Annotated in this window: 52 protein-coding genes (2 of these 52 cut by a window edge); 24 read left to right on the forward strand and 28 right to left on the reverse strand. The window is 69.0% G+C overall.

The features are described from left to right. Positions 1-1363 carry the 5' portion of an ATP-binding protein gene (locus E0H45_RS18780; protein ID WP_131338962.1) on the reverse strand. It extends 1376 nt beyond the left edge of the window, so the window shows 1363 of its 2739 coding nt (coding positions 1-1363); it begins with the start codon at positions 1361-1363; its stop codon lies beyond the left edge, outside the window. A 76-nt stretch (positions 1364-1439) separates the two neighbouring features. Beyond that, positions 1440-1946, reverse strand: a complete 507-nt coding sequence (locus E0H45_RS18785; protein WP_238155088.1) for a sigma-70 family RNA polymerase sigma factor — start codon at positions 1944-1946, stop codon at positions 1440-1442. Between the two features lie 205 nt (positions 1947-2151). Between E0H45_RS18785 and E0H45_RS18790 the strand changes: the two genes are divergently transcribed. The 9 genes from E0H45_RS18790 (at position 2152) to E0H45_RS18830 (ending at position 14134) form a co-directional block, all read left to right on the forward strand. Further along, complete coding sequence (locus E0H45_RS18790; RefSeq protein ID WP_131338964.1) at positions 2152-3882, forward strand: L-aspartate oxidase; 1731 nt, start codon at positions 2152-2154, stop codon at positions 3880-3882. A gap of 153 nt (positions 3883-4035) precedes the next feature. Further along, positions 4036-5325, forward strand: a complete 1290-nt coding sequence (locus E0H45_RS18795) for a hypothetical protein (RefSeq protein ID WP_131338966.1) — start codon at positions 4036-4038, stop codon at positions 5323-5325. Positions 5326-5363: 38 nt separating this feature from the next. Next, a complete protein-coding gene (locus E0H45_RS42505) occupies positions 5364-6170 on the forward strand; it encodes a hypothetical protein (protein ID WP_165546511.1) in 807 nt (268 codons plus the stop codon). A gap of 28 nt (positions 6171-6198) precedes the next feature. After that, positions 6199-8145 (forward strand): N-acetylmuramoyl-L-alanine amidase, encoded by a 1947-nt coding sequence (locus tag E0H45_RS18805; protein WP_131338970.1) that lies wholly within the window; start codon positions 6199-6201, stop codon positions 8143-8145. Between the two features lie 5 nt (positions 8146-8150). Next, positions 8151-8630, forward strand: coding sequence for a hypothetical protein (locus tag E0H45_RS18810; RefSeq protein ID WP_131338972.1), 480 nt, complete (start codon positions 8151-8153; stop codon positions 8628-8630). Further along, positions 8627-11026, forward strand: a complete 2400-nt coding sequence (locus E0H45_RS18815) for a hypothetical protein (RefSeq protein ID WP_131338974.1) — start codon at positions 8627-8629, stop codon at positions 11024-11026. Before E0H45_RS18810 ends, E0H45_RS18815 begins: the two co-directional genes overlap by 4 nt. Before the next feature lie 18 nt (positions 11027-11044). After that, positions 11045-12277, forward strand: coding sequence for a hypothetical protein (locus tag E0H45_RS18820; protein WP_131338976.1), 1233 nt, complete (start codon positions 11045-11047; stop codon positions 12275-12277). Between the two features lie 7 nt (positions 12278-12284). Then, positions 12285-13697, forward strand: coding sequence for a M20/M25/M40 family metallo-hydrolase (locus E0H45_RS18825; protein WP_131338977.1), 1413 nt, complete (start codon positions 12285-12287; stop codon positions 13695-13697). Continuing rightward, positions 13694-14134, forward strand: a complete 441-nt coding sequence (locus E0H45_RS18830; protein ID WP_202872389.1) for a response regulator transcription factor — start codon at positions 13694-13696, stop codon at positions 14132-14134. Before E0H45_RS18825 ends, E0H45_RS18830 begins: the two co-directional genes overlap by 4 nt. A gap of 138 nt (positions 14135-14272) precedes the next feature. Here E0H45_RS18830 and E0H45_RS18835 read toward each other — a convergent pair whose 3' ends face one another. From E0H45_RS18835 to E0H45_RS18855, 5 genes are read right to left on the reverse strand one after another with little or no spacing between them, the layout of a single operon-like run. Continuing rightward, positions 14273-14740, reverse strand: a complete 468-nt coding sequence (locus E0H45_RS18835; RefSeq protein WP_202872390.1) for a hypothetical protein — start codon at positions 14738-14740, stop codon at positions 14273-14275. A 40-nt stretch (positions 14741-14780) separates the two neighbouring features. Beyond that, the gene (locus E0H45_RS18840; protein ID WP_131338979.1) at positions 14781-16856 is read right to left on the reverse strand and encodes an alpha-galactosidase; all 2076 of its coding nucleotides are present in this window, start codon (positions 16854-16856) and stop codon (positions 14781-14783) included. Then, entirely contained in the window at positions 16853-17665 is an 813-nt protein-coding gene (locus E0H45_RS18845) for a carbohydrate ABC transporter permease (RefSeq protein WP_202872391.1), read from the reverse strand. The genes E0H45_RS18840 and E0H45_RS18845 overlap by 4 nt, the downstream gene beginning before the upstream one ends. After that, positions 17662-18528 carry a carbohydrate ABC transporter permease gene (locus E0H45_RS18850; protein WP_131338981.1) on the reverse strand — a complete coding sequence of 289 codons (867 nt, stop codon included), beginning with the start codon at positions 18526-18528 and terminating at the stop codon, positions 17662-17664. The genes E0H45_RS18845 and E0H45_RS18850 overlap by 4 nt, the downstream gene beginning before the upstream one ends. After that, a complete protein-coding gene (locus tag E0H45_RS18855; protein ID WP_165546512.1) occupies positions 18512-19810 on the reverse strand; it encodes an extracellular solute-binding protein in 1299 nt (432 codons plus the stop codon). The genes E0H45_RS18850 and E0H45_RS18855 overlap by 17 nt, the downstream gene beginning before the upstream one ends. A gap of 86 nt (positions 19811-19896) precedes the next feature. On the opposite strand from E0H45_RS18855, the gene E0H45_RS18860 reads away from it, so the two are divergent. Both E0H45_RS18860 and E0H45_RS18865 read left to right on the forward strand, forming a co-directional pair. Continuing rightward, a complete protein-coding gene (locus E0H45_RS18860; protein WP_131338985.1) occupies positions 19897-21105 on the forward strand; it encodes an ROK family protein in 1209 nt (402 codons plus the stop codon). 89 nt (positions 21106-21194) lie between these two features. Further along, positions 21195-24020: a discoidin domain-containing protein gene (locus E0H45_RS18865; protein WP_131338987.1), complete on the forward strand. Its 2826-nt coding sequence runs from the start codon at positions 21195-21197 to the stop codon at positions 24018-24020. Positions 24021-24089: 69 nt separating this feature from the next. On the opposite strand, the gene E0H45_RS18870 is transcribed toward E0H45_RS18865, so the two are convergent. The 6 genes from E0H45_RS18870 to E0H45_RS18895 are packed head-to-tail and all read right to left on the reverse strand — an operon-like array spanning position 24090 to position 28083. Next, positions 24090-24761 (reverse strand): NADPH-dependent F420 reductase, encoded by a 672-nt coding sequence (locus E0H45_RS18870; protein WP_131338989.1) that lies wholly within the window; start codon positions 24759-24761, stop codon positions 24090-24092. Beyond that, positions 24758-25819 (reverse strand): LLM class flavin-dependent oxidoreductase, encoded by a 1062-nt coding sequence (locus E0H45_RS18875; protein ID WP_238155089.1) that lies wholly within the window; start codon positions 25817-25819, stop codon positions 24758-24760. The genes E0H45_RS18870 and E0H45_RS18875 overlap by 4 nt, the downstream gene beginning before the upstream one ends. 45 nt (positions 25820-25864) lie before the next feature. Next, positions 25865-26284: a sigma-70 family RNA polymerase sigma factor family protein gene (locus tag E0H45_RS18880; protein ID WP_202872392.1), complete on the reverse strand. Its 420-nt coding sequence runs from the start codon at positions 26282-26284 to the stop codon at positions 25865-25867. Then, on the reverse strand, positions 26245-27114 hold the full coding sequence (locus E0H45_RS18885; RefSeq protein ID WP_131338991.1) for an RNA polymerase sigma-70 factor: 870 nt from the start codon (positions 27112-27114) through the stop codon (positions 26245-26247). Before E0H45_RS18885 ends, E0H45_RS18880 begins: the two co-directional genes overlap by 40 nt. Continuing rightward, entirely contained in the window at positions 27107-27331 is a 225-nt protein-coding gene (locus E0H45_RS18890; RefSeq protein WP_131338993.1) for a hypothetical protein, read from the reverse strand. The genes E0H45_RS18885 and E0H45_RS18890 overlap by 8 nt, the downstream gene beginning before the upstream one ends. Then, the gene (locus E0H45_RS18895) at positions 27328-28083 is read right to left on the reverse strand and encodes an SDR family oxidoreductase (RefSeq protein WP_131338995.1); all 756 of its coding nucleotides are present in this window, start codon (positions 28081-28083) and stop codon (positions 27328-27330) included. Before E0H45_RS18895 ends, E0H45_RS18890 begins: the two co-directional genes overlap by 4 nt. A 125-nt stretch (positions 28084-28208) precedes the next feature. On the opposite strand from E0H45_RS18895, the gene E0H45_RS18900 reads away from it, so the two are divergent. Next, entirely contained in the window at positions 28209-29396 is a 1188-nt protein-coding gene (locus E0H45_RS18900) for a low temperature requirement protein A (protein ID WP_202872393.1), read from the forward strand. Here the strand turns inward: E0H45_RS18900 and E0H45_RS18905 are convergent. Then, positions 29386-29949, reverse strand: coding sequence for a TetR/AcrR family transcriptional regulator (locus E0H45_RS18905; protein WP_131338997.1), 564 nt, complete (start codon positions 29947-29949; stop codon positions 29386-29388). The genes E0H45_RS18900 and E0H45_RS18905 overlap by 11 nt on opposite strands. An 85-nt stretch (positions 29950-30034) precedes the next feature. Between E0H45_RS18905 and E0H45_RS18910 the strand changes: the two genes are divergently transcribed. Beyond that, positions 30035-30937: an SDR family oxidoreductase gene (locus E0H45_RS18910; protein ID WP_131338998.1), complete on the forward strand. Its 903-nt coding sequence runs from the start codon at positions 30035-30037 to the stop codon at positions 30935-30937. Here the strand turns inward: E0H45_RS18910 and E0H45_RS18915 are convergent. Together E0H45_RS18915 and E0H45_RS18920 are read right to left on the reverse strand one after the other, a co-directional pair. After that, positions 30934-31926 (reverse strand): Gfo/Idh/MocA family protein, encoded by a 993-nt coding sequence (locus E0H45_RS18915; protein WP_131339000.1) that lies wholly within the window; start codon positions 31924-31926, stop codon positions 30934-30936. The two genes, E0H45_RS18910 and E0H45_RS18915, sit on opposite strands and share 4 nt — an antisense overlap. A 12-nt stretch (positions 31927-31938) precedes the next feature. Next, positions 31939-32919 (reverse strand): Gfo/Idh/MocA family protein, encoded by a 981-nt coding sequence (locus E0H45_RS18920; RefSeq protein WP_131339002.1) that lies wholly within the window; start codon positions 32917-32919, stop codon positions 31939-31941. 180 nt (positions 32920-33099) lie between these two features. Here E0H45_RS18920 and E0H45_RS18925 point away from each other — a divergent pair, with 180 nt between their 5' ends. From E0H45_RS18925 to E0H45_RS18945, 5 genes are all read left to right on the forward strand, one after another. Further along, positions 33100-34245 carry an ROK family transcriptional regulator gene (locus tag E0H45_RS18925; protein WP_131339004.1) on the forward strand — a complete coding sequence of 382 codons (1146 nt, stop codon included), beginning with the start codon at positions 33100-33102 and terminating at the stop codon, positions 34243-34245. Positions 34246-34307: 62 nt separating this feature from the next. Beyond that, entirely contained in the window at positions 34308-36044 is a 1737-nt protein-coding gene (locus tag E0H45_RS18930; protein ID WP_131340594.1) for a DUF4832 domain-containing protein, read from the forward strand. A 9-nt stretch (positions 36045-36053) separates the two neighbouring features. Continuing rightward, complete coding sequence (locus E0H45_RS18935; protein WP_131339006.1) at positions 36054-37463, forward strand: DUF4832 domain-containing protein; 1410 nt, start codon at positions 36054-36056, stop codon at positions 37461-37463. An 88-nt stretch (positions 37464-37551) separates the two neighbouring features. Continuing rightward, positions 37552-38487: a nucleoside hydrolase gene (locus tag E0H45_RS18940; RefSeq protein WP_131339008.1), complete on the forward strand. Its 936-nt coding sequence runs from the start codon at positions 37552-37554 to the stop codon at positions 38485-38487. A 65-nt stretch (positions 38488-38552) separates the two neighbouring features. Continuing rightward, positions 38553-39230 (forward strand): ClpP family protease, encoded by a 678-nt coding sequence (locus E0H45_RS18945; RefSeq protein WP_131339010.1) that lies wholly within the window; start codon positions 38553-38555, stop codon positions 39228-39230. Between the two features lie 69 nt (positions 39231-39299). Here the strand turns inward: E0H45_RS18945 and E0H45_RS18950 are convergent, their stop codons facing one another. From E0H45_RS18950 to E0H45_RS18970, 5 genes are read right to left on the reverse strand one after another with little or no spacing between them, the layout of a single operon-like run. After that, on the reverse strand, positions 39300-40265 hold the full coding sequence (locus tag E0H45_RS18950; RefSeq protein WP_131339012.1) for a quinone oxidoreductase family protein: 966 nt from the start codon (positions 40263-40265) through the stop codon (positions 39300-39302). A 9-nt stretch (positions 40266-40274) separates the two neighbouring features. Next, positions 40275-40634 carry a hypothetical protein gene (locus tag E0H45_RS18955; RefSeq protein WP_131339014.1) on the reverse strand — a complete coding sequence of 120 codons (360 nt, stop codon included), beginning with the start codon at positions 40632-40634 and terminating at the stop codon, positions 40275-40277. Further along, on the reverse strand, positions 40631-41494 hold the full coding sequence (locus tag E0H45_RS18960; protein ID WP_131339016.1) for a DODA-type extradiol aromatic ring-opening family dioxygenase: 864 nt from the start codon (positions 41492-41494) through the stop codon (positions 40631-40633). The genes E0H45_RS18955 and E0H45_RS18960 overlap by 4 nt, the downstream gene beginning before the upstream one ends. 11 nt (positions 41495-41505) lie before the next feature. Beyond that, a complete protein-coding gene (locus E0H45_RS18965) occupies positions 41506-42297 on the reverse strand; it encodes a citryl-CoA lyase (RefSeq protein WP_131339018.1) in 792 nt (263 codons plus the stop codon). Then, the gene (locus tag E0H45_RS18970) at positions 42294-43421 is read right to left on the reverse strand and encodes a CaiB/BaiF CoA transferase family protein (RefSeq protein WP_238155090.1); all 1128 of its coding nucleotides are present in this window, start codon (positions 43419-43421) and stop codon (positions 42294-42296) included. Before E0H45_RS18970 ends, E0H45_RS18965 begins: the two co-directional genes overlap by 4 nt. Before the next feature lie 191 nt (positions 43422-43612). Here E0H45_RS18970 and E0H45_RS18975 point away from each other — a divergent pair, with 191 nt between their 5' ends. The 3 genes from E0H45_RS18975 to E0H45_RS18985 are packed head-to-tail and all read left to right on the forward strand — an operon-like array spanning position 43613 to position 46385. After that, positions 43613-45061, forward strand: coding sequence for an amidohydrolase family protein (locus E0H45_RS18975; protein WP_131339022.1), 1449 nt, complete (start codon positions 43613-43615; stop codon positions 45059-45061). 22 nt (positions 45062-45083) lie between these two features. Continuing rightward, complete coding sequence (locus E0H45_RS18980) at positions 45084-45905, forward strand: IclR family transcriptional regulator domain-containing protein (RefSeq protein WP_131339024.1); 822 nt, start codon at positions 45084-45086, stop codon at positions 45903-45905. 48 nt (positions 45906-45953) lie between these two features. After that, complete coding sequence (locus E0H45_RS18985) at positions 45954-46385, forward strand: VOC family protein (RefSeq protein WP_131339026.1); 432 nt, start codon at positions 45954-45956, stop codon at positions 46383-46385. A 23-nt stretch (positions 46386-46408) separates the two neighbouring features. On the opposite strand, the gene E0H45_RS18990 is transcribed toward E0H45_RS18985, so the two are convergent. The 3 genes from E0H45_RS18990 to E0H45_RS19000 form a co-directional block, all read right to left on the reverse strand. Further along, on the reverse strand, positions 46409-46870 hold the full coding sequence (locus tag E0H45_RS18990; RefSeq protein WP_131339028.1) for a hypothetical protein: 462 nt from the start codon (positions 46868-46870) through the stop codon (positions 46409-46411). Positions 46871-46877: 7 nt separating this feature from the next. Then, positions 46878-47462 (reverse strand): RNA polymerase sigma factor, encoded by a 585-nt coding sequence (locus tag E0H45_RS18995; protein WP_131339030.1) that lies wholly within the window; start codon positions 47460-47462, stop codon positions 46878-46880. Between the two features lie 77 nt (positions 47463-47539). Further along, a complete protein-coding gene (locus E0H45_RS19000; protein WP_202872394.1) occupies positions 47540-50107 on the reverse strand; it encodes a CHAT domain-containing protein in 2568 nt (855 codons plus the stop codon). A gap of 102 nt (positions 50108-50209) precedes the next feature. Here E0H45_RS19000 and E0H45_RS19005 point away from each other — a divergent pair, with 102 nt between their 5' ends. Then, positions 50210-51484, forward strand: coding sequence for a S8 family peptidase (locus E0H45_RS19005; protein WP_165546513.1), 1275 nt, complete (start codon positions 50210-50212; stop codon positions 51482-51484). A 179-nt stretch (positions 51485-51663) separates the two neighbouring features. On the opposite strand, the gene E0H45_RS19010 is transcribed toward E0H45_RS19005, so the two are convergent. Continuing rightward, positions 51664-52068, reverse strand: coding sequence for a hypothetical protein (locus E0H45_RS19010; protein ID WP_131339033.1), 405 nt, complete (start codon positions 52066-52068; stop codon positions 51664-51666). Between the two features lie 126 nt (positions 52069-52194). Here E0H45_RS19010 and E0H45_RS19015 point away from each other — a divergent pair, with 126 nt between their 5' ends. Further along, positions 52195-53634 carry an alkaline phosphatase PhoX gene (locus E0H45_RS19015; RefSeq protein WP_131339035.1) on the forward strand — a complete coding sequence of 480 codons (1440 nt, stop codon included), beginning with the start codon at positions 52195-52197 and terminating at the stop codon, positions 53632-53634. Here E0H45_RS19015 and E0H45_RS19020 read toward each other — a convergent pair. After that, a complete protein-coding gene (locus E0H45_RS19020) occupies positions 53603-54709 on the reverse strand; it encodes a serine hydrolase domain-containing protein (protein ID WP_131339037.1) in 1107 nt (368 codons plus the stop codon). The genes E0H45_RS19015 and E0H45_RS19020 overlap by 32 nt on opposite strands. A gap of 71 nt (positions 54710-54780) precedes the next feature. On the opposite strand from E0H45_RS19020, the gene E0H45_RS19025 reads away from it, so the two are divergent. After that, positions 54781-55368 (forward strand): TetR/AcrR family transcriptional regulator, encoded by a 588-nt coding sequence (locus E0H45_RS19025; RefSeq protein WP_165546514.1) that lies wholly within the window; start codon positions 54781-54783, stop codon positions 55366-55368. Here E0H45_RS19025 and E0H45_RS19030 read toward each other — a convergent pair. Together E0H45_RS19030 and E0H45_RS19035 are read right to left on the reverse strand one after the other, a co-directional pair. After that, positions 55334-56449, reverse strand: a complete 1116-nt coding sequence (locus tag E0H45_RS19030; RefSeq protein ID WP_238155175.1) for an MFS transporter — start codon at positions 56447-56449, stop codon at positions 55334-55336. The two genes, E0H45_RS19025 and E0H45_RS19030, sit on opposite strands and share 35 nt — an antisense overlap. 183 nt (positions 56450-56632) lie before the next feature. Beyond that, a protein-coding gene (locus E0H45_RS19035; RefSeq protein WP_131339042.1) for a BNR-4 repeat-containing protein crosses the window boundary here: on the reverse strand, positions 56633-57502 show its 3' portion. It continues 426 nt past the right edge of the window; only the last 870 of its 1296 coding nucleotides appear in the window; the start codon falls outside the window, past its right edge; its stop codon occupies positions 56633-56635.

The raw sequence follows: 57502 nt of genomic DNA on the forward strand, positions 1-57502 counted from the left end.
ACGTCAGTTGGGCGCGCATCAGGTTCACCCGGGCCTGGTGCAGGCCGTTGACCGGTCCGTGCTCGGCGGTGTTCAGGAGACGCAACGCGGTCTCGAACGCGCCTGCTGCCAGGCTCGCCTGGGCTGCGGAGAGAGCGCGGATCGCGCGCGTTGCCGGGTCCGGCGTCAGCTCGGTCGCGCGCTGGAGGAACGCCGACGACGCCGCCATGCCGCCACGACGTTGGGCCCGGTCGGCCGAGCTCACCAGTTCGGCGGCGACGGCCTCGTCCGGACCGTCGGCAGCCTGGGCCCGATGCCAGGCGCGGCGATCGGGATCGTGCTCCGGGTCGATCGCCTCGGCGAGGGCCCGGTGGACCGCGCGCCGATCGACCGGATCCGCGGCCCGGTACGTCGCCGACCGGACCAGCGGATGCCGGAACCGGACGCGAGCTGCGATATCGATCAACCCGGCCTTTTCGGCGGGCGCCGCCGTACTCATCGGCACGTCGAGAAGCATCAGGGCGCGAACCAGCAGCGGTACGTCACCGACGGGCTCCGCGGCCGCGGTCAGCAGCAGACGCTGGGTGTCCGGCGGCAGCGCTTGAACGCGGCGCGCGAAGTTCTGCTCGATCTGACTCGCCAACGGCCGGGCGTCCGGCCGCTCGAACCCGCCGGCCAGCTGCGCCGCGGTCAGTCCCCGCGGCAGCTCCATCAACGCGAGCGGGTTGCCCCGCGTCTCGGCCACGATCCGGTCGCGGACATGACCGTCGAGCCGTCCCGGTACGACGGAGTCCAGCAGCGAGCCCGCGTACTCGTCGGCGAGACCGCCGATCGGCAACTCCGGGAACCCGCGCCACTCCGGCCCGGTCACCGGCTCGCGCAGCGAGAACACCACGCCGATGCGGTCGGCGAACAGCCGGCGCCCGACGAAGGTCAGCGTCTGGACCGACGCCTGGTCCAGCCACTGCGCGTCGTCGACGACACACAGCAGCGGCTCCCGATCGGAAGCCGCCGACAGCAGACTCAACGTCGCCGCACCGATCAGGAACCGGTCCGGCGGTCCCCCGCCGCTCAACCCGAAGGCGACCTCGAGCGCCGCGCGCTGCGGACCCGGAAGCCGGTCGCTGAGATCGAGCAACGGAAGGCACAACTGGTGCAGGCCGGCGAACGGCAGCTCCATCTCCGACTCGACCCCGGACGCGCGCGCGACCCGGCAGCCCTCGGCCCGGCCGACCAGGTACTCGAGCAGCGCCGACTTCCCGATCCCGGCCTCGCCACGGACGATCAGCACCTGCCCCGTACCGGAGCGCACACCGGCCACGACGTGGTCCAGTCGTGCGGATTCCGCCCGTCGCCCACGCAGCTCCGGCGCTGTGCTGGTCATCGCTCCCACCCCATCGTCAGAGGCTACGTGGGAACGGCGATACGGGTACAGAACCCTCGAGTACCGGAACTCCGGATCAGACCGCTTCGGGCGCCAGAACTTCTTGGGCCAGCCGATCCCGCGCACGCTTGACGAGTTGGCGCGCGTTCGGCGCCCCGATCCGGAGCGTCTCCGCGATCTCGCGGTACGGGTAGTCGAAGCCCTCCCGCAGTACGTACGTCGCCCGTTCCGCCGGCGAGAGCCGATCCTTCAACAGCTGTACGGCGACCGCGAACGCCTCCCGGTTCTCGGCGTACACCTGCGGATCAGGACCCGAGGCCACCCGCTCGTCCGGAAGCCACGGCCCGACCGCCGTCTCGTGCCGGCGCCGTGCCGACTGGACGAGGTTGATCGCGAGCCGCGACGCCACCGTCGCGAGGAAGGCCTGCGGATCCGCGACCGTGGACCGGTCCGTCCGTTGCCAGCGCACCCAGACATCCTGAACCAGCTCCTCGGCCTCGTGCGGATTACCGGTGATCCGGCACGCGATCCGGTACAACCGCGGCCGCGCCTGCAGGAACTCGTCCAATCCCGCCGTACTCACGATCCGGCCTCCTGACGCTGGGCAACACCTCCAGCGTCGGCCGTCGACCACGGGGTCCGCGCCCTGGAAACCCCATGGTCGAACCCGTGGTTCCGCGGGATGAGACCGGACAGACAGTCAGGTTGTGACCGAGGAGACAGTCACAGAACGCCACGCTGCGGTGTCCTGGTCAGTGAGTTCACCCAACACTCGCGAAGGAGAACAGATGAGCATCGCGGAGCAGCAGATCGCCACTTCGGTCCTGGTGATCGGGACCGGTGGTGCCGGACTGCGGGCGGCGATCGAGCTGGCCGAACAGGGGGTCGAAGTCCTTGCCCTCGGCAAGCGCCCGCGCTCCGACGCGCACACCTCGCTGGCCGCCGGCGGTATCAACGCGGCGCTCGCCACCATGGACGCCCAGGACACGTGGCAGCAGCACGCGGCCGACACGCTCCAGGAGAGCTACCTGCTCGCGAACCCGGTCACCGTGCAGATCGTCGCCCAGGGCGCCGCGCGCGGGATCGAGGACCTCGAACGCTGGGGTATGCCGTTCGCGCGCGAGGCCGACGGCCGCATCTCGCAGCGGTTCTTCGGCGCGCACACCTACCGCCGGACCGCGTTCGCCGGCGACTACACCGGGCTGGAGATCCAGCGCACGCTGATCAACCGCGCGGTCCAGCTCGGCGTACCGATCCTCGACACGGTCTACGTGACCCGGATCCTGGTGAAGGACAACGCGGTCTTCGGCGCCTACGGCTTCGACCTGACGACCGGCCGGCGGTACGTGATCCATGCCGACGCGGTGATCCTGGCCGCGGGCGGTCACACCCGGATCTGGCGCCGTACGTCGTCCCGCCGCGACGAGAACACCGGTGACGCGTTCCGGCTCGCGGTCCTCGCGGGCGGGAAGCTGCGCGACCCCGAGCTCGTCCAGTTCCACCCGTCCGGCTTGATCGAGCCCGAGAACGCGGCGGGCACGCTCGTGTCCGAGGCTGCCCGCGGCGAGGGCGGCCAGCTGCGCAACGCACTCGGCGAGCGGTTCATGGCCCGGTACGACGCCGAGCGGATGGAGCTGTCCACGCGGGACCGGGTCGCGCTCGCGGAGTACACGGAGATCAAGGAAGGCCGCGGGACCCAGAACGGCGGCGTCTGGCTGGACGTGTCGCATCTGCCTCGCGAGACGATCATGCGGCGGCTGCCGCGGGTGTACCAGACGCTGCTCGAACTGCAGATGCTCGACATCACCAAGCAGCCGATCGAGATCGCGCCGACCGCGCACTACTCGATGGGCGGCGTGTGGGTCCGTCCCGAGGACCACAGCACCGGCGTCGACGGGCTGTGGGCGATCGGCGAGGCCGCGAGCGGACTGCACGGCGCGAACCGGCTCGGCGGCAACTCGCTGATCGAGCTGCTGGTCTTCGGCCGGATCGTCGCCGAGGAAGCCGCGAAGTACTCGATCGGCCGGCAGGCCCAGCAGCGTTCGGCCGACGCCGTCGGCGAGGCGCGCGCGGAGATCGACCACCTGCTGACGAACGACGGGCCGGAGAACGTCCGCGCCCTGCAGCGCGCGCTGCGCGACACGATGACGGCGCGGGCCGGCGTCGTCCGCGACGAGGACGGTCTGCGGGCCGGGATCGCAGAGCTGGTGGAGGTCGAGGAGCGGATCACGCAGGTCGGCGTACATCCGGACATCGCCGGCTTCCAGGACCTGGCACACGCGTTCGACCTGAAGGCGTCGGCGCTCGCCGCGCGGGCGACACTCGATGCCGCCCTGGAACGGCGGGAGACGCGTGGCTGCCACAACCGCTCGGACTACCCGGAGCTCGACGAATCGTTGCAGGTCAACCTCGTCTGGTCGGGTCCGGACGCGATCGAGAAGGAGCAGATCCCGGCGATCCCGGGCGAGCTGCGGCAGCTGATGCGGCACGTCGCGACCGACGGCAAATTGGTCGAGTGAAAGACACCCCGTCACGCGGATGAGGTACTTCGGTTCGGGTCGCACGGGTGGTGGAACACCGTTGTGCGTCACCCCGAGAGGTGACTGACCCGCCGGCTCGATCCGGGCTGCCATGGAACAGCAAGCTGTCCCGGCCGAGCGAGGAGGGCCACCATGGCGCGTCGGGCCACGGATTTCGAGGACGAGGTCGAGTACGAGTCCGAGTGGGAGTCGGAGTACGAGACCGAGGACGAAGCCGAGTGGGAAGACGAGATCGAGGGCGAGTCCGAGCTCGAGGAGGAGTACGAGGACGAGGACTTCTTCCCCGGTCTCGGCGGAGTGGTCAACGCGATCGGCGGACTGCTCGGCGAGGAGGAGTGGGAGGACGAGGGCGAAGACGAGTACGAGTACGAGGACGAGGCGTTCCTCGGTCTGCTCGGCCCGATCGCCAAGATCGCCGGCGGACTGCTCGGCGGCGGTGGCGGGGGTGACGGAGAATACGAGGACGAGGACGAAGGTGAGGAGGAGCTCGAGGGCGAGGAAGAGGCCGAGGAGTTCTTCAAGCGGCTGAAGGGCGTCTTCAAGAAGGCCGCGCCGTTCCTCCGGACCCTCGCGAAGACCGCCGGCCCGTTGGTCGCGACCGCCATCGGCGGCCCGGCCGCCGGGGCCGTCGCCCGGGCCGTCACCTCGCAGCTCGAAGGTGAGTACGAGGAGGAGTTCGAGGCCGAGTTCGAGGAGATGGCCTCGGCGCCGCTCGCGCCCTCGCAGGCATTCGGCGAGTACCTCGCGGCGCAGGCCGCGGCCACCGAGTCCGAAGCAGAGGCGGAGGCCCTCGGCGGCGCGGCGGCGTACGCCGGCATCAACGCGCAGGACCGTCGTGAGCTGGAGCGGCTGCTGCCGTATCTGCTGCGCGGCGCGTCCACGATCACCCGGATGCTGCACGGCAACCGGAGCACGCGGCCCGCGGTGCGGCTCGTGCCAGGGATCGCCGACGGCGCGGCCCGAACCATCGCCCGGCGGATCGCCGCCGGTGAGCCGGTCGGTCCGGTCGAGCTCGGCCAGGTGATGGGCGCCGCGACCACCCGGGCGCTGACGCCCGGTCGAGTGCGGCAGGCAGTACTGCGGAGGCACGCCCGCGGACTCAGCCGTAGCCGTCGGCGCTACCGCGGCCGTAGTGGCTCGATGCGTCGTGCCGGCGCCGGTCGTGGACGGCCAGGTCGCCGCTCCGGCAGCGGACGGGCGCTGACCGTCCGCCGCCAGCCGCTCCGCAGCCGGACCGTCAGCACCGGACGGGTGCCGCGGCCGCGTCCGGGACTCGTGCGGATCACCACACCGGTCCGGATCCCGCCGAAGGGCGGACGCCCCGCGCGGGTCGTCCGGGTCGTCAGCGACGTACGGGTGCCGCGCGGCGCCGTACCCGCCGGACGGCCGACCAGCGCCGGCAGCCGCCGCCCGCGCCGTTGACGTGCACCAACAGGAACCGAGTGGGAGGGACATCGACCATGGCATCCGCGCTGAACCGCAGCTACCCCGACATCCAGGGCGAGTTCGAGATGGAGGACGAGTTCGAGGACGAGGCCGAGCTCGAGACCGAGTCGGAGGACGAGCTCGAATTCGAGGCCGAAGACGAGGACGAGGACTTCCTCGGCGCGATCGGCGGCATCGGCAAGGCCCTGGGCGGGCTGCTCGGCGGCGACGGTGAGTACGAAGCCGAGTTCGAGTTCGAGGCCGAGGCGGAAACCGAGGACGAGGCCGAGGAGGAGTACGAGGACGAGGCGTTCGTCAACCCGGTCCGGCGCCTCTACCCGGACGCCGAGCTGATGGCGCACCTGTCCGCGAAGGCGGCGCAGACGTCCAGCGAGGCTGAGGCCGAGGCGTTCCTCGGCGCGCTCGTCCCGCTCGCGTCCAAGCTGATCCCGCGCGCTGCAGGTGTCCTGGCCCGCAACGCGCCGGCGCTGATCCGCGGTACGTCGGCACTCGGCCGGCGACTGCGGCGGAACCCGGCGACCCGCAAGTACCTGACAGCGATGCCGGTGATCCTGCAGCGCACCGCGCAGAGTCTCGCGGACCAGGCCTCGTCCGGTCGCCCGGTGTCTCCGGAGACGGCGATGTCGACGATGACCCGGATCGCGGGCCGGATGTTCCGCCGGGCTCCTGAACGTAACCGCGCGATGCGTGCGGTGAACACGTTCGACCGCCGGTACCGCCGTCGCGGCCGGACACCCGCCGGATCGCCCGCCGGCGCCCGCCGGGTCCGCCGGGCAGGCGGAGCAACGCAGCCTTCGCGGCGGCGCCGGTCCCGGCGCTGACCATCCGCGGCCTAGGTGGGGAGGGACGATGCCGTACCTGACGGACCTCGCGGGCGTCGCCCGCAAGACCAGCCTCGAGGTCATCGAGGTACCTGGCTGGCAGACGCGCGGGCGGGGCGAGATGAGCGACGTCCGCGCGGTGGTCTGCCATCACACGGCGACGCTGAACCGGACCGCCGACATGCCGTCGCTGGACACCTTGATCAACGGGCGGCCGGATCTGAGCGGGCCGTTGTCGCACTTCGGCCTGTCGAGGTCCGGCAAGGTGTACGTGATCGCGGCCGGTCGCTGCAACCACGCCGGGACGGTCCGGGACCCGTCGTGGGGCAACAGCCACTCGATCGGGATCGAGGCCGAGGCAACCGGTACCGACGCGACCTGGCCCGAGGTGCAGGTGGAGGCGTTCGCCCAGCTGTGCCGCGCCTTGGTCGACCACTTCGGACTGAGTACGAACGTCGTACTCGGCCACAAGGAAGTCGCGGATCCGCCGGGCCGCAAGATCGACCCGAACTTCGACATGGCCGCGTTCCGCAGCCGGATCGCGGCGCTGGGCGGCACCACTCCCCCGCCGCCCGCGCCGACCACGCCACCGCCCGCCCCAGCGGCACCATCTACGCCGCCGCCGACGTCCTCCTGGCTTTCGTGGCTGCCGTCGCTGCCCTGGTTCGAAGGTGAGTCGGCCGCGACACCCATCGCCCGGCCGGCTGCGGCGCGCGGTCGACGCGACGTGCTTCCGGCGTACCTGTCGGGCCAGGCGCTGAACGTACGGCGGCACGTGACGGCGCTCCGCGACTTCCGGCGCGACGAGTTCGGTGGGCAACCCGCGCGACCGAGCGAGGGACACGTTCAGGCCGTGAACGCCTTGCTGGCCACGCTTCGCGGCCCGCTCACCACCATCGTCGAGCGGCTCGACCGCGCGGCCGACGCCGCCCAGGCCCAGCCGTCTCCACATCGGGTCGGACTCGCGCTCGACCTGAAGACGCAGGCGCACGACCTGGTCCGTGCGACGGAACGGGTGTGGGACTTCTACTTCGAGCTGTTCGGACAACGGCAGAGCGCGTTCGGCGAGTGGCTGGACGCCTGCGACCGGATCACGCTCGACTGCTACCAGCACGTGTTCATGCACCTCGGCAACGAGCGCTCCATTCCCGCGCCGCCGCCCTTCTGCTACATGCGTACAGGCTTCTCGCCGGCGACGTTCCGGCGGGGCATCCCGCTGCGCCGGCTCGGGCGGCAGCTGAACCCGTTCCCCCTGGTGCAATTGCCTTATCACCGGCTCGTGAACCCGTGGACCATCGGCGCGATCCTGCACGAGGTGTCGCACAACCTGCAGAACGAGTTGCAGCTCGAGCAGGCCGTGCCCGCGTCGATCGAGCGCCGTCTGCGCGCGGCCGGCGTACCCGCGCCGATCGTCGCGATCTGGGTGCGGTGGAACCGGGAGATCTTCGGCGACATGGTGGGCTGCCTGCTGGGTGGCGAGGCGTTCGTGTCGTCGTTGATGGACGTGATCGGGCGGGCGCCGGCGCAGAGCTTCGGGTACACGCCACGGTCGGTGCACCCGACGCCGTACCTGCGGACCTTCCTGTCCAGCGAGCTGTTGCGCCGGATGGGGTTCCCGGAGCGGGCCGCGGAGTTCAGTCGCGCCTGGTCACAGCTCTACCCGGCACCGCGCGAGTCGACGATGCCGCCCAAGCTGCTCGCCACCGCCAAGACCGCGATCCCCGCGGTCGTCGACGCCGTCTGCGAAACCCGGTTCAAGGGCCTCGGCAACAAGTCGCTGCGCGAGGTGATCTTCTTCGAGCCGCGGCACCAGGCGATGATCGACGAAGCCGGCGCCCGGCTGGCCAAGGGCGTCGACCCCGGTGTCGTCCCGGAACGCTTCCTGATCGGCGCCGTCCGCTCCGCGCTCGATCAGCACCGCGCAGCGCCGGACCTGTTGATGCGCAACTTCTACATCCAGCTGGCCAGGCGGTGACGGACGTGACCATCGCAGACCGCCGTACGGCGATGCACGAGGCGCTCCACGCACTGTGGCTCGCGGTCGCCGAACTCGTGCTGACCGCGAACGACGACCAGCCGGTCGAGAGCGACCTCGCCGCCGCGGAACACATCGCGCAACTCACCGTCGAGATCCAAGGCCGGCTGGCCGAGGCCATCGCCGCCGCGGACGACCCGTCCGCGACGCGCGAGGCCTGTACGGTCGACCGGCTGCTGCGAGAAGCAAGCCTGATCTACTGGCGCGACCTGCGCGCCCATGAGGCGGTCTGGCGACTGCGCGGCTCCACAAGGCGGCGGGGTGGTTCCTGGCCGTCGTGGTGGTCGGGTGTCGAACAGAGCCTCGAACGCTGTGAAGAACCGCTCGTCGCGGCCGGTGTGGCCGTCGGCGACGCGTGGCATGAGCTCGTCACCGAACCGTCCGTCGCGACGGCCCGGGCGAATACCTCCAGGAGGTCGTCGTGACCAAAGACAAATCGCAGCCAGGACTCCCGGTCGTCGAGGTCGACCAGGCCTTCCCGCTGATGACGGCGGACTCGGTCGCCCGTCCGGCGAGCGCCTCCGGCTCCGGCGACCAGGGTCCGGCGGTGAGCGCCGCCATCCGCGACGTGCTCGGCTGGCGGCCACGCGTCCAGGACCCGCAGGCGTTCACCGCGGCGTTGTCGGCGTCCTTCGAGCTCTCGACGTTCGAGGACCACGTGATCGCGAAGTACGTCCCGCGCGGCGTGGCCGTCCAGGCCGACCTCGGCGGCGTCACCGGCGGCCAGGCGTCCTTGTACCTGCGGGCCAAGGCCGCCCACGAACAAATCACCCGAATGCTCGACAGCCTCCAACCCCTCCGCACCGACGCCGACCCCCAGGACTGCGAGGCCTACCGAACCCTCGTCCGAGACTCAGTCCGACGAATAGTCACCGAATTCGGTCGCGAAGGCGGCCCCCGAGTACCCCTCGTCGACTCAGCCTTCGGCGTACTAACAGGCTTCAACCCGGCCGCGCCGGCCTCCGCAGGCGGTGAGCAGGGCACGGACGTGGGGCTCCTCAAGACCTACCGTCCGCAGTTCTCGGTCAACGCTGCGAACCGCGAACGAACCACGGTCCCGGCCGCGAAAGCCGAGGTCAACCCAGATACCATCCCCGGCCAGCTCGGTGCCTTGCGAGACCGGTTCGGCCTGGACGACGACCACGTCAACACCGTCGACGAGGAAAAGCAGCGGACCAGTTTCTGGACTCTTGTCGAGCTGGTCACCGACCTCCAGAACTCCTGGTCGAATCGCCGGATCGGCTTCACGTTGGGTGCCGGCAGCGGGTTCTTGGGCACCGACCTCATACAGATCAGCCGTCTGCTCGCCGCAACGTCCGAGCAGGTTGACGAATTCGAAGCTGTCCTCGACTCGGTTCTGGTGTCGGGTGCAGAGCGCCAGACCGTCGTGCTCGACCGAAGCAGCGGCCTGACCCTCGACGACGTGGTGCAGTGGCTCCGAGTCTTCGTCACCCAGGACGGGCCCAACATCATCCGCGACACCGGTCGCGACGGCCTGGTCTCGACCTTCACGCCGACAGCCATCGACCTGCTGCACACACTGCGCGACAAGCTGGTACTTCGTCTGGTCCCTTGCGGCAGTCCGTCCTGCGCAAACGGCTGCCACTGCGGCTCCCGCCGCAAGGTCACTTGCATCCCACTCGGCTGCTGTACGCCGTTGCCGCCTGGCATGTACTCCGGACGCGTCAAGATCGCGGTCTCCACACTGTGCGGTCTGATGCAGGGCCTGACCGCCAAGGCGATCCGCATCGGCCGGTACGCCGGCGCAGTACTGCTCGACCTCGCCCTGATCCCGTTCGACAGCAACACGAACTTCATCCGCGTCGAGGTACGGGGTCTCCATCTCCGTCCGACGTACATCCCGGCGTTCGTCGTCGAGAACGGCAGCTCGGCGAACTTCGCCGACCTCGTCCTCCCGCTCCAGGACAGCGCCAGCGCCGATGACGACCACCTGTCCGGGATCTTCCAAAGGGATGCCCTTCCAGCACGCCTCACGGGACTGTTGCCGCAGGCCGGTAGCGGCGGCGTCCTGATTGCCGCAAGCGAGGTCCCCCTGGCTGTCCTCGACGGGGAGCTCGGCCGCGTGGTCAGCGGGCCGGCCGTGACAACCTGGCCAAGGCTCCGGCCCGCGGACGACCAGGACCTCGATACCGAAGACGACCTCCCCACCGCCTGGACCGATATCGACCCCAACCAACGCTTCGTCCCGCAGTCCGCCCCCGACCCGATCGATCCCATAGTCACCGACGACGAGTGCCTCGACGGTTGTTCCGACGACTGCAAGGACTGCGACTGCGGCTGCCATGACGACCAGTTCGGCGGTTCCCGGCAGACAGCCGGCGGCACCATCGCGCAGTCGGCCGGCTCGACAGCGGCCGACCCGGGCATCCCGAGGTGGCAGGCGATGGCTGAGAACAAGAACGTACGTCGACGCGCGGCCGCCGTACTGCCCGAGTTCGCACCCAACAAGCGGACCCGCAAGCGGATGAAGTCCGCCCTCAAAGGCAAGAAGGTGCAGAAGCTGATGAACTCGCTCGCCAAGGTCGAAACGGAGCGGGTCGAGAACGCGCTGATCGACGAGCAGTTGATGCTCGAAGCGGATGTGCTGGAGCAGAGCGTCGATGCGGCGAAGAGCGACAAGCAGGCCGCCAACGACCAGCTCAAGCACGCCAAGCGGAGCCGGAGCAAGGCGACGAAGAGGGTCGACAAGGCGAAGAAGGCCAAGAAGAAGGCCCTGCGGAAGGTCGTCCGCGCACAGCGGGCCGCAGCGAAGGCCCAACGCAGGGCGCAAGCCGACGCCGAACGCATCCGCAAGCAGTGACGCGGAGGAGGAGCTGACATGCTTTCCGAGCGGGATTATCAGGACTTGCTGGATCGGATGCAGGCGCTGCGGACTCAGGTGGCTGAGCGGTTGTCGGGGAGTCTGGTTTCCAATCCGGCGTTGGCCGAGGAGATCAACCGGCAGCTCGAAGATCTGGTGACGGCGGCGCGGGAGGCGGATGCGGCCGGGCCGCAGCCGCCGGACGGCGGGCTGGCCCAGCTGGTCGGCGTCGGGCCGGACGCGGCGCAGAAGTTCGGCGACGTCAAGGTTTCGCAGGGTGTCGCGGAGTACGACGAGAACGTCAACTCCGAGCGGGTCGTCGCGGTCGGCGATCTCTACTACATCTACCAGCACGAGCGGATCGGCGTCTTCAAGGTCGTGCAGCGGTTGAAGCAGCTGTTCGAGGGTGGCGCGATCCGGTTGTCCGGTGGCGAGGGCGCCTACCGGCTCTACCAGTTCGACCGTCGCGACGTCCTGCGTTACACGGCCAAGGACCGGACGGCGGCGTACCGCCGGGTGCTCGGCTACGGACGTGGTCTCGGCGCCGGGCAGAGCCGGCCGAACACCGACTTCCACATGCTGTTCTCGCACTTCGTCAACCAGGTCACGTTGTTCTGGCGGGACAAGCGGATCAGCGACGTGATCAGGGAACGCGCCCTGGACCCGAGCTTCGGCTCGATCGCCGTCGTCCGGCGGGCCGGCCTCGACCTGCGGAACAACCTGAAGTTCACCTCGTACGGTCACCTGAACGTGCTCCGGGTCGAGGTCATGAACCTGCTCGAGGAGTGCTTCGCGATCCTCGGCTCCGCCGACGTCAAGGATCTGTTCGGTGCCGCGAACGCGTGGGACGTCGTCGACGAGGTCCTGATCAGGTACTTCGACGTACGCCTGCAGAGCAGTCCGCGGCAGCGGATGGCCGTGAACGGCCGGGAGGTACTGCGCTGGCTGTCCGGGAACCATGTGATGGAGACCGGGCGCGGTCAGTTCGAGACGCTGCTGATGGAGATCGCCGAACCTTCCGAAGAGTGGCTGACGTCCGCGCAGGCGATGAGTCTCGCCCGGCGTACCGGCACCGACCGGGTCATGCCGTGGGAGCAGATGGGACAAGCCGGCGTCGCCGCGCGGTACAGCGAACGCTCGCCGTCCCAGATGCCGGCCGCTCGGGCCGGTGGGCCCATCTACCCGCAACGCGGCGGACTCGGTACCTATCGCGGTGGTCAGGGCGGCGTTCCGGCCCGGACGCGACCGTGAATGAACGATGATCCTGCCGGAGGTGCTTGCCGCTGCCGAGCAGCGGCAAGCACGACGCCTGACCGAGCTGCTGGACTGGCTCGCCATCCCCTCGGTCAGCGCGGATCCACGCCGTACCGCCGACGTCGGCCGGGCCGCCCGGTGGCTCGCGTCCTGGCAACGAGCCCGCGGCGCGATGGTGGACCTGCGGCCCACGCGCCACGGACGAGATGTCGTCGTCGCGCGCTGGCCCGCACGGCCAGGTGCCCGGCAGGTGGTGATCTACGGGCACTACGACGTACAGCCGGCCGGTGCCGGATGGTCGTCGCACCCGTTCCGTCCGGTGATTCGTGACGGGGTCATCCACGCGCGCGGCGCCAACGACGACAAGGGTCAACTGTTCGCGCACCTGTGTGCGTTGGACGCCTGGCCGGGCCTGCTGCCGGCCGAGGTCGTCGTGATCGCCGAGGGTGCCGAGGAGGTCGGCAGCACGGGGTTCGCCGAGGTCGTCCACGAGGTCGCGCGGCAGCTCCGGCCGGTGGCGGTGATCGTCTCCGACACCGAGCGGTACGACGACGGCACGCCGACCGTGACAATCAGCCAGCGCGGCCGGCTCGCGGCCACGCTCACGGTCGATACCGGCGGTACGGCGGTACACGCCGGCCGGCTCGGTGGCGCCGTGGTCGACCCGAGCCTCGTGCTCGCCGATGCGTTGCGGATTCTGCACAAGGAGCTCTTCACCACGTCCGTGCCGACTCCACCCTCGGCTGTCGCGCGTACCGACGCCGCCGTCAGACAAGCCGCCCGCGGCCGCGCGACCGTCGGCGCGGGCTTGGACGAACGGGTGACCCTGCACGGATCGATCGGTGTCACTCGGCTCGTCGCCGGTACCGGCGGTGCTGCCTTGCCGTCGCGAGCGTCCGCCGTACTCGATCTGCGGTTGCCACCACGCTCCGATCCGGCCGACGTCGTACGTCGTGCGCGCCGCCTGCTCATGCGGTGTGCTCCGCGAGGTGCGCGCGTACAACTGCACTTCACTCGTGGAACACCGGCACTCGACCTCACACCGGATCGCCTGGTGCGACAAGCGGTTGATCAAGCGTGTGTCGCAGTCCACGGCCGGCCACCGGTCTACGTCCGGTCCGGCGGCACCATCCCGGCGGTCGGCGTACTGTCCCACGCGTTGCGGATTCGCCCACTCCTGCTGGGATTCGGGCCTCCGGGAGGGAACGCGCACGGCCCCGACGAGTCGCTGGACATCGCCGGATGGGCGGCCGCGGTACGGATGTCGGCGACCTTGCTGTGGACATTGACCCGGACATTGACCCGGCCGATTCGGGGCGACCCGGTACCGGGATCGCTGCGAAGGGATCACCATGGAGAGATCCGGCAGCTTCCTTGCGGCGAACGGCCGGTGCAGCTCGAGGGGGAGGAACGATGACCGCTACCGTCACACCTGCGTCGATCCGGGAGTCCGGTACTTTCGCGCATTCGCCGCCACCACGCGACGCCGGTCCGGGGGACACGACCGACGACGTAGCTCTGCGGGAGTGCATCGTGGCCGCGTTGCGGGCGATGCTCGACCACGTCGAGCTGTACGCCGTGGAGACGACGACCAGCGACAGCGGTGTGTCGGTGATGCTCGAACACGACAACGTCCGGTGCGTCCTCGTCGTCTCGGCGCAGGTCCCGCGGCACACGCTCAGCCCGCGGGAACTGCAGGTCGCCCGCCTGGTCGCGGACGGCGCCACCAACCGCGCGATCGCAAGCTCCCTGGACATCAGCCCGTGGACCGTGTCGACCCACATGCGCCGCATCTTCGCCAAACTCGACGTCACCAGCCGCGCCGAGATGGTCGCCCAGTTCTTCGGCGCCTGACACCGCTTCCAGGGAGGGGTCGAGGGCCGCGGGTGCGAGGTTGTAGTCGTAGGTCAGCGCGAGGTCGACCTGGTCGGCACCCTCATGCGCCTCGAGCCTGCCCTGGCTCTCCTGATCGGCCGGCTACTCCTCAGCCAGTCACCGGGCCTCCTCCAGGTCTTCGGCATCGCCTGTGTCGTCACCGCCGGCATCGGCGCCGAAGTAGCCGCGAGCCATCGCAACCAGGAGGACGAAGGTGATCAGCCCGACGACACCGTGGTACCACTGCCAGCCGATGCCCAACCCGACGAAGCCGTCCAGGACCATCACCACCGACCCCGCACCCACCCCGACGACGAGCACAGCCAACGCCACCAGCATCAGCCGCCGCGGCACCCGCCGCCCGAACGCGCCGATCGTGGCCAATGCCAGCATCGCACCGACAATCCCGGACACGGCAGCAAACGACTGAGCCAGCGAGGGGTTGAGAAAGTACCTCTCCTGCTCAGCCGCGGACACCACCGGGCCCGTCGGAAAGCCCAGTCGTCCCTGCACCGCGAATGCGGCCTTTCCGACGGCGTATCCAAGCATCAGTACTGCGACTCCGTACGCCGGCCACTTCCTCATGTCTCGACGGTAGAAGCTGGTGCTACCGGTGGGCTCCCTCCTACGGGTGATCCACTTCCCTCAGTCGGATGAGCTTGCTCGCGTAGTCGCCGGTGAGATCGAGGAAGATGCCGTGGGACATGAGCGCGGCGCCAGTGAGGTTCTCGTAGGAGTACGTGGCCTCGGGCTTCAGGCCGCGAAGCCGGAGCGGTCGCGGTGCACTGTCGTACTGCTGCGCCTCCTGGTAGACGAGTACGACGGACTCACGAGGACCGACGTACTGAACCGCTGACATCCCGCGCCCGGGATCGCCCAGCCGGTACTGCGCTCCGAACTGCACGACCTCCCGAATCTCCTTGTACTCGGCAATCAGATCTCTTGCCATCGCGAGATCTCCGGCCGACCACGACGTCAGATCCCCACCGATCCCGAGCACACCCGCCATCGCCACATGGAAGCGATAGCTCAACGGCACGTTCCGCTTGTTGATGAACGTCGGTACGTCGGTCACCCAGCACGACATCGTCCGCGCCGGGTACACCTGGCTGAACCCGTGCTGGATGTACCTGCGATCCAGTGCGTCGGTGTTGTCCGACGTCCAGAACTGATCGGTGCGCGCCATCATGCCCAGATCGACCCGTCCGCCCCCACCCGAGCACGCCTCGATCGCGACGCCGGGATGCTTGTCCCGCAAGGCGTCGATGATCCCGTACACCGCAGTCACGTGGTCGAACCAGATCCGTCCCTGCCGTTCCGGCGCCGCCGGCCAGCCGGTGTCCGCGAACGGCCGGTTCATGTCCCATTTCACGAACCGCAGGTCGTTGGACGACAGCAGCGCGTCCAACGTCTCCAGGACCCAGCGCGCCACGTCCGGCCGGGCCAGGTTCAGCACCAGCTGATTCCGCCGCAGCGCCGGCGGCCGGCCCTCGAAGTGGTAGACCCAGTCCGGATGCGTCCGGTAGAGGTCCGAGTCGGGATTCACCATCTCCGGCTCGACCCACAGGCCGAACTCCATGCCGAGCGCCTGCACCTGTGCGATCAACGGCCCCAGCCCGTTCGGGAACCGCTCCCGGTTCACCCACCAGTCGCCCAACCCGGTCCGGTCGTCGATGCGGCCACCGAACCACCCGTCGTCGAGCACGAACAACTCACACCCGAGGCCGGCCGCCCGCGTCGCCAACTCGACCTGCCCGGCCTCGTCCACGTCGAAGCCGGTCGCCTCCCACGAGTTGAACACCACCGGCCGTACGTCGCCGGACCGCGGCAGCACGTGCTTCAACGCGTACGAGTGCCACGCGCGACTCGTCGTACCGAAGCCGCCCGTGCTGAACAGCCCGGAGGACACCGGCGTCGTCAGCTCCTCCCCCGGCTCCATCAGCCGCGGTCCGAAATCCTCATGCCCCCAACCGAACAAGGCCTGGACCGGCTCGTCGATCTCGTACTGCGCGAGCATCCGCCACGACCCGCTCCAGTGCAGGGCCGCACTGAAGACGTCGCCGTACTCCTCCGTCGCGGTCCCGTCGTCGATCGCGAACCACGGATTCACATGGTGACTCGTGATCCCCCGTCGGCTCTCGAGCACGAACCGCCCTTCGCCGAGCGCGTGCCGGCTCAGCCGCGTCTCCGCCGCCCACCGCCCGGTCAACGTCGACATCCGGTACGACGCCTGCTCCGGCAGGACCCACGCCGCCGAGTCCAATCGATGGATCTCGACCGTCTCACTCGAGTCGTTCCGCACCCTGACCCACCGGTCGATCACGTCGCTGTCGTCGTTCGCCCGGTAGTGCAGGCTGACTCGCACCGCTCCGACGGCGAACAGCAACTCCAGCTCGCGCCCTTCGCGGATCACGTGCCCGACGAAGGACCACTCACCGCCCCCGAGCGACAAGGCCGCCCGTCCGAACTGCAGACCCCCGTCGATCGGATACTCCTCATGCCCGTTGGCCGCGGACCGGAAGCTCGTCCACTCCCCCGCCAACCGGGCAGCCGTCGACCGCGCGAGGTGCTCCGCATCGGACACCGTGATCCGCGCGCCCCAGTGGGTGTGGATCGGGATGTCGTCGTCACCGAGGTACGCCGAGTACGACGTACCCGGCGTGCTGATCAGCAGGACCCGATCGGCGAAGTGGATGTTCACTTGACAGCCCCCGCGGTCAGGCCGGCGACGAACTGCTTCTGCAGCGCGACGAAGAACAACAGGACCGGCAGCGATGCGAGGAACGAGAACGCGTACAGCGTGCCGAAGTCGGTCGAGTACTCCCCCACCGAGCGGTAGACGCCAACCGTCACGGTCGTCCCGGACTCGGGTCCGAGGACAATCAGCGGGGTGAGGAAGTCGTTCCACACCCAGACCCCGAGGAAGATCATCACGCTCGCCGCGGCCGGGCGGAGCGTCGGGAACACCACCTGCCAGAACAGCCGGAACCGGCTCGCCCCGTCGATACTCGCAGCCTCCTCCATCTCCACCGGTACGCCGCCGATGAACCCGGCGAACACGAAGACGCCGAACGGCAGGTAGTACGCGACGTTAGCGCACACCACACCGATCACCGAGTTCATCAGCCCGGCCGCACCGAGGACCTGTGTGATCGGCTGCAGGATCACCGCGGGCGGGATCATCAGACCCGCCAGCAGCATCAGAAGAGCCGGCCGGGTCCAGCGAGCCGTCGAGCGAACCAGGTAGTGCGCCAGCATCGCCGAGAGCAACGTCAGCGCGACCACCGAGAGCACGGTGATCTGCACGCTGTTGAGCAACGCCGACCAGTACAACCCGTCCTCCCGGCCCAGGACCGCGTCGAGGTTCGCGGTGGTCGGCGGCGTAGGCAGTCCGAGTGGCGACGACTGGATGTCCTTGACCGGTTTCAGCATGCCCGTCACGACGACGTACACCGGGAAGAAGAACAGGGCGGCCAAGGCGACGGCGCCGATCGGTCGCAGTGTCCTCACAGGTGCACCTCCCGGCGCCGGAGCACCTGCAGTACGACGCCACTCAACGCGACGATGATCGCGAGCATCACGGTCGCCTCCGCCGCGGCGAACCCGATCCGGTCGCCACGCACCCCCTTCTCGATGACGTCGAACGCGATCGACGCGGTGGTGTTGCGGCCCGGACCGCCGTTGGTCAGCACGAGGATGTGCTCGTACACCTTGAAACCGCTGATCAGCAGCATCACCGTGTTGATCGTCACCGCGGACGCGATCATCGGCCAGGTCACCGATCCGAACCGTCGCCACCAGCCGGCGCCGTCGACGATCGCCGCCTCGTACAGCTCCCGCGGTACGCCGTTCAGCCCCGCGAGATAGACCACGACGCAGAAGCCGAGCATCTGCCAGCAGAGGATCCCGGAAATCGAGTAGAGCGCGATCCCGGGATCCGACAGCCAGCCCACCGCACCGAAGAACCGGTTCAGGACACCGCCTGGCCGCAGCATGCTCTGCCAGATGACGCTGACCACGATCCCGCTGAGAATCACCGGCGTGAAGAACAGCGACCGCAGCAGCCGGTACAGCAGCGTGTTGCGGTCCAGCAGCAACGCGATCGCGAGCCCGAGGACATTCGGTACGACGACCACGATCGCCGTCACCACGAACGTGTTCTTCAGTACCAGCCAGAACTGGTCGTCGCCGAACAACCGCTGGAACTGCTCGAGCCCGACCCAGTGCGTGGCAGCGGCGAAGCGGTTCCGATCGGTGAACCCCAGCACCACGGTCCAGCCGATCGGGACCAGCACCAGCAATCCGTAGAGGAACAATCCGGGCAGGGCGAAGCCGGCGAACTCCCGCGCCGACTGACTATTTGAGCGACGCATATTCCTTGTTCAGTTTCGTCACCGCGGCCTTGGCGTCGGACTTCCCGTTCAGCAGTTCGACCGCGATCTGCTGCACCGGCACCGTCATGTCCGCGGGCAGTCCGTTGTCGCCCTGCTCGATCGACAGCGCCGGCGTCACCGTCGCGTCCTTCACGGCCTGGTTGTAGATCGCCAGCGTCTCCTTGAACAGCGGCCCCATGTCGGCCGGCGGCTGGTAGCCCTTGATCGTGTTGAACGTCCCGTCGGCCTTGGTGAACGCGTCGGACGTCTCCTTGTCCCTCGTCCACTCCAGCGCGAACTTCTTCGCCAGGTCGACGTTCTCGGCCTTGGCACTGACGCTCAGCCCACCACCGGTGAGATTCGGTACGACGGCCTTGCCGTCGTCGGACGGCCACGCGAACACGCCGACCCCGAACTTCGGCTTGTCGTTGTCCGCGGACGTCGCGAACCACGACCCCATCGGGTACATCGCCGCCGACCCGGCGCGGAACGCCTTCTCGTGGTCGGCGTACGACCGGCTGGTGCCCTGCTTGTCGAGGTACCCGAGCTTCGCCAGCTGCGCGACCTTGTCGGTTGCCTTGACGAACGACGGATCGTCGAACGTCTTCGAGCCGCTCGTGATCTCCTTCGAGAAGTCCGGATCGGTCAGGTAGACGTCGGTGCCGACCGTGCCGACCCAGGTGTACATACTGGCGAAGGTGTCCTGGCCGCCACCGCCGACCGCGATCGGCGTGATACCGACCGCCTTCAGCTTGGCGCAGTCGGCGAGGAACTCGGTCCAGGTCTTCGGCGGCGCGGCGATCTTCGCCTTCGCGAAGTCGTCCTTGTTGTAGTACAGCAGCGACTGCGGCTGCGCGTTCGTCGGCAGCTGGTAGATCTTGCCCTTGATCGCGCCGGACGCCGGGTCCGCGAAGTCCTTGAGGTCGTCCTGGCTGAACTCGGCCAGCTGACCGCCTTCGGCGAAGCCCTGCGGGTTCACCGCGATCATGATGTCCGGCAGCTGTCCCGAACTGGCCAGCTGCTTGGCGTACGTCGTCCGGTCGACGTTCGGCGTGACCAGCTTCTTGATCTTCACGCCCGGCACCTTCTGCTCCACCCGAGCGATCGCCGAGTCCCACAGCGCGGCCGGCAGGTTCGGGGTCTCGAAGGTCAGCATCGTCAGCTCGACAGTGCCGCCGGCGCTGCCGCTCGGCCCGCCGCTCGCCGACTTGCCTCCCTGGGTACAGCCGGCGAGCGCTACCGTCAGAAGGGCCGCCAGGGTGACCGTCAACCGTGATCTCATCAAGGTTCCTCTCGACGGCAGTACCATCGGATCAAATATGCAGGCTAGTTAGCAATATCGGCGCGAGCATAAGGACGATTCATCGGATGAGTCAAGATCGAGCGACCGGCGGCCGGATGGGCGACTCGTCGCTGCTGCGCCGGCTGAACCTGGCCGCGGCCCGCGGCGCCTTCCTCGCCGCGGAGTCACTGACGCTGCGCGAACTCCGCGCCGTCGTCGGCGTCTCCCGGCCGACCGCCGAGGACCTGCTCGCCGAACTGCTCGCCGAGGGCCGCGTCGAGGAAACCTCCGCGCCGCGCACCCCCTCGTCGACCCGCGGCGCCGGGCGGCCGGCCCGGCACTTCCGGTTCCGCGCCGAGTCCGGGTACGTCGCCGGCCTGGACATTGGCGCACACAAGGCACTGGCGGTGGTGACCGACCTGCGCGGCACCACGCTCGCCACCCATCGCGTCGAACTCGACCCGGCGCTCGAAGCCCCCGGCCGCGTCCGCGCCGCGATCGACGCCGCGCGCGCGAGCTGGGCACAGGCGCGCATCGACCCGGCGGACATCACCGGCGTCGCCGTCGGGGTGACCGGTGCGCTCCGGGCCGCCGAGGGGGTGCACGACGTCCGCGACGGACCCGTCGGCTCGGGACTGGCGCCGTACTCGCTGCCCGGGTTCACCGAGATCGATGTGGCGGGTGAACTGTCCGCAGGGCTGGGCAAACCGGTCGCGATCGCGAACGACGTGAAACTGGCCGCGCTGGCCGAGCACTGGAAGGGCGCGGCGCGCGACCACCGCGACATCGTCTACATGTTCGCCGGTCATCGTGCGGGCGCCGGCGTGCTGATCGACGGGCAGGTGCACCAGGGGCGGCACGGGGCGGCGGGCGAGATCGGGGTGTTCCCGGCGCTCGGATGGGCGCCGGCGATGGAGCGGCTGCATGCCCGTGGTGCGGCGCTCGCCGCCGCGGACGGTGTCGCGCCGGGGCGGGAGGGCGAACTGGTGATCGCGTCGGCGGCCCGGCAGGATCCGGAGAGTCTCGAGGTGCTGATCGAGTTCGCCGAGGTGCTGGCCCGCGGCGCGGCGGTGCTCGCGCTGGCCGTGGACCCCGAGCTGATCGTGCTCGGCGGCGGCATGTCGCGCGGCGGAGCGATCATCGCCGAGCCGTTCCGGCGGGAGCTGGCCAAACTCAGCCTGGTCCCGATCGACGTGGTCAGCTCGACGATGGGCGCCGACTCGGTCGCCCTCGGCGCGGCCCGGATGGCGCTGGACGCCGTCCTCGCGGAGCTCTTGGCGGTCCCGGGGTCTTGACCGGGGCGGCCCGGCGATGAAAGATCGGATCTCTGAATAGGCAATCTGGTTGCCGTAATTCCCGCCCAGCTGGAAGTGAGAGATCACCGATGGCCCTCCGGTCCCGTGCTGCCCTCCTGGTACTCGCCCTGTTCACGACCCTCCTCTCAGTGATCCCCGCCAAGGCCGAGGTGGAGAATCCGCGACAGCAGTGGCTGCGCGACTCCACCGCCGGCCTGTTCCTGCACTGGGGCATGTTCACCGCACCCCGCCACACCGACTGCGCCGCCTGGGAGCGGGACGTGACCGCCGGCGGGTGGAGTGCGGACTACTGGGTCGACGAGGCGCTCAAGCTGCACGCGTCGTACATCGTGCTCGCGACGTTCCACAGCCGGCTCGGGTACGCCCGGCCGTGGCCGTCCAAGATTCCCGGTAGTTGCGCCACGCAGCGAGACTTCCTCGGCGAACTGGTTGCCGCGGGCAAGGCCAAGGGCGTGCACGTGCTGCTCTACATGACCGACGACCCGCAGTGGCACAACGAGGTACCTGGCGTCGAGACCCTCGACTCGGCGGCGTACTCGGCGTACAAGGGTCAGCAGGTCGACCTGACCACGCGGCAAGGGTTCGGGATGTACAGCTACGACCTGTTCCACGAGGTGATGGACAACTACCCCGACCTGTCCGGGTTCTGGATCGACAACGACAACGAATACTGGGAGCAGCACGGACTGTACGAACAGATCCGGCAGCAACGGCCGTCGTGGTTGCTCAGCAACAACAACGAGGACACGCCGATCATGGACACGGTCAGCAACGAGCAGAAGACTGGCATCACCCCGGCGTACGACTACCCGCAGGCGACGTTCACGCCGATGCCGCGGCTGACCGAGGCCGACTACAAACTGCCGACGACCGGCCAGTGGTGGTACGACGGCAGCGACAGCAAGGTCGACTACGGACTGAGCGTCGGCCGGTACGTCGCGAACGCCGGATCGTCGATCAAGTCGTTGATGGCGGAGACCGCGATGGTGAACGGGAAGTTCCCGGCGCAGCAGGTCGCCTTCAACAACTTCATGGCCGAGTGGCTGCCGCCGATCTGGTCGTCGCTGGCCAGGACGAACGGCGGCGGGTACATGTACGGCGGGATGCAGCCCGGATTCTGGAACGACGGCGCGCACGGTGTGATCACGCTCGCCGGAGGCACGCAGTACGTCCATGTGCTGACGAAGCCGGTGTCGCAGGACCTGGTGAGATTGCGGGACAACGGATATCGCGTCACCGGTGTCACGGACGTGCGGACCGGGAAGTCCTTCCGATTCAATCAGTCGGGCGGGTATCTGAGCATTCTCGGCGTCACGGCGTGGGACACCTACGACACCGTGTTCAAGGTGACGACCGACGGGCAACTCGGGCTGTACCCGCAATCGATGCTCAAGGCAACGGCGTCCTCGGCTGCCGCGGACCATCCGGCGGCCGGCCTGGTCGACGGTGTGTACCCGAGCTACTGGGATGCCGACGGGAAGTTCCCGGCGACGGTGACGCTGGATCTGGGTCGGCCGCAGCCGGCGACGTACCTGGCGGTGAATCAGACCGAGTGGTCCCCGACGCATGCGCGCGAGTCCTTCGGCCGGCCCGAGGACTCCGCGCGGATCAAGGACTACACGGTGTCGGTCAGCGTCGACGGGCGGCACTGGAAGCAGGTCCGCGCCGACGCGATGCCGAGCCGGCGCGGGGTCCAGTTCATCGACATCGGCCATCAGCTCGCGCGGTACGTGAAGCTGGACGTGCTGAACACCTGGGCCGGCGCGCAGTCTCCCACCTACTTCGGGAAGCTGAAGATCGACGAGATCCGCGTCGGGTATGCCTACCCGCAGGCGCTGCACAATCCACTGCCGCTGGAAGCCGAGTCGGTGCGCGGGACACACGTGCGGCCGTGCTCGGCGTGCTCGGGATCCGCTGCGGTGGTCGGCGGGGTGACCTACCAGAACGTCCAGGCGCCGACCGCCGGGACCTACGAACTGGAGCTGTACGGAACGCCGTCCCGGGACCGCACCTTCCGGGTCCGGGTCAACGGCGCCGCGCCGGTGCAGGCATCCCTCGACCCGGGCAACCCGGAGGTGCCCACGAGCATCGCAGTTCCGGTGCAACTCCAGGCCGGTGCCAACGTCGTACAGATCACGGGTGAGCCGGCCCTCGACCGCATCACAGTCGGCCCGCTGCCGGCTGCGTCGTACGTCCCGAAGACCACGATGACAGTCCAACCAGCCGGCATCGTCTGGGTCGGTCCAGGTCAGCAGTCCGTCAGCGTCACCGCGAACCTCCGCCTGGACGAGGACGCGATCGACAACGTGAAGCTGACCCCCACCGTCCCGGCCGGCTGGACCGTCACCGGCGATCCCGTCACGGCTTCCCGCCTCCGCCTGGGCCAGACGATCTCCGGCACCTGGACCCTCACCGGCTCCACCGCCGCACAGGTCCCGATCGACGTCACCTTCGACACCGTTGGTCTCCCCCACAAGATCTCGAAGACCGTCCCGATCCAGATCCGCCCGGCGGACCGCGTCTTCATGCGCGAGGCCGAGAGCTCCCTGAACCAGATCGGCTCGGCCGGCGTGACCAGCTGCTCCGGCTGCTCAGGCGGCCAGAAGGTCCGCAACCTGGGCGGCTCCGACGACGCCCACGTCGTGTTCCCCGACGTCACCGTCCCCACAGCCGGCGACTACACCCTCTACCTCGACTTCACCGTCAACGGGACCAAGTCCTACTTCGTCTCCACCAACGACGGCGCACCGGTCGAAGTCTCGGTCACCGGCATCGGCAACACCACCGTCCAAACCGCGCAGCTCCCCATCCACCTCACAGCAGGCTCCAACACCATCCGCATCTACAACACCCAGAACGCCGCCCCCGACCTCGACCGCATCTCCATCGGCTGAACACCCTCTTTGAGCACCCACCAACCGTTTCCGTCGCGGATTTCTGGTTGGCGGGTGCTCAAAGTGGCTTCAGGCGGCGCGGGCTTCGGTGATGAGTCGGCCGCGGGGGGTTTGCGGGAAGCGGGCCAGGAGGGCGCGGACCTCGGCGGCGGTGACGTTGGCGCCGAACATCTCGGTGTGCGGTTCCAGGCGTACGCCGTCGGACAGCGGGCCGGCGACGACCGGGTCGAAGCCGAGCGCGTCGACGATCCGGGCCACCTGCTCCGCGTCGGTCTCGTCGCCGGCGATCGCGATCGCCTTGCGTCCGGGGGCACCGGCGGGACGCGCACCCTCGTCGAGGTCGTGATAGCCCATGTGGTTGAACGCCTTGACGACGCGGGACTCCGGGAGGAACTCCTGGACGATCTCCGAGGACGACGTACGCGGATCGGTGAGGTCGTCGCGGATGCCGTCGACCTCCCACCAGTAGTTCATCGCGTCGATGACCAGCTTGCCGCGAAGTGCCTCGACCGGGACGGTGCGGTACTTGCCCAGCGGGAGCGCGAGGATCACCACATCGGCCTCGGCAACGGCTTCGGCGGCGGTCGTGGCCACCGCGCCGGGCGTGACGACCTCGACGATCAGCGCGATCTTCGAGACGTCACCAGAACCCGCGATCAGCACGCGGTACCCGGCCGCGACCGCCAGCCGCGCCAGCACCGTCCCGACCTTCCCGGCGCCCAGGATCGCGATCGTCGTCACTTGGATTCCGCCAGGATCTCGCGGACCAGCGGAATCACCTTGGTCCCGTACAGCTCGACCGCCTTCAGCCGCGCGCTGGTCGGCAGTGGACCACCCGAGTAGATCAGGTCGAACCGCTCCACCCCGAGCGCCTGCACCGCGCCCGCGATCCGGCGGGCGACCGTCTCCGGCGACCCGACGTACATGGACCCGTTCAGCACCTCGGACTCGAACTCCTCGCGCTTCAGCGGCGGCCAGCCGCGCAACGCCCCGATCCGGTCCCGCATCACCTTGTACGGCGCGAAGTAGATCTCCTTCGCCTGCTCGTCGGTCTCCGCGACGAACCCCGGCGAATGCATCCCGACCGGATGCGCGACGGTCCCGAACTGCTGCGCCGCCCGCTTGTACAGATCGATGTACGACGCGAACCGCTCGGGCGACCCACCGATGATGGCGAGCATCAGCGGCAACCCGTAGTACGCCGTGCGCACCACGGACTGCGGCGATCCGCCGACCCCGACCCACGTCTGCAGCCGGCCGGACTCGGTCTTCGGGTAGACCTCGATGTTGTCCAGCGCCGCCCGCACGGTGCCTTCCCAGGTCACCGGCTTCTCGTCGAGCAACTGCACGAACAGCTGCAGCTTCTCCTCGAACAGTACGTCGTAGTCGGCCAGGTCGTACCCGAACAGCGGGAAGGACTCGGTGAACGATCCGCGCCCGAGGATCACCTCGGCGCGCCCGTTCGACAGCGCGTCCACGGTCGAGAACCGCTGGAACACCCGCACCGGGTCGTCCGAGCTCAGCACCGTCACGCCCGACCCGAGCTTGATGTTCGAGGTCTGGGTCGCGATACCGGCCAGCACCGTCTCCGGGGACGAGATCGAGAACTCCGGACGGTGGTGCTCGCCGAGCGCGATCGCGTCCACGCCGATCTGGTCGGCCAGGACGGCCTCGTCCACCACCTGCCGGATCGCCGCCGCAGCCGTCACCGGCGCGCCGCTGTCGTCCACCGGGATGTCCCCGAACGTGTCCAGCCCGAAGGCCACCTCGGCCATCTCAGCACTCTCCTGTCCGCTCACTACTACAAGTCTAGGTTGACACGTCAACACCAGACCGGCCGGGGTTCATTCCCGGGAGCGCCAGTGTCGGAGCTTGTCCGGGTTCAGGACGATCCACACCGCGGCCACCTTGGCACTGGTCACCCGCAGGCTGACTACCGCGACAACGCGCCCGGTGTCACGCAGTACGACGCCCGGCTGACCGTTCACCGCCTCGACCGTCAACGCCAGCTCCGGGCGCAGCAGGTCGGTCAGGCACCGCGCGACCTGCGCGGGCCCGTGGACTGGCTCGAGCTCCGCCGCCACCTGGCCGCCGCCGTCGCTGACGGCGACCACCTCCGCCGCGAGCAGGCTCCGGATCCCGCCCGTGCTGCCGGCCCGGCACGCCGTCGCGAACCGGTGGACGACGGCATGATCGCCCCGCTCGAACACCTCGACCTCCCGCTTCAGGCGATCGCGGTGAGCTTGGCCGGGTTCATCTGCCACAGCACCTCGTCGATCCCGTCGCTCGACGCGGTCACGGTGCAGACCGCGAACACGTCGCCGCCGTCGCGCCGCAGCATCGCGACCGCGCGGCCGTTCGCCGTACCGAACTCGACCTCGACACCGATCCAGAAGTGCTGGTGGAACGCCCGGTAGTACTTCGCCACCCGCTCCTGCCCGACCACCGGGAACTTCGACACCTGCCGCGCACCGTTGCCGTCGGAGTAGCTGATCGCGTCCTTCGCCAGCAACTGCTCCAACGCACCGAGGTCGCCCGACCGGGCCGCCGCGACGAAGGCCGTGAGCAACGTCTTCTGCTGGCTCCCGCTGACCTCGGTACGGCGGTCCGCCCGGATCCGCTTGCGCGCACGACTGACGAGCTGACGCACCGCCGGCTCGGTCGACTGCAGCATCGCGGCCAACTCGTCGTACGGGTAGTCGAACGCCTCCCGCAGGATGTACGCCGCCCGCTCGGTGGGCGACAACCGTTCGAGCACGAGGAGGACCGCGAAGCTCAGCGCCTCCCCGCGCTCGGCGCCGAGGTACGGGTCGGCGCTGGTGTCGACCGGCTCGGGCAGCCACGGCCCGATGTAGGTCTCCCGGCGGGCACGCGCGGACTGGCTCGCGTTGATCGCGAGCCTGGTTACCGCCGTCGACAGGTACGCGACCGGGCTCTGGACCGCGCTGCGGTCCGCGGCCTGCCAGCGCAGCCACACCTCCTGGACGAGATCCTCGGCCTCGGTGTGGCTGCCCAGCATCCGGTACGCGATCCCCATCAGCCGCGGCCGCACCTCGTCGAAGACCGCGACCGCCTCATCGAGCTGATCAGTCATCAACTGGAGGATACGACCCCGAATCCGTCTCCAGTGCCTCGATCGCGCTGTGCAAGCTGTTCAGGTCGGCCGCCTCCGCCTGAACCTCGTACGGATCGAGCAGCCACTCGCTGGACGGCTCGTCCGCCGGCGGCGTACCGGCCGCGTTCAGCTCGATGTCCGCCTCGACCTCGGCGTCGAGTTCGCGCAGGAACGGGTCCTCCTTGCCCATGGTCATCGACCCGCCTGCGCGGCGTACCACTCGTCGTAGTGCAGCTCACCCAGGGTGGCTTCGCCGATCGGGACCAGGCTGCGCTCGGTCAGCTCGGAGCCGAAGTACCGTGCGTGCTCGTCGGCGACCACCTCACGAGTGTCACCGCGCTCGGCCAGGGCCGTGCGGAAGAACTCGTCCATCCGGAACTCGTCCGGCCCGGCGATGTCGATCCGCGCGTTCAGTGGCGCACCGACCGCGACCCGGCCGAGGTTCTTCGCAACGTCCTCGGCGGCGATCGGCGCCCACGCCACCGGCGCGATGTGCACCTTGCCGTCGTCCCAGGTGCCCTCGTCGGCGATCGAGGCGACGAACTCCATGAACTGGGTCGCGTGCACCAGCGAGTACGGGAGTCCGGACGTCTTGATCAGCTCCTCCTGCGCGATCTTCGCCGCGAAGTACGCGTTGTCCGGCAGCCGCTCGGTGCCGACGATCGAGATGCCGACGTGGTGCCGGACACCGGCCTCGTCCTCGGCCTGCAGCAGGTTCCCGGTCGAGGTCTTGAAGAACTCCATCACCGGTCCGGGCTCGAACGACGGCGAGTTGGCCACGTCGACGACGACGTCGGCACCCTTCAGCACGTCCGCCAGGCCCTCGCCGGTGATCGTGTTGACGCCGGTGCTCGGCGCGGCCGGCACCACCTCGTGCCCGTGCGCGGCGAGCAACGGCGCCAGCTTCGTGCCGATCAGACCAGTGCCGCCGATCACGACGATCTTCATCGCAGAACCCCTTCGGTTGTTTGAGCTGTCACCAGGTAAGACAGGGCACCCACCGGTCCTGTGACAGTCACATCCACGGCACTTGCCCGGTCTCTATCTGTGACCCCGATCGAGAGGAACCGCCCGTGCCCGAAACGACGGTCCGCATCCGCGTGCGGATGACGGCGCGCCCGATCGACGAGCCGCACCGGGCCTCCAGCAACTTGGAGCTGCTGTTCGACCTGACGTTCGTGGTCGCGGTCGCCGCCGTCACCGAGCAGTTCGCGCACATGATCGCCGACGGCCACGCCGGTGCGGGTGTACTGCCGTTCCTGCAGGTGTTCTTCGCGATCTGGTGGGCGTGGATGAACTTCACCTGGTTCGCGTCGTCGTACGACACCGACGACGTCACGTACCGGATCCTGACCATGGTGCAGATGGCCGGTGTGCTGCTGCTCGCTGCGGGCGTCCCGGCCGCGGCGGATCACGGCGACTACCTGCTGATCACGTCGGGTTATCTCGTCATGCGCCTCGGCCTGATCTCGCTCTGGCTGCGCGCGGGCATCGAGGACCCGGCATCCCGGCGTACGGCGTTCCGCTACGCGATCGGGATCGGGGCGTTGCAGCTCGGCTGGTTCGGCCGGCTGTACCTCGCCGACACCGGCGCGTCCGACGGCGTACTGCTGGTCGCCTTCATCGTCCTGGCGATCCTGGAGCTGTCCGTGCCGCTGTGGGCCGAACGGCCGCGGGCCACGCACTGGCACCCGCACCACATCGCGGAACGGTACGGACTGTTCACGATCATCCTGCTCGGCGAAGCGGTGCTGGCCGCGTCCAACGCCGTACGGCGGGCCGTGGAGGAGACCGACGTGAACGCCGAGCTGTTCGCGGTCGCGGGCTGCGGCCTGGTGATCCTGTTCGCCTCGTGGTGGCTGTATTTCCTGCACCCGGCCGGCCCGCGGCTCGAGGACCGGCGGGACCGTTCGTACCGCTGGGGCTACGGTCACTACGGCCTGTTCGCGGCGCTCGCCGCGCTCGGCGCCGGACTCGAGGTCGCGGTCGAACAGACCAGCCACGAACTGCACCTGTCCCCCACCGGCGCAAGCTACGCAGTCGCCGTACCGGCCGCGTCCTTCATCGCCTTGCTCTGGGGCGTGCACCGATCCATCGCCGATCCATCCAAGGCCCATCTGGGTACGGCGCTCGCGGGCATCGTGATCCTGCTCGCGCTGCCGCTGGCGACGCCGGCCATCGGATCGGTCGCGGACCTCGCGCTGACGGCCGCGACCTGCGTGGGAGTCGTCGCCGTCGCCTCGTGGAACGCTAGGCGGTGAGCGTGGCGAGGGTTTTCAGGGTGGCCTGCAGGACGTCTGCGATCGGTACGTCGTCCGGCGCAGCGATCCAACGCTCGAAGGACACCCGGAACACCGCGACCCCGGTCTCGGCCGCGAGCGCCGCGACGTCCGGGGCGACGCCGCGTTCGAGCAGGCCGTCGGTGAGTGATGTCGTCAGCGTGGCCATCTTGATCAGCTCGCGTTCGCGCAGCTCCGGTGTCGACGTGATGACGGCGGCGCGCCGGCGCGAGTAGTCCCGGCGGATGTCGTCGAAGAACTCGGCCGTGGCGAGGACCGCCGCGGTCACTGCCTCCATCGGGGTCGCGTCCGCCGGCGCCGCGGCGAGCGCCTCGACCATGTGCCGCTCGAGCTGCTCGGACCCGGCGAACAACACCTCGCGCTTGTCCGCGAAGTGCCGGAAGAACGTCCGCGCGGTGACCCCGGCCCGGTCGGCGATCTCGGCGACGGTCGTGCCGTCGTACCCGCGCTCGGCGTACAGCGCCATCGCCGCCTCCCGCAGCCGTCCGGCCGCGTCCGGCTCCCACCGTCCCATGCGGTCGATCCTAGCCGATGTCATCGAGTGACATCAGCGGTGTAGCATCGGTGATGTCAGTCAATGACATCACTGGAGGAATTTCATGCGCGTCTTCATCACCGGAGCGTCCGGACACGTCGGCTCGGCCCTCGTTCCGGAGCTCCTGCACAACGGCCACCAGGTCCTCGGCCTGGCCCGCTCCGACGAGTCGGCGAAGCGGCTGACGCAGTGGGGTGCCGAGGTCGTCCGCGGCGACCTGCACGATCTCGACCGGCTCCGCGCGGCAGCGGCCGCCGCGGACGGCGTCGTACACCTCGCCTTCCGGCACGACGCCATGCAGGCAGGCGACCTGGCCGGTGCGGCGGAATCCGATCTCGCCGCACTGCAGACGATCGGCGACGCTCTCGCCGGCACCGACAAGCCGCTCGTGAGTACGTCGGGCACCGGCATGCTCGCCGGCGTGGTCCAGGGCCGGGTGGCGACCGAGGAGGACTTCGACCCGTCCGGCGGCTACCGCGTCGATGCCGAGAACTACGTCGTCGACCTGGCCGCCAAGGGCATCCGCTCCTCAGTCCTCCGGCTCCCGCCGATCACCCACAGCCGGCTCGATCACCAGGGCTTCGCACCGTCACTGATCGCCTTCGCACGGAAGAACGGCTTCGCGGCGTACATCGGCGACGGGACGAACCGATGGTCGTCGGTGCACACGCTCGACGCCGCCCGGCTCTATCGCCTGGCGCTCGAGTCTGCCCCCGCGGGCACCCGCCTGCACGCGATCCAGGACAAGAGCATCGAGTTCCGTACCATCGCCGAGGCGATCGGTCGCGGTCTGGACCTTCCGACGCGCTCTGTCACCGTCGACGAGGCACCGCAGTACCTGGGCTTCCTCGCGCGGTTCGCGGCCATGGACATCCCGACGTCCGCGGCCCGGACGAGTGAGCTGCTCAACTGGCAGCCCACCCGTCCGAACCTGCTGGACGACCTCGCCGAAGGGTTCTATTTCTAAACCTTCAGGACCGGCGCGTGGGTCTTGGACTTCGAGCCTTCGTACGCGGCGAGCAGGATGCCGAGGACGGCGATGCCTTCCTCCTCGGTGTGCAGCGGGCGCGTCTTGCCGGCGAGCGAGTCGGCGAAGTGGCCGATCTCGGCGACGAACGTGTCGACCGGCTCGAACTCGAAGGTCTCGGTCTCACCCGACCGGAGACGGTAGGACAGCGTCGTACCGTCGCTGGCCAGTGAGCCGAGCTCGCCGACGGCCGAGAACCGCTCGGTGCCGTCGGCCGGCTGGTACGCCCAACTGGTCACCAGCTGGCCGACGACTCCGTTGTCGAACCTGATCAGGACCTGCGCGGAGTCCTCGCCCTCCATGAACTTCAGCCGGTGCGTGGAGAGCATCGCGGTCGCCTCGACCGGCAGCCCGCCGGCGAGATGCAGCATCAGATAGGTGGGGTGGTACCCGGTGTCGATGAGCTCGCCACCACCACTGGTCTTGCTGCTCGCCCGCCAGCCCATCGAGCTCGGGTCGAAGTCGTTGTAGAAGCTGTCCGTCGTCCGCACCTCATACACCGTGCCGATCGTCCCGGCCTGCAGCAGCTCCCGGGCCTTCGCGACCGCCGGCATGAACAACTGGTTGTGCGCGCACATCAGCGTCACGCCGTGCTCGGTCACCGCCTTGCGAACATCCGCTGCCTCCTCGGCGGACAGGCACAGCGGCTTCTCGCACAGGATGTGCTTACCCGCCTCGGCGGCCGCCACGATCGCGTCCCGGTGCAGGTGGTGCGGCAGACAGATGTCGACCGCGTCCAGTTCTTCGTTGGCGAGCATCTCGCGATAATCCGTGTACGCCGTGGCGCCGAGCTCCTCGCCACGCTTCTTCGCCGTCTCCTCCACGGCGTCCGCGACCGCGGTGACACCGATCCGGTCCGCGTGCTGCGTATAACCCTTGATGTGCGCCGAAGCGATTCCCCCGGCGCCGATCAGACCGACCTTGATCATCGGGACGTCCTCTCAGCCGTAGGAAATCACTCGGTTGGACTCGGCCGCCGCGTTCGCCGCGACCACCAGGCGGGTCAGCTCGACCGCACGCTCGATGTTCTCGTCCGCACGCGTGCCGTTGGTGATGTGATCCACCCACTGCGCGAACGGATCCGGCGAGTGCTCGGGCACCGGCACCTGTTCGCCGTTCACGGTCAGCAGGTTGCCTGCGTCGGTGTACGTGAGCGTGCCCTCGGTCCCGAAGAGCTCGATCGTGAACGGGTTTCCGCTCGCGAATCCCGCTTCGATCACCCCGATCTTCTGGTCGGCGTACCCGGCAACCACGACAGCGTTGTCCTCGAGCCCGCGACCGGCCACCGAGCGGTACGCCGCACTCACGGTGTCCGGCGTCGCGCCGAGGAACAGCTGGATCAGGTACACCGGGTGGCAGCCGAGGTCGGTGAGCGCGCCGCCGATCGCCGCCTTCGGCTCGAAGAACCGCTGCGGGAGCCAGCCTTCCTTGCCGTCGCGCGGGATCGCGCCGTCGTGCGAGAGCCGGACCCGGCCGTACGTCAACTGCCCGAGCGAGCCCTTGTCCAGTACCTCCTGGATCGCGGTCGTGTAGCCGTGCGCGAGCCGCGGCAGCGAGACCGTCAGCTTCACGCCGGCCGCGTCGGTGGCGGCCACGATCTCCTCGGCCTCCGCGACCGTCGGAGCGAGCACTTTCTCTGTGTAGATGTGCTTTCCGGCCTGTGCGGCCTTGACCATGATGTCCCGGTGGACGTCGGTCGGCGTCGTGATCACCACGCCGTCCAGGTCGTCCCGCGCCAGCAGTGCGTCAAGGTCGCCGGTGAACTCCACACCGAACTGGTCGGCACCGGCCTGGCCGCGCTCGGCATCGTCGTCCCAGACGGCCACCAGGTCCGTCCCGGGATGCGCCTGGGCCTGCCTGGAGTAGTCGCCGGCATGGACGTGCCAGAAGCTGAGCGTCGCGATCTTCAACGGGTTGGACACGCGGGTCCTCCTCAGTGGAAACCTTCGGAAACGTTTCTGTTCGACCGTCGGCAGATCACGGTACAACGTTGTCAGGAGGGCGCAACAGACTTCCGGCGCGCCCGTTCACACGGTGAGACTCGCGCGCAATCGGGATGCTTATAGTTATCCAGGAGTCCAGGAAATAGGTGAAGGAGCGCGATGAGTGAACAGCCGGCCGGCGGGGATCTCTCGCGGTTGCGCCAGCTCAACGCGGCCGCCGTACTGCGGGAGTTGCGCGGCGATCAGCCGCTGACGCTCACCGAACTGTCGAAGCGGACACGACTGTCGCGCGCTTCGACCGAGGACGTGGCGCGGGACCTGCTCGGGCGCGGCTGGCTGACCGAGGTGGCGCCGGCGTCCGGGTCGGTCGGGCGGCCCGCCCGGCGGTACCGGTTCAACGCCGGGGCCGGGCGACTGCTCGGGATCGACATCGGCGGGCACAAGGCACTCGCGCTGGTCACCGACCTGGACGGCGAGGTGCTGAACCAGAGCCGTATCGAGGTCGACCCGGAGCTCGGGCGGCGCGAACGGCTGGCGGTGCTGGATCGGTGCGTCCGCAAGGCCCTGGCGGGCGCGGGCGTCGACGCGAGGCAGATCTGGTCGACGGGGGTGGCGACGACCGGGCTCGTCGACGGCACCGGGAAGGTAATGCTGTCCGACTCGCTGCCGGAGTGGACCGGGGTCGACCTGGGTGCTCATGTACGGCGGCTCGTGCCGGGTCCTGTCCGCGTCGAGAACGACTGCAAGCTAGCAGCGCTAGCGGAAACTTGGCGCGGGGTCGCGCGCTACGCGAAGGACGTGGTGTTCCTGCTCGCCGGCCTGCGCACCGGCGCCGGCCTGATCATCGACGGCAAACTCCACCGCGGCTTCGCCAACTGGTCCGGCGAGATCGGCGCCCTACCCGCCGCCGGCTGGCAGCAGGCCCCCGACCACTTGCACACCTGGCTCGAGACCACACCACCCGACGCCCGGCGCGGCGCGGACGGGTTCGAGCGGGTATTCGTGGCGGCCCGGGCGGGTGATCGGGAGGCGCTGGCGGCGGTTCAGGCCTACGTGCAGGACCTCGCGGTGGGGGCGTCGGCGTTGGTGCTGACGCTGGATCCGCAACTGGTGGTGATCGGGGGCGGATTCTCGCGCTCGGCGGACGTGATGGTGGAGCCGTTGCGGCGGGAGCTGGACCGGTGGTGCCTGCGGACGCCGGAGATCCGGGTGTCGGCGTTCGCCGACGAAGGAGTCGCGCTCGGCGCCGTCCGGCTGGCGCTCGACGAGGTCGAGTCGACCATCACCACCGGCCTGAGACCTTGACATAATTTTCCTGGACTCCATGATTATCCCCATCGCCCCGCCCAGCGAGAGGAAGCATCGTGATGCGTCCGTTCCGACTGTTGACCACACTTGCCACCACTGGCGCCCTGCTCGCCACGCTGCTGGTCTCCCCCGCCAGCGCGACGATCAGCGGCGCCACCGCGACCAACACCGCCACGACCGTCACTTATCGATTCACCTACACCGGCACCCCGCAGTTCCTCCGCGTGTACGTCGACACCGACCGCAACCCGTCGACCGGGTTCGCCCAAGGCGGCACCGGCGCCGACTACCTGCTCGAGAACGGCAGCCTCTACCAGCACACCGGCACCGGCTGGAGCTGGACGCTCGTCCGGTCCGTCACGTTCTCCAACACCGGCGGCGTCGCCCAGTGGACGGTCGACCGAGCAGACCTCAGCGAGACCGCCACGCCGAACGACGCCGACCTGATCTTCCAGGCGGAGGCCCCGCTCGAAACGTCCGCGAAGTACACGCAGACCTACACCGGCGGCAGCAGCGGCGGAGACGTGACCTACACCCCGTCGACCGAGAACTTCGCGAACCCCGAGCGCGGCTTCTACCACCACACCGGTGATTGCGACAAAGCCGACTTCTCCCAGTCCACCCTGGAGAGTTACCGCACCAGTCAGGGCATCTCGCTGGTGATGTGCGTCTTCTACCTGGCCGAGTACAAGAACGGCCCGATCGCCCAGCCCGCCCTCGACCAGTTGCAGCAGCAGCTCGCCACGGTCCGCGCGGCCGGTCTCAAGATGGTGCTGCGCCTCGCGTACACCACCTCCACCACAGGCGACGACGCCACGAAGGACCGCGTCCTGGCGCATCTCGACCAGTTGGCGCCGTACCTTCAGGCGGGCAAGGACGTGATCGCCGTCGTCCAGACCGGTCTGATCGGGGCCTGGGGTGAGTGGTACTACACGCAGAACTTCGGCAACGCCGGCGTCGTCTCCGCCACCGACTGGGCGAACCGCAAGGCAGTCACCGACAAGCTGCTGAGTGTCGTGCCGTCGACCCGGATGATTCAGCTCCGTACGCCGAAGTTCAAGCGGACCATGTACTCGACCACCCCGGTCCAGCCCGGCGACGCCTACAACGGATCGAGCCTGTCCCGGATCGGTCACCACAACGACTGCTTCCTCGCCAGCGCGGACGACTTCGGCACGTACGAGAACCCGTCCGTCGAGTACCCGTACCTGCATGCCGAGACGACGTACGTCGCGATGGGCGGCGAGACCTGTGGTGTGAACGCACCGCGCTCCCAGTGCCCGACCGCGACCGCTGAACTCGCGCAGTTCCACTGGTCGTTCATCAACACCGACTACGAGCCCAACGTCCTCAACTCGTGGAACAGCGGCGGCTGCCTGGCGACCGTCAGCAAGAACCTCGGGTACCGCTTCCGCCTGGAGTCCGGCACCTACCCGGCCACCGCCTCCCCCGGCGGCAGCCTGCCGATCAGCTTCACCGTTCACAACGACGGCTACGCCACACCGTTCAACCCGCGCAACCTCGAGCTGGTCCTGCGGAACACCTCGACCGGCACCACCTACAAGCTCCCGATCACCTCCGACGCACGCCGTTGGACCGCGGGTACGTCGACCACGGTGTCGCAGACCCTCACCGTGCCCAGCAGTCTTCCGGCCGGTTCGTACGCCCTGTTGCTGAACCTGCCGGATCCGCTCCTGTCCACTCGCCCCGAGTACTCGATCCGCCTCGCGAACCAAAGCACGTGGGACGCGGCGACCGGGATGAACTCGCTCCTGCACACCGTCAGCATCAGCTAGGAGACGACCATGAGAAGGCTTGCTGCAGCGGTCTGTGCGATTGGACTGCTGCTCCCTGCGCAGCAGGCGATCGCCGCACCGCCGACGACGACCCGCACCTACACGACCAGCGACGAGGTGATCGCGAACCCAGAGCGCGGGTTCTATCACCACACCGAGACGCACTACAAAGCCGACAACACCGGCTACGTCCCGCTCGACCTCACCACCTTGCGGAACTTCCGTACCGAGGAACACATCACGCAGATCCTCCGCGTGTTCTACCTGGAGAAGTTCGCGAGCCAGGACGTGATCGACAAGCAGTACCTCGACCTGGTCCGCGCCGACTTCCGCACCGCCCGCGCGGCCGGCATCAAGGTGATCGTCCGGTTCGCTTACGCGCTTCCCGGCGACGGCTGGCCGCCACCGACGCCGTACGGCGACGCGCCGGTCGCCCGCGTGCTCAAGCACATCCAGCAACTGACGCCGGTACTGCGCCAGAACGCCGACGTGATCGAACTCGTCCAGTCCGGCTTCGTCGGACTGTGGGGCGAGGGGTACTACACCGACTACTTCAGCAACCCGCAGGACCCGAGCCAGGTCTCGGACCAGAACTGGGCCGACCGCAAGGCCGTCGTGACGGCCCTGCTGACAGCGCTCCCCAAGGACCGCATGGTCCAGGTCCGGACGCCGTACATGAAGCAGCGGATGTTCGGCGTACCGACGGGAAAGGAGGGAGCGCTCTCCGAGGATCAGGCGTACGACGGTTCGGCGCTGGCGCGGGTAGGGCATCACAACGACTGCTTCCTGGCCAGCCCTGACGACTTCGGGACGTATCTGAGCGACCCGATCGAGCTGGACAAGGACTTCGTTGCCCAGGACACCAATTACGTCCCCGAGGGCGGCGAGACGTGCGCAGTCAACTCACCGCGGTCGGACTGGGAGTCGGCCTCGGCCGAAATGGCCCGGCTGCACTTCTCGTTCCTCAACACCGACTACAACCAGGACGTGCTGGACACCTGGGGTGACAACCTCGAGGTGGCGAAGCAGAAGCTCGGCTACCGGTTCGCACTCACCCAGAGCACGGTCACGTCCAAGACCAGGCCGCGCGGCCAGGTCCAGGTCGGCGTGAAGATCCGGAACGACGGGTGGGCAGCGCCGTACAACCCGCACCAGGTGCAGCTGATCTTCCAGAACGACAAGCACACGTTCAAGGTCACTGTTCCGGCCGAGCCCCGACTCTGGGGAGCCGGTACGACGACCAACCTCGACTGGAAGGTCGCCGCACCGCCTGTCCCCGGCAAGTACCGCCTGCTGATCAACCTGCCGGACCCGCTCCTGTCCTCTCGTCCCGAGTACTCGATCCGCCTCGCCAACAACGGCACCTGGCAGCCGGGCACCGGTTACAACGACCTAGGGCAGACGGTCTCTGTCGGATAAGCGCCAAGTTAGGAGCGGGGAACTCTGCTGGCTGATTCAGGTGGGTAGGGTTCCCCGCTCTGGCTGCGTGGACGTCGTACCCTGTCGCATGGCCACGCCCCTGATCCTCGACTGCGATCCCGGCCACGACGACGCGCTGGCGATCCTGCTCGCGGTCGCCGACCCGGCCGTCGAACTGCTCGCCGTGACGACCGTCGCCGGCAACCAAACCGTCGACAAATGCACCGTGAACGCGCGCCGCGTCCTCTCCCTCGCGGGCGTCTCCGACATCCCGGTCGCGCGCGGCGCCGACCGGCCGCTGGTACGCCGGTTGCGCATCGCAGATGACGTCCACGGCCGCACCGGGCTCGACGGCCCGCACTTCACGGACGAGCCATCGGTCCCGGAGTCGCCGTACACGGCGCACGAGCTGCTGGTCGACGTACTGCGCTCGAGACCGGCGACGATCGTCGCGACCGGGGCGTTGACGAACATCGCGCGCCTGCTCGCCGACGAACCTGGTCTGGCCGCGAACATCACCGAGATCGTCTGGATGGGTGGGTCCACCGAGCGCGGCAATATCGCACCGCTCGCCGAGGCCAACGCGTACGTCGATCCGGAGGCGGCGGACGTGGTGGTTCGGTCGGGTGTTCCGTTCACGATGTGCGGGTTGAACGTGACACATCAGGCTCTGGTGACGGACGACGTACTCGCGCGGCTCGAGCAGATCGGGACGCCGCTGGCGCGGATCTGCAGCGAGTGGATGACGTTCTTCGCGTCGACGTACCGGGAGCTGTTCGGGTTCGAGGCGCCGCCGCTGCACGATCCGATCGCGGTGGCGCGGGTCATCGATCCTGCGATCGTCCGGTGCGTCGAGGCGAACCTGGTGATCGAAACAGCCGGCGAGTGGACCGCCGGTGCCACGGTCGTGGACCTGGACGGCTACACCGGCCGCCCCGCGAACGCGCGGATCGCCGTCGGCCTCGACCGGGACGCCTTCTGGGACAAGGTCATCGCCGCGATCGCCGGGCTTTCCGTCTGCTGACAGCGGAAGAGCCTTCTCCCCGGCTGCCTTCTGCCCCAGGGTGGAGGTGTCGAAGGAGGACACACATGTACGTCGAGAAGCAGTCGGACGCGACCGTTCCGGGCCAGCCCGGGATTCCGGGGCGCCCGTGGCCGGAGATTCCTGGGGTGCCGCGGCCGGGGGCACCGGAGCGGCCCGCACCGCAGCCGATCCTGCCGTCCTGGTACGAGCCGACGTCGATCACGCTCGAGCGCGAGCTGGCTGATCGGCTGCTGGCGGAGCGGGTGATCCTGATCGGCGGCCGGCTCGACGACACACTGGCGAACCACGTCGCGTCGCAGCTGCTGCTACTGAATGCCCAGGGCAACGACCCGGTCACGCTGCACCTGTCGTCGACGGACTCCGACCTGGAGGCCGCTCTCTCCGTCGCCGCCGCGATGGACCTGATCACCGCCCCCGTCCACGCCGTCGCCCGCGGCACGGTCCGCGGCCCCGCGATCGCCGTACTCGCCGCCGCCGAACAACGCGAGGCCCACCGCCACACGACGTTCGTCCTGTCCGCACCCCGCTTCACCGCCGAGGGCACCGCCGACGAACTGGCCACCCTCTCCGAGGAACACGACCACCAGTCCGCCCGCCTCCGAGACCTCATCGCCCAAGCAACCAACCGCTCCGCCGACGAAGTCGCCGCAGACCTGGAAACCGGCCGAGTCCTCACCGCCGAAGCCGCCCGAACCTACGGCCTGATCACCCGCCTCCGCTAAGACGGCATACCCGCCGGTGACTGGAGATAGGCAATAGCCTGTCCCCAGTCACCGGGGGCTATTCCCACATCAGGGGAAGGTCAGGACCAGACGCCCGGGGATGGTGCCGGTCGTCTGGCGCTGCCATGCGCTTTCCACGTCGGCGAGGGGGACGGTTTCGTAGGCGACGGTGATCTCGCCGGTGGCTGCGTGCTGGAGTACGGCGGTGAGTGCGTCGCGGCGTTGGTCCTTCGTGAGCGCGTTGTTCGTGTAGCCGAGGATGCTCGCCGACTTGCTCCGTAGTACGGCCGACGAGAAGACCGCCTCGTCGTTCGACGAACCACCGAGGTTCACCAGCCGGCCGCCCGGAGCGAGCACCCGCGAGGCAGCCGTCGCGGCGACGCCGAACACCGAGTCGATCACCACGTCGTACGTCGGCTCACCCAGCCGGGCCGTCAACTCGTCGACATCGGTGCTCAGAGCAATCACTTCGTCAGCACCCGCCGACAGCGCCCGCTCCCGCGACGCATCCGAGCGTACGACGGCCACGACCTGCGAGGCCCCGAGCACGCGAGCCGCCCCGATCGCCACCTGCCCGACCGCGCCACCACCGCCGAGCACGAGCACCCGCTCGCCCACATGCATCCGCGCTCTCCAGGTCAACATCATCCACCCGGCCACCCCGGACAGGCCGATAGCGGCAACGGCCGCATCCCGCACTGGTGCGTCCAGAACGATCAGGTCGCCATCGGGTACGGCGGCCCGCTCCGCGAGACTCCCGTCCCCCGCGGCCATCCCGGCCGAGGTTGCGAAGAACACTCGCGTGCCGGGGGCAACTGTCTCGGATTCCTCCACCACGCCGACGCCTTGCACGCCCGGGACGTACGGCAGCGCCGGCGGCCCGAAGTACGACGTACCCGAAGCGCAGAGCAGGTCGAGTGGCACGATCGGGGCTGCGGTGACGCGGACGACCGAGACTCCTTCGCCGGCCACAGGATCCGGATGTTCGGCGTGGGACGGCGGCTCGCCGTGGGTGTGCAGGACAGCGGCTCGCACGCGGTCTCCTCAGGTAGCGATGTCCGGATACGGTAGCGCGTGCTGCTGCAGCGCCCGCCCGTACGCCTTCTGGTACTCGAGCGGCCCGTGGTCACGCTCGAACATCGCAATGAACAACGTCAGCGTCAGGAACGGATGCGCCCCCAGCTCGAACAACCTGACGTGGTCATGCTCCCGCAGCGCCGCACGCTCCTCGTCGGTGAAGACGAGCCACGTGGACTTCTCCGCGACCACACAGTTCAGCACCTGGTTGGCCAGCTCGCGCTCCCACCACTCGACTGTCCCCGCCGCGTCCGTGCGGTATCGCTCGACCAGCTGCGGATCCCGGTCGACGGTGTAGAGGAACTTGTTCAGCAAGTACTTGCTCATGCCGGCACTCCGTTCGGGTACCAGGTGAAGTACGCCTCCATGGTGTGGAACAGGTCGAGCGAGTCCACGTGATCAGCCTTCGCCCCAGCTCCCGCGACGCCCATCATCAACATGAAGTCCATGAAGCCGTGCGTTGCGTTGCCCGGGAGATGCAGGCTGTCGAGCGTCACCTCGGCCAGGCACCCGTCGAGATCGCCGCTCGCGATCCAGTCCACCGCCTTGCGGTCGAACTCCGGGTCCGGTCCGTGTGCGCCGAACTGCCGCGGCCCGCCGAGCTCAAGCGACAGGTGCCCGGTGCCGATGATCGCGACCCGCTTGTCGATCGGCCATGACTCCACCAGCTGCCGGATCGTCTGTCCGAGTTCGACGAACCGTCCCGGTCGCGGCAGCGGCGGCGCGAAGATGTTGGTGTAGATCGGCACGATCGGCAGATCCGCCTCCGGGCGGAGCGTGATGATCGGGCAGGTGATGCTGTGGTCGATCCGCAGTTCGTTGCTGAAGGCAAGGTCGAACCCGGCGTCCAGCCCGTTCCGCAGGATGTGCCCGGCGAGCTGCTCGTCCCCGGCCAGCCGCATCCGCGGGAGCCCGAACTCGCGTTCTTCGTTGTACCAGTTCGCGTCGAAGTACGGCGCCTTGCCGACCAGGAACTGCGGCATGTTGTCCAGCCACAGCTGGTGGAAGTGATCGCTGCCGACCATCACCAGGATGTCCGGGCGCGCCTTCGTCAGGGTCTCCCGGAAGGCCTCGATCTTCGCCACCCACGCGTCGGCGAACGGCGGGCGATCGGCGCCTGTCGCGGTACTGGCCCGGTAGTAGAACGGATGGTGTGTGGAGGCGATCACCGCTGCGACTGTGGCCATGTGGTGCTCCTTCAGGTTTCCGGATCGACGTACACGGCATTGCGGTCGACAGTCAGGTAGGCGTCCATCCCGATCGGCCGGCGGCGTTCCTCGGCGATCTGGCCGAGCAGCCCGGCAGCCCTGGCCAGCAAGGCGAATCCACGCAACAGCTCGACCGGCAGCCCGAGGTCGGCCAGCGCGGCGCCGCACACGCCGGCGCCGTTCAGCGGGAGCTTGCGACCCAGCACCTGCTCGTGCACCCGCCCGATCGCCTGGAACAGCTTGAGGTGCGGGCCTTCCAGACCTTCCTCGCGGGCGATCCCGATCAGTACCGGAGTCCGCGGGTCCTGCACCTTGTGCACCGGATGACCGAGCCCCGGGATGAACTTCCCCTGAACCCCGCGGACAACCTCGAGCGCGAACTCGTCCCACCCGGCCTCATCAGTCGGCAGGTCGTGTCGTTCCAGAGCCTCATGCAAGAACATTCCGCAGTCCTCGGTCACACCGAGAAAGCGCGATCCCCCGCCCAGCAGACCGGCGGCGAGCGCGCCCTGGAGCGAGTCCGGTGCGGACAAGTACGTCAGCCGCGCCGCGATCGCCGTCGGCGTGAACCCGTGATCCGCCAGCGCGACCAGCACTGCCTCGAACACCCGCGTCTCGGACGGCGTGGGCCGGCGCAGGGCGACGAGCCAGAACGCGAGCTCGCCGAAGCCGACCTTGCCCATCAGATCGGCGGTGAGGTCCTGCCCGAGCAGCCGGATCTCGTCGGCCGTCGACGTACCGAGCGAGGTCGGGAAGGACGGCACAGCAGGTTCGGTGCTCATTCGGACAACCACTTCCTCAACTCGGCGCCGTGTTCGTCCAGCTCGGGCGGCGGCAGGCGGTACGACGCTGCACTGTCGGAGAACGTGATCGGGTTGCGGACCGTCGGGATCTCGCCGACCGTCACCACCGGGTCCAGCCCGATGTCCTCGGCGAACGCCACCCCACCGTCGACGGTGTTGATCGGCCCGCACGGCACCCCGGCCGCGATGATGTCCCGGAACCATTCCAGCTTCGTCCGCGTCATCAACCGCGCCACGAGCAACGGCCGCAATTCGTCGCGATGCGCGGTCCGCTTCTCGTTCCGGTCGAACCGCGGATCGTCGGCCAGCTCCGGTACGCCGAGAACCTCCACCAGCTTGCGGAACTGCCCGTTGTTCCCGGCCGTGATGATGAGGTCCCCGTCCGCGCACGGCAGCGGCTCGTACGGAAACAGGCTCGGATGGCTGTTCCCCATCCGCAGCGGTACGACGCCACCCGCGACGTACGCGCTCGACTGGTTCACCAGCCCGGACAGCGCCGACGACAGCAGGTTCACCTCGACGTGCTGACCGCGCCCGGTCTCGTGCCGCAGGTTGAGGGCGGACAGCACCCCGATCGTCGCGTGCAGTCCGGCCATCACGTCGAACACCGAGATGCCGGCTCGGAACGGTTCGCCCTCTGGAGCGCCGGTCAGACTCATCAGTCCGGAGATCGCCTGCACGATCAGGTCGTACCCGGGCAACTCGGCGCCGCCCGGCCCCGACCCGAAGCCGCTGATCGACGCGTAGATCAGCCCCGGGTTGCCCTCGGCAACGGTCTCGTAGTCGAGCCCGAAGCGCGCCAGCCCGGCCGGCCGGAAGTTCTCCACCAGCACGTCCGCGCGCCGCGCCAGTTCCTGCGCCGCCACCAGGTCCGCCGGGTCCTTCAGGTCGAGTGCGATCGACCGCTTGTTCCGGTTCACGGCGAGGTAGTACGTCGAGATGCCGTCGCGGACCGGCGGCTGCCAGGACCGGGTGTCGTCACCGCCGGGCGACTCGACCTTGACCACGTCGGCCCCGAGGTCGGCGAGCAGCATGGTCGCGTACGGACCGGCCAGGATCCGCGAGAAGTCGGCCACCAGCAGCCCGGACAGCGGACCTTTCACACGACCTCCCGGCAGCATTCGCGGACAACTGTCCGCACCCTCCGACCGCCTCAGTGTCAATCGTTCAGGAACCGCCTGTCAACCGCTCGTCGCGAACCCTTGACACCGCTCACCGACGCTCAGATAGTGAGCCTGACCGCCCCGTTGACCGTCATACGGACGTATGTCCGGGCAACTCCTTGGAGGCATCGATGACCACAGTGCTGTTGCAGGGCGGGACCGTGCTGACAATGGACGACCAGCACACGGTCGTCGCGGACGGCGACGTACTGATCGACGGCGACCGGATCGCGGCCGTCGGGCAACAGGGCCAACGGCTCGACGTACCCGAAGGAACCCAGGTCGTCGACGCGTCCGGCGGCATCGTGATGCCGGGCATGATCGACACCCACCGGCACATGTGGCAGACCGCGATGCGCGCGTACGGCGCCGACTGGACGCTCACGCAGTACTTCGTCTGGTACTACCTCGAGCACGGCAAGATCTTCCGGCCGGAGGACATCCACGCGGGCAACCTGACGTCTGCGTGGGAGTCCCTGGAGGCCGGCGTCACGACCACAGTCGACTGGTCGCACGGGCTGCAGAGCGTCGACCACGCCGAGGCCGCTGCGGACGCGTTGCGCGCCGTACCCGGGCGGTTCGTTCTTGCCTACGGCAACATCCAGGCCGGGCCGTGGGAGTGGACCGCAGACCCGTCGGTCCGCGCGTTCCTCGAACGGCTGCGGGACGACGGGCAGCTCGGACTGCAACTCGCGTTCGACGTGACCGGTGATCCGGCGTTCCCGGAGCGGGGAGCGTTCGAGGTCGCGCGCGAGCTCGGGGTCGGCGTCACCACCCATGCCGGTGTCTGGGGTGCGACCAACGACAACGGCATCAAGCTGATGCACGAGAACGGCTTCATGACGCCGCAGAACATCTACGTCCACGCGGCCACCCTCACCACGGACTCGTACCAACGGATCGCCGCGACCGGTGGCTCGATCTCGGTCTCCACCGAGTCCGAGCAGAGCGCCGGCCAGGGCTATCCGCCGACCTGGCAGGTACGCCGCCACAACATTCCGGTGTCGCTCTCGATGGACACCAGCGTGTGGTGGAGCGGCGACCTGTTCAGCGCGATGCGCACCACGCTCGGCGCGGACCGCGCTCGCGAACACCTGGAGGCGCACATGAAGGGCGCCACCGTGACGCACAGCCACCTGCGGGCCGAACACGTCGTCGACTGGGCGACCCGCGGCGGCGCCCGGGCGCTCGGCCGCGACGACCTCGGCAGCCTCGAACCCGGCAAGAAGGCCGACGTGATCCTGATCAAGAACGACGCGTCACCGGTGTCGTTCCCGCTGATCAACCCGTACGGCCAGGTCGCGTTCCAGGCCCAGCGCGGTGACGTGCACACGGTGATCGTCGACGGCCGCGTGGTCAAGCACAACCACCAGTTGGTCGATTGCGACCTGCCCGCCGTACGACGGGAGGTCGAGGCGACCGTCGACCACCTGCGGTCCGCGCTCGGCGAGGAAGCTTGGCGGAGCGGGATGAACCCGGAGCTGCCCGAGGGCGAGGTACTCGACAACCCGTACCAGTACACGGCGTACAAGTCCGACTCGACCCGCGAGGCCCGTGGCACCATCTTCGGTGAGCCGTAGTCAACCAACAGGAGGACGTTAGATGGCAGGCCGTGGTGCAGGTCCGGACTTCGTCGAGTCACTGGCTCGTGGGCTGGACGTGCTCGCCTGCTTCGACGTGGACCATCGCACGATGTCGCTCACCGAGGTCGCGGCCGCGGCCGGCCTGGCCCGGCCGACCGCCCGCCGGCTCCTGCTGACCCTGGAGGAGCTCGGCTTCGTCCGCACCACTGGCGGCGCGTTCCAGCTCACGCCCAAGGTGCTGACGCTCGGCATGGCGTACGTCGGTTCGCTCGGCCTGTGGGACATCGCGAAGCCGCACCTCGAGGGCCTCGTCGCACGCACCGGCGAATCCTCGTCGATGGCGCAGCTCGACGGCTCGGACATCGTGTACGTCGCCCGCGTGTCGGTACCGAAGCTGATCGCGTTGCGGGTCGACATCGGCACCCGGTTCCCGGCCGCGCAGACATCCCAGGGCAAGGTGCTGCTCTCGGCGCTCTCCCCCGACGCGCTCGTCGAGGTTCTCGCGCAGCCGAGCCGCGCCGGACTCCCGCCGTACATCGGCCGGACCGCGGACCAACTGCGGGACGAACTGACCGAGATCCGGGCGCGCGGCTGGGCGTTGGCCGACGAGGAGCTCGCGCCGGGCGTTCGCTCGGTCGCGGCACCGGTGCGCGACGGCACCGGTACTGTGCGGGCCGCGATGAACGTGACCGTGCACGCCGCCGAGACCTCGGTCGACACGCTGCTGCACGACCATCTGCCGTTGTTGCTGCGTTCGGCGGGTGACGTCAGCGCGGAGTGGGCGCTCTGGCAGTCTCGCCCGCACGTCGAGTCCGACCAGCGGAACGAGACATCCGCCTGACCCCGTGCCGTCGCCGCCCTCCGGGCGGGGTGGGGAAGGATGGGCTGCATGACTGTTCTCGACTCGCCCATCCCCCGGTTCCATCTCGCGATGCCGGTCGACGACCTGGACGCGGCGCGGCACTTCTACGGCGAGGTGCTCGGCCTCGAACAGGGCCGCAGCTCCGACACCTGGATCGACTGGAATCTGCGCGGCCACCAGTTCGTCACCCACGTCGCGCCCGAGCGCGCGCAGCGGATCCACAACCCGGTCGACGGTCACGACGTACCGGTGCCGCACTTCGGGCTGATCCTGACGGTCGACGAGTTCCAGACCTTCGCCGAGCGGTTGCAGGCGGCCGGCACCGAGTTCGTCATCGAGCCGTACGTGCGGTTCCAGGGCCAGACCGGTGAGCAGTGGACGATGTTCTTCCTCGACCCGGCCGGGAACGCTCTGGAGTTCAAGGCGTTCGCGGACGACTCCCAGGTGTTCGCCGCCTGAGGCAGCGACTCCAGGATGTGAGCCTAGGGCGTGACCCAGCCGGTCAGGATCGTCGTACCGGACTGCGTCGTGCAGACAAGACGGTAGGGAATGTTCGGCGGCGGGCCGAGAACGAAGAAACCGAGTTCGTCGATCTCGGCGGTCGCCAGCTTGCCGCCGTCGCCGCGGGCCGTGACCGTACCGACCTCGGGCGGGTCGAGCTGGCCCAGGACCGCGTCCGGCGTCAGCTCGAGCTCGACCGTCCAGCCGTCCGAGGCGAACGTGAGGGAACGCAAGATCGCGCTCTCCGAGCGGATCGCCAGCGCGTCCAGCGGATCCTGTGCGGAGTCGTAGGTGAGCGCCGCCAGTTCGGCGTCGATGGTCCGCCATGCGAAAGCCGCCTTGCCGGCTTCGACGAAGGCGGACGGAACTTCGTCCGCGGACGCCAATGCGTCCCGTAGGGCTTCGATCAGCTTCTCGTCGTCGTGCCAGTCCGGATCCATCACGGTTCTCTCACCCCCTCGTCCTGTCATCGGGTCCGTCCGCCGCCAGCCGTGCCAGCGCGGGAGTCTGTCGTAGCCGGGTCAGGCAGCGGGCCCGGCTCGGGCCGATACTGCCGATCGGCACCTGCAGCCGCCGGCTGATCTCGTCGTACGGCGCCGGCGGGTCCTGCATCAGCAGCCCGAGCAGGACCTGGCAGCGCCGCGAGAGTTCCGCGAACGCGGTGCGCAGGATCGTCTTGCGTTCGTGCCGCAGTACTTCTTCCTCGGCGATCGCCTGTTCGGGGACGTCGGGCGCCTGGACGAAGTCCACCGGTTCGACCCGGCTGGTCGCGCGGATCAGCCGAAAGCACTCGCGCTGGGTCGTGGTCGCGATCCAGCCCGGCAACGCGGCCGGCTCGCGCAGACCGGGCAGATGCTCGACCAGCCGCAGCCACACGCTCTGTCCGACGTCATCGATATCCGGTTGCGCCAGGCGGCACCGCCGGCACACGGAATAGACGAGCGGCGCATACCGCTCCACCAGCTCGTCCCACGCATTCTTCTCGCCGTCCCTGGCCCTGGTGACCAGGTCGACGACTGTCGGATCGTCCCGCACGCCGTCCCCCTTTCTTCACCGGACCGCTCAGTTCTGCCTCTTACTGGTACAGAGCAATCCGGACGACTGCTGATACATCAGGCCCCCAGAGCAACAAACGAACGGCCGGCGGCATCGGCCACCGGATCACCTCGCGTCTCCACGCGCGCCGCCGCGAACGCTGCCGCGAGCGACTGACCTGCCTGCAGGTTCTCGTGCACCGCGAGCATCAAGGGAGCGGTTGCCGGGTCGTTCACCGGTACGACGCTCGCGAGAATGCCGGCCGCGCCCAACGGGATCAGGCTGCTGCTCAACCCGAGCAGTTCGTCCGCGCCGACCGGCTTCGCCAGCCCGGAATCGCAACTCGACAACACCATCCGGTACGGCGCCCTGCGCAGCCGCTCGAAGTCGTACACGGTCAGCGGCCCGTCGTCGAGCCGCAACGACGAGAACAGCGGACTGTCCGAGCGGAACGTGCCGTGCGCCGCGATGTGTGCGATCCAGGCACCGTCGAGTTCCCGCAATACCTTCTCCGCGGTCGCGTCGCCGTCCGCCAGCACGGTCGCGTCCGGGTACTGCTTCGCCAGCTGCATGACCTCGGCGCGGCCCGCCGACAAACCCGGCCCGAGCACCAGCACGACGCGCCGATCCGACGGCGGTCGCACCTGCCGCGCGCGCAGCCAGGTCGCCGCCGACGGCACCACGTTCACGGCCCGATCAGCCAACGCCGGCACCAGCCCCCAAGGCAACGCATGCAACCTGCCCGGCGGCACCATCACCACCGGCCGATCCCCCAGCAACTCCTGCGCAGCCCCAAGGATCGCGTCCCCCAACCGCGCACCCAGCACGTCGAGCGAAGGCCCCAGTTGCGCGCCCCCCGCGGCCCCGCCCTGCGCTCGACCGCCGGGCCGACCATGAGCCAGCCGGCGCAGGCGGAATCGCGACCGCTCGACCTCCAGCGCCGCCGCAGCCAGCGGACCGACCTCATGCTTCGTGATCCGCCCGTCCCGCACCACCACCGCGTGCAGCACACCGCCGACCTCGACCAGCTCGACGAGCACGGTCTCGCCGAGCGCCGCGACCAACTCGTCGACATCGAACCGACGCGCGCCACCACCCATCGCGCCGCCCTGGGCGCGCAGTGCTCGATCGCGGACCGCCTTCTCGAGGCGCCGGCGTTCCTTGTCGAGCGACGGGTCGGGCGACCCGTCCAACCGCCGTACGACGTCCCGCAACGCCGCGAGCTCGCCGACGAGTTGCTCGTCGTCCGGCGGCCGCACCGGCGGCACCCCGAGCGCCGTAGCCCGCCACCGCTCGCCCCAACTCAGCAAGCGCCGCGGATCGTCGCGCCGTAACGCGTCCCGCAGCGCGAGCTCCGCCAACTCGGCGCCGTGACCGGTCGCCAACGCCCGCAGCTCGGTCGCACCCATCGCCAGCCGATGCTCGTCCAACGCATCCAGCCCGCGAGCGCACGCCGACAACATCCCCCGCATCTCACCACGCGCCTCGGCCCGCAGCGCCTTCCCCAACCACGCCGCACTCCGGGCGATCGGCGGCGCGTCCTTGCTGTGCCGTCCGGCCAACTCCAATTGACGATCCGCCGCCCGAGCCCGCCCCTCGGCCAACGCCAACCGCCCCGCCAACAGATGCGCAGCCGAGGCCTCGGACGCACCCAACGCATCCAGCCGACCAGCGACCGCACTCACGCGTCGAAGTAACCGCTCCCCGCGTTCTCCCGACTGATACCGCGCCTCCAGCAGCACCATCGACGAACGCACCGCCCACCACTGCCTGTGCTGCGCCGAGAACAACCGCCGTGCCCGATCAGCCCGCTCCCGTGCCGCGGCCGGATCTCCTGCCGCCAACGCAGCAGTTGCCGCCGCGAACCACAGCTCCCCGCGCTTGGTCGCCGTACCGACCTCAGCCGCGATGGCCTGATCCATCTCGGCCAGCGCCTCTGTGCTGAGCCCGGCGGCGAGCAGTACGCCGCACCTGTCAATCGCGAGGTCCGGCCACACCACACCGACTGCGGCGAACCGCCGGCCGGCTTCGTCCAGGTACCGCAAGGCCGCGGGCAGATCGCCCCGCGAGTACGCGACCAATCCGCGATTCTGCCGGGCCTCGGCGTACTCGAACTCCTGCCCGGTCGCAGCGTACAACTTCTCCGCGACCGCGAAATCCGCATCCGCCCGCTTCGTACCGCCCAAAGCAAGTTGGATGAATCCGCGATAGTTTCGCGAGCGCGCCTCCCAGACCTGATCGCCCGACCGCCGCAACCGCGTGATCGCCGACCGCAGATCGTCGAGCGCCTCGCGATGCCGCCCGAGCACCAGCAGTACGTCGGCGCGCCGTACCAGCACGCGCCCGGTCAGCGCACCGCGGCTGAGGTCGACCGCACGATCGAGCCGCGCCAAACCCTCCCGGCTCCGGCCCGCCCGGCCGAGCGTTGCGCCCAACGTGGCAAGGACATCCGCCTGCCGCTCGGACCGCCCGGACTGCTCGGCCAACCGCAGCGCGGTGCGCAACTCGCGAACCGCTGAGGTGACGTCGCCGAGCTGCCGCAGACCGATGCCCCAGGCCTGGTGCGCGATCGACGCCTCGACCGTCGCCGGCGCACCGGCCAGCAGCGTCCGCGCCGACGCGATCGCGTCGTGCGGACGCGACAATGCAAGAGGCAGTAAATTTTCTACTGCCTCGGCACTCCCCCCTGCCATCGGCATGCTGGAATGATATCGGTCATTTCGACTTCTCAGGGGGGACGTAAGGAAATGGAAAATCAAACGACCGAACGAAAGTACATTGCTCAGATCGAGCTGATTCTGGAGGCATTCAGGGGTCAGGTCGCGGTGTTTCCGGAGGACTGGGAGAAGCGGCCGGAGGGGGCCGACTACCTGTACCGCACCGGAGTGGTTTTGGTCCGCGACAAGGACGTTCCGCGCGTCGTCGAGCTCTTCCAGGGTGGCCGCCCGGACGAGGGCGGGATCGGCGGCGTCACCCGGCTGCTGCTGCCGGACCGCGTGCCGCCCGAAGCGCCGGAAGACCGTTCGCTCACCCAACGATTCCTCAAGTACGCCGACCTGCGGCTCGGACGCGGTGTGGCCACACCGGAACACCTGTTCTACGTGACGCCGAGCGTCAGCCCGTGCCCGGCGACCGAGCCCGAGGAGATGACGCCCGGCGCTCCGCCGGCGCCGCTGCTGCCCACGCCGTACCTGTCCGCGGGCGCCGCGGACGGGCGCGGAGTGAAGGTCGTCGTACTCGATGTGGGTTGGTCCGACGCGCCCGCGGCGTACTGGCTGGCCGGGGTGACCGGCGATCCGGAGAACGCGTTCGACGGGTCCGGGCGGATCCGGCCGTACGCCGGTCACGGGACCTTCATCGCCGGTGTCATGCGGGCGATCGCGCCCAACGTGGAGATCGTGGTCAAGAGCTACTTCACCGCGGCCGGTGCGATGTGGGAGTTCGATCTCGCGCAGGCACTCGACGAGATTCTCGATCTGGCGCCCGACATCATCAGCCTGTCGGCGGGCACCAGGACGCGGTTCGACCTGGCGCCGCTCGCTCTGGACGTCTTCGTCCAGACCCGGCTGAACCGCGTCAACGGCCTCACGCTGGTCGCCGCGGCAGGCAACGAGTCGACCAGGGACTATTTCTGGCCGGCCGCGTTCCCGGAGGCCGTCGGCGTCGGGGCGCTGGCGGACAACGGGCGGGACCGGGCGTGGTTCAGCAACTTCGGTGGCTGGGTCGACGTCTACGCACCGGGCGAGCACCTGGTGAACGCGTTCCTGACCGGCGACTACGAGTGCACCGAACCGCCGAACACCGGCCAGCTGCGCTCGTTCGCGGGCATGGCCCGGTGGAGCGGTACGTCGTTCGCGACGCCGCTCGTGGCCGGTCTGATCGCCGGCCGGATGTCGGTCACCGGTGAGAGCGCCAAGCAGGCCGCGGACGCGCTCCTCGCGTTCGCACTCACGCAGCCCGAGCCGGGCACCGGGCCGGTCCTGCGAGCCGGCGACGCGCTCGCGTCACTCGGCCAGAACTGAGCAACGCGCCAACGCGGTGCGGATGTTCGGCCTGACCGCCCGGACCTTCGCACCGCGTCAGCTCCCCCTCTTGCGTGCCCTCGTGCCGCCCTCCCCCCTGCAGCGGCCTGAAGGCTCTCCCCCACTTCTGCGGAGTCACCCTCGGTGCGGGTTGATACACCCCGTTATCAAGAAAGTTTTCAACGGCTCGGCGGCTGCGGCTGCTCACAAAGGAACGGCGCCCGGTGACCGCCGGAGTGGTAGTTGTACTGCTTCCCGCCGGCCTCGAGGACCGTCCGGTTCCCCGGCACCAGCGCCTGGGTGTAGTGCATCCCCGGCTCCGGGCAGCCGAGGCTGCCGTCGGGCCAGGTGACGTCCTCGGAGCTGACGACGGTCACCTGTGCCGCATCGACTCCCAGCCGCTTGGTGAGGTCAGCCTTGGCTTGGTCGACCACACTCCCACCCGGGCTCGCCGGCTCGGAACTACTGCTACTACTGCCGCTGCTGCTCGGCGTCATCGACGGTTGTCCTCCAGTCACCGATTCGTTGCCACACGCAACCAGAAGTACGGCTGCCGCGAGCACGGTCGTCACACTGCGCATCATGATCACCTCCCACAGTAGACGTCGCCCCCGGCCGGTTCGTTGCAGACCTTTTGTTCAAGTTCCGTTTGCCGTCCGTCAGCCGTCGGCGTGAAGGATCGCGACAACGTCCCGTCCAAGGAGTCAGCCATGTCTGTCGATCGTCGTTCCGTCCTCCGAGGTGCCGCCGTCGGCGCCGCCGGAGTCGGCTTCACCACCGTCGGCGCCGTACCGACGCTCGCCGAGGCCGCACCGGCCTCGCACGGCGACCGCTCGCCGTTCCCGCAGCACAAGCCCTTCCCGCCGCTGCTCGACGACCCGAAGGGCCTCCTCGCGCTGCCGGCCGGATTCAAGTACAAGGTCGTCACCCAGGCCGGTGAGACCAAGCTGACGAGTGGCCAGGTCACGCCGAACGCGCACGACGGCACCGCGGTCTTCAGCACCGGGAACAAGTACCGGCTGATCCAGAACCACGAGATCAGTGCCGACGGCCCGCTCGGCGTACCGCAGATCGAGGGCACCGTGTACGACACCGGCGTCGGCGCGGCCGGCGGCTGCACCGTCATCGACGTCGACAAGGACGGCACCAACCGCGGCGAGTGGGTCGGCATCTCCGGCACCCTGACGAACTGCGCCGGCGGCCCGACGCCGTGGGGCACCTGGATGACCTGCGAGGAGACCGAGAACAAGGCCAACGGCACCACCCGGCTGAAGGACCACGGGTACGTCTTCGAGGTCTGGGGCGACGGGAAGACCGCGCACCCGGTGCCGCTGAAGGCCCTCGGCCGGTACGCCCACGAGGCGCTCGCGATCGACGAGGACCGGACCCACATCTACCTGTCCGAGGACGCCTCCGGCCCGAACGGCACCTTCTACCGCTGGTCGGCGCCGCGCGGCTACAAGCTCGGCCCGCGCAGCTGGCAGGACCTGCAGAACAAGGACTTCGGCACCCTCGAGGCGCTGGCCATCCTCGGTGACGACGGCAAGCCGATCCCGGATGTCGCGTACCTGACGTCAGCTCAGCTGCTCCGCCCGTTCCGGGTCGCGTGGGTTCCGGTTCCGGACCGCGACGGCGCCACGACCTCGGTGCGCAAGCAGTTCACCGACGGCCAGATCACCCGCGGCAAGAAGTTCGAGGGCGTCTACGGCACCAAGCAGGGCGTGTACGTCGTGAACTCGTACGCCGAGTCCGGCACCGCCGACCTGCCCGCCGACGCGGTCCCGCACGACGGCATGGTCTGGTTCTACAACTACGACGCCAAGACCATCCAGCTGGTCACGTACTTCCCGGAGAACGCCGCCGCGAACTCCGTCGAGTCGAAGTTCCAGGACCTCAACTTCGACGGCCCGGACAACGTCACCGTGACGCCGTGGGGCTCGCTGATCCTCGCCGAGGACGGTCAGGCCAGCAGCCACGTGCTGAGCGCGACGCCGGGCGGCCCGACGTACGCCATCGCCCGGAACATGCTGAACGACTCCGAGTTCACCGGCCCGACGTTCTCCGCCGACGGCAAGGTGCTCTTCGTCAACATCCAGACGCCGGGCATCACGCTGGCCATCACCGGCCCGTGGCGCGACTACCTCGGCTGAGTGCTCCCAAGAGCGTGAGCGATCGGTCGTCCGGACCCATACGCACCTCGTTCATCAAGTAGGAGTAGGCGGTCTCGCGACCCGGCCAGGCACCGTGTCGCGAGCCGCCCGCCCCGGCGTGACCGAAGGCGTCGGGCTGGTCGCCCATCCGCCCGTCACCGGTCTGCAGTTCGTAGCCGGCGCCGTACGCCATCGGGGTTCCCCAGGTCGGCTCGGCGCCACGCCGGAGCTCGCGCCGGCCCAGCTCGACGGTCGCCGGCGTCAGGACGCGGACGCCGTCCACCTCGCCCAGCATCGACGCGTAGAAACGCGCCATCCCGCGCGCCGTCGCGTAGCCGCCGACCGCGGCCAGTCCGGCGGTGCGGTACTCGACGCTGTTCCAGATCTTCTCCGAGCCCGGGATCCACAGCGGGTTCGGCCGGTTCAGCTCAGTCCACGGCCCGTCGACGAGGACGCCGTCCGGCGCGATCATCGCCGCCGCCCGCCAGTGCAGCTCCTCCGGCAGGCCGATCCACACCTCGAGCCCGATTGCTTGAGCGAATTCCTCGGCGAAGAAGCGGCTGACGGTCCGTCCGTCCACTCGCCGTACCAGCTCGTCCAGCAGCCAGCCCCACGTCACCGCGTGGTACATGAACCCGGCGCGGGGATCGGACGCCGGCGCCTGCGCGGCCAGGTGCGCCGCCATCGCGTCGTGGTCGTACAGGTCGGCGTACCCGGCCTCGACCCACGGCAGCCGGGCCTGGTGGGACAGGACCTGCGCGATCGTCGTACGTTCCTTGCCCTCGGCACCGAACTCGGGCCAGTAGCGGCTAAGCGGATCGTCCAGTTGCAGCCGGCCGCGCTGCGCCAGCAGCAGGATGCACGCGCTGGTGAGGCCCTTGGTCCCGGAGAACATCAGATGCACCGTGTCGCGATCCCACGCCCGGCCGGTCTCCGGGTCGGCCGTACCGCCCCACAGATCGACCACCAACTCGCCCCGGTGGTACGCCGCGAACGCCGCGCCCAGCTCGCCGCGCTCGGTGAAGTTCCGCTCGAACGCCTCGGCGACGTCCTCGTATCCCGCTGCTGTCCACATGGAATCAGATAGTACCGATCGTTCTTAAGTTGGTCCAGCTCGGTATGGTGGAACGTGGAGGTGGTGGCCCGATGCCGGTCAAGGCTGGGGAACGGCTGGATCCCGAGGCGACGAAGGCCCGGATCCTGAAGGCGGCGGCGGACGTGTTCGGCCGGCGCGGGATCCATGCGGCCGGGATCAACGAGGTCGTCGAGGCGGCCGGCGCATCCAAACTCACCATCTACAAGAACTTCGGCTCCAAGGAAGGGCTGGTCGAGGCGGTTCTCACCGACCGCACGCAGCGGGTCCGGGCGTGGCACCACCAGGCCGTCGAGCAGGCCGGCGGGAACGCGAGAGAGCGCATTCTCGTGGTCTTCGACCTGGTAGCGAGCTGGTACGCCGAAGCCGGGTTCCGCGGCTGCGCGATGATGAACGCGGCCACCGAGGACCGCGGTCAGGAGGGCGCGCCGCGACGGCTCGCGCAGGACCATCTCGCCTTCTACCGCTCGCTTTTCGAGCGACTGCTGAGCGAGGCCGGGGCGCGTGACCCGAAGGCATCCGCGCGGCAACTGGTCGTCGTACTGGAAGGTGCCACGCTGATCAGCGCGGTGGACCAGGATCCCGGCCTGGGCGCGGAGGCGCGGGTCATCGTGGAGACACTGCTCGACGCGGCATTCTGAGCAGTACGACGACACACGCGAGTCCCGCTCCGGCTGCCACCAGAAACGCCGCGCGGAACCCGGCCTGCTCGGCGACGAATCCGCCGAGCGGGCCCGCGACCATCACCCCGAGATCCCAGAACGACGTCATCACCCCCATCGACACCCCGGGCCGCAAACCCCGCACCCGGTCCAACGTCATCGAGACACAGGCCGGGTAGACCAACGCCAGCCCGAGACCGGCCAGCGCGGTGGAGATTGTTGCGCCGACCGGCCCGTTCGCGAGAGCGATCCCGACCAGCGCGACGATCTCCACGGCGACGGTCGAGGCCGCGACCACGCGTCCGCCGTACCGATCGACCAACGGACTCCCGGCAAACCGCACCACCAGGAAGGCCGCCGCAAACACCGCCAGCGCGACATTGTCGACGCCGATCGCGCCGGCCCGCAACCGCAGTACGAGCAACGCAGCGACCGTGCCGTAGCAGTAAGCCGCCAGCCCAATAATTGCCCCCGGCAACGGGACCCCGCGTGGCACCAGGTTCCGGATCCGCACCAACGGCTCACCCCGACCCGGATCACGCCGCGTCGTCAGCACCAGCACGGCCGACGCGGCAGACAGGGCAACGACCGCCCACCAAACCCCGTCTCCAACAAGAGTCCCGAGCAGCGGGCCGGCGGCGAGGCCGCCCCACATCGACAAACCGAACCAGCCCGCCAACCGACCACGCTGGGCCACCCGCGTACCCGCCAGAACCCAGGGCAAGGCGGCTGAGAAGAGCGCCGCCTCACCCGCGCCCATCACGAGGCGAGCGAGCAGCAACACACCCAAGTTCGGCGCCAAAAGTTGCCCGAGGCCCCCAAGAGCCGCCAGTACTCCCCCGGCGATGACCACCGGCCGCGACCAGCCCGCATCGGCCAGCCACCCCGCGAACGGCCGGCCGCAGGCGGTCGCGAGGAACGCAATCCCGACCGCGGTCCCACTCGCCAACGCCCCACCGCCAAACCTCTCCGGCACGTACGACGGCAAGGCTTGCAAGGCCGCCCCAAACGCCAGATACCCACACAGCACCGCCACCCACAACCGCCGCACCGGAACCATCACCCGAAGATAGTACCGCTCGTTACCATCTCCTCGCACGCGCGCACCCTGCGCTCCTCGAACCCGACCTTGAGCACTCACCAACCATTTTCAGCACCGTCATTTGGTTGACCGGCACCCAAGGTCGCCGCTCCGTGGTTGGCCGGAGCCCAAAGTCGCGCCGCCCCGCCGGCGCCGCGGGTGTTATCTGGGTTGGTCGAGGAGGACGATTTCGCAGTTGTAGTGCTGGGAGGCTGTCATGTGGCCGCGGAACCAGAGGAGCGGTACACGGTTCGGGTCGCCGGGGGCGACGATCGGGCGGAGATTGTCGGCGGTCGAGTTCTCGGTGACCGGTGTCCACGTCCACGTGGTCCCGGCGTCCGTCGTACGGGCGTGGAAGATCTCGTGGTGCTTCAGCGCAGTGCCGTCGCGTGGGTCGATCGGGGTCGAGACGTAGAGCGAGTCGAGGTCGTACGGGTCGATCGCGACCAGGCCGGTGTAGTCGTTCTCGTGCGGCAGGAGACCGTGGCCGGCTTTGGCCAGTTGATGCACCTGCCAGGTGCCGCCCGGAGCGAGACGTGCGTAGAAGAAGCGGTGATCCGGCACCGGGTGGTCGCGCGCGAAAGCGCTCTCTGACGTTTCCGGGGTGTCGTGACGGGCGAGCAGGATCGCCGCGAGGGTGCCGTCGTCGGCGCGGCGGATGTCGACGGTCCAGCAGTGCGTCATCGGTTCGCCGTCCCAGACCGAGTCCGCGGCGAGGACCGTGGTCAGCTCCACCTGCGACGGCGCGTCGGCGTCCAGCGCGATCTCGTCCACCACGGTCCCGTCGGTCCGGTGCAGCGCGCCGGCCTCCAGGTACCCGTGGTAGATCGAGTTGTTGTAGTCGCGCGGATGATGATCCGTCGTGATCAGATCCACGCGCGTCGGCGTGGAGACGTAACGGGTGTAGCCGTTGACATAGCCGATCTTCGGGCGGGTGAAGAGCTTCCCGGCGTACGTCCAGGTATCACCCTCGTCGTCCGACACCAGTGCGCACGGGTCGTCGTTGACCGCTCGCGCGAAGCAGTACAGCCG

This window comes from Kribbella soli (assembly GCF_004331345.1).
GTDB lineage: Bacteria > Actinomycetota > Actinomycetes > Propionibacteriales > Kribbellaceae > Kribbella > Kribbella soli.

Excerpts from the sequence above, each read along its gene's own strand:
- E0H45_RS18940 (WP_131339008.1), top strand. The coding sequence starts at position 37,552 with ATGGCCACGCCCCTGATCCTCGACTGCGATCCCGGCCACGACGACGCG.
- E0H45_RS18865 (WP_131338987.1), top strand. The coding sequence starts at position 21,195 with ATGGCCCTCCGGTCCCGTGCTGCCCTCCTGGTACTCGCCCTGTTCACG.
- E0H45_RS18795 (WP_131338966.1), top strand. The coding sequence starts at position 4,036 with ATGGCGCGTCGGGCCACGGATTTCGAGGACGAGGTCGAGTACGAGTCC.
- E0H45_RS18965 (WP_131339018.1), bottom strand. The coding sequence starts at position 42,297 with ATGAGCACCGAACCTGCTGTGCCGTCCTTCCCGACCTCGCTCGGTACG.
- E0H45_RS18915 (WP_131339000.1), bottom strand. The coding sequence starts at position 31,926 with ATGATCAAGGTCGGTCTGATCGGCGCCGGGGGAATCGCTTCGGCGCAC.
- E0H45_RS18850 (WP_131338981.1), bottom strand. The coding sequence starts at position 18,528 with ATGCGTCGCTCAAATAGTCAGTCGGCGCGGGAGTTCGCCGGCTTCGCC.
- E0H45_RS18905 (WP_131338997.1), bottom strand. The coding sequence starts at position 29,949 with ATGGGACGGTGGGAGCCGGACGCGGCCGGACGGCTGCGGGAGGCGGCG.
- E0H45_RS19015 (WP_131339035.1), top strand. The coding sequence starts at position 52,195 with ATGTCTGTCGATCGTCGTTCCGTCCTCCGAGGTGCCGCCGTCGGCGCC.
- E0H45_RS18855 (WP_165546512.1), bottom strand. The coding sequence starts at position 19,810 with ATGAGATCACGGTTGACGGTCACCCTGGCGGCCCTTCTGACGGTAGCG.
- E0H45_RS18935 (WP_131339006.1), top strand. The coding sequence starts at position 36,054 with ATGAGAAGGCTTGCTGCAGCGGTCTGTGCGATTGGACTGCTGCTCCCT.
- E0H45_RS18820 (WP_131338976.1), top strand. The coding sequence starts at position 11,045 with ATGCTTTCCGAGCGGGATTATCAGGACTTGCTGGATCGGATGCAGGCG.
- E0H45_RS19025 (WP_165546514.1), top strand. The coding sequence starts at position 54,781 with ATGCCGGTCAAGGCTGGGGAACGGCTGGATCCCGAGGCGACGAAGGCC.
- E0H45_RS18985 (WP_131339026.1), top strand. The coding sequence starts at position 45,954 with ATGACTGTTCTCGACTCGCCCATCCCCCGGTTCCATCTCGCGATGCCG.
- E0H45_RS19005 (WP_165546513.1), top strand. The coding sequence starts at position 50,210 with ATGGAAAATCAAACGACCGAACGAAAGTACATTGCTCAGATCGAGCTG.
- E0H45_RS18945 (WP_131339010.1), top strand. The coding sequence starts at position 38,553 with ATGTACGTCGAGAAGCAGTCGGACGCGACCGTTCCGGGCCAGCCCGGG.
- E0H45_RS18895 (WP_131338995.1), bottom strand. The coding sequence starts at position 28,083 with ATGAAGATCGTCGTGATCGGCGGCACTGGTCTGATCGGCACGAAGCTG.
- E0H45_RS18885 (WP_131338991.1), bottom strand. The coding sequence starts at position 27,114 with ATGACTGATCAGCTCGATGAGGCGGTCGCGGTCTTCGACGAGGTGCGG.
- E0H45_RS18930 (WP_131340594.1), top strand. The coding sequence starts at position 34,308 with ATGCGTCCGTTCCGACTGTTGACCACACTTGCCACCACTGGCGCCCTG.
- E0H45_RS42505 (WP_165546511.1), top strand. The coding sequence starts at position 5,364 with ATGGCATCCGCGCTGAACCGCAGCTACCCCGACATCCAGGGCGAGTTC.
- E0H45_RS18890 (WP_131338993.1), bottom strand. The coding sequence starts at position 27,331 with ATGACCATGGGCAAGGAGGACCCGTTCCTGCGCGAACTCGACGCCGAG.
- E0H45_RS18925 (WP_131339004.1), top strand. The coding sequence starts at position 33,100 with ATGAGTGAACAGCCGGCCGGCGGGGATCTCTCGCGGTTGCGCCAGCTC.
- E0H45_RS18825 (WP_131338977.1), top strand. The coding sequence starts at position 12,285 with ATGATCCTGCCGGAGGTGCTTGCCGCTGCCGAGCAGCGGCAAGCACGA.
- E0H45_RS19030 (WP_238155175.1), bottom strand. The coding sequence starts at position 56,449 with ATGGTTCCGGTGCGGCGGTTGTGGGTGGCGGTGCTGTGTGGGTATCTG.
- E0H45_RS18790 (WP_131338964.1), top strand. The coding sequence starts at position 2,152 with ATGAGCATCGCGGAGCAGCAGATCGCCACTTCGGTCCTGGTGATCGGG.
- E0H45_RS18980 (WP_131339024.1), top strand. The coding sequence starts at position 45,084 with ATGGCAGGCCGTGGTGCAGGTCCGGACTTCGTCGAGTCACTGGCTCGT.
- E0H45_RS18960 (WP_131339016.1), bottom strand. The coding sequence starts at position 41,494 with ATGGCCACAGTCGCAGCGGTGATCGCCTCCACACACCATCCGTTCTAC.
- E0H45_RS19010 (WP_131339033.1), bottom strand. The coding sequence starts at position 52,068 with ATGATGCGCAGTGTGACGACCGTGCTCGCGGCAGCCGTACTTCTGGTT.
- E0H45_RS18830 (WP_202872389.1), top strand. The coding sequence starts at position 13,694 with ATGACCGCTACCGTCACACCTGCGTCGATCCGGGAGTCCGGTACTTTC.
- E0H45_RS18955 (WP_131339014.1), bottom strand. The coding sequence starts at position 40,634 with ATGAGCAAGTACTTGCTGAACAAGTTCCTCTACACCGTCGACCGGGAT.
- E0H45_RS18835 (WP_202872390.1), bottom strand. The coding sequence starts at position 14,740 with ATGAGGAAGTGGCCGGCGTACGGAGTCGCAGTACTGATGCTTGGATAC.
- E0H45_RS18975 (WP_131339022.1), top strand. The coding sequence starts at position 43,613 with ATGACCACAGTGCTGTTGCAGGGCGGGACCGTGCTGACAATGGACGAC.
- E0H45_RS18805 (WP_131338970.1), top strand. The coding sequence starts at position 6,199 with ATGCCGTACCTGACGGACCTCGCGGGCGTCGCCCGCAAGACCAGCCTC.
- E0H45_RS18910 (WP_131338998.1), top strand. The coding sequence starts at position 30,035 with ATGCGCGTCTTCATCACCGGAGCGTCCGGACACGTCGGCTCGGCCCTC.
- E0H45_RS18860 (WP_131338985.1), top strand. The coding sequence starts at position 19,897 with ATGAGTCAAGATCGAGCGACCGGCGGCCGGATGGGCGACTCGTCGCTG.
- E0H45_RS19020 (WP_131339037.1), bottom strand. The coding sequence starts at position 54,709 with ATGTGGACAGCAGCGGGATACGAGGACGTCGCCGAGGCGTTCGAGCGG.